This window comes from Candidatus Photobacterium acropomis, from assembly GCF_030685555.1.
In the GTDB taxonomy this organism is placed as follows: domain Bacteria; phylum Pseudomonadota; class Gammaproteobacteria; order Enterobacterales; family Vibrionaceae; genus Photobacterium; species Photobacterium lucens.
On the sequence record NZ_CP131609.1, the window covers coordinates 1323942 to 1381612 of the forward strand.

The following is a 57671-nucleotide window of genomic DNA, read 5'->3' on the forward strand; positions in this document are numbered from 1 at the left end:
CTAATTGTTGATGGATCTGACCAACAGCTTTACCTTGTGAGCTAAGTGATACTTCATCATGTTGCTCTTTTGCAATGCTAGGTGTTGCTGACGTTTGATTGTCGGCAGTTGTTTTCTGTTGGCTAATTCGTGTGGTGTTAAGTGGTTGCCCACCACGTAATTGATCGATATTTGCCATAATAATTACCTTGAATATTTAACTTTGATACTTAACTATCGGCAAAGTAGGTTAAGACTTTAGCGATTATTATGCAGATAACGCGATTTATTTGCAGTAATAACAAAAGCTAGTATTTGACTGTCACTTCACCAACCGCAGTAATAATAGCATCAATCATACGTCGAGACTTTGTATTCTGTACCCGGATCTCATCTCCAATAGCACCATCAGATAATGCTTTGCCTTTCGTGACAATATTTAGCCCGCCAGTCCCTGCACGAATAATGACACTGTCATTGCGGCACACTAAGCAAATATCACGTGCTTGTACCATTTCACCAGCCTTGACTGAACGCTTTACTTTAGAGCCGATGATTTCTCGCGGATCATCAAAACTGCTACCTCGTTGGAAACGACTTTCAATCATTTGTACAGAAAGCTTATCAGGTGTGAGAACCATTCCTCGTCCTAAAGCAACGGCTGCCACAACCTTTGGCAAGGTAAGTTGTACATTCACAGGGACATATAATTGCCAATCTTCTGTTAGGCATTGGACTAATACGGTGACATTACCACTTAACGTTTGTTTTCCGGGAAGAGAAGCTTCGAGGGGGCTAGAGCAGGAAGAAAAACGCAGGCGATTATCAAGCTTGGCTGCTTCAATTTTTAATTCCCCTTTTTCAGGTAAGGAAATTTGCTGTTTTATCAGCTCTTCAGCGGCATTCTGCACCGAATCTAGCACACTATCAGTTGATGCGAAGATATTTGTGCTAAAGAAAAACAGTAAGAAGCCGATAATTGTCGGCAAGAGTTTTTGATCTCTGTGGCTTGTCACGGTAAATGCTCTTTGGTCATGATTAGAATTACTATAACATTCGCTATGATAGGTAGATATTCTAATATATTGATTATTTATCTGATGTGATCGTGAGTGGATAACTTGTGTTCGCGAGCGGACTTAAATACGACAGGGAGTTAATCCAATGACAGGTATTTTGGATTCAGTAAATCAGCGGACACAGTTAGTCGGACAAAACCGATTAGAACTGCTGACATTTCGATTAAACCGACGTCAGCGTTATGGTATTAACGTTTTTAAAGTAAAAGAAGTGTTGCAGTGCCCACAGTTAACCGCAATGCCAAACTTACATCCTCTTATTAAAGGTGTGGCTCACATCCGAGGGCAAACTATTTCCGTTATTGATATGAGTTTGGCAACAGGTGGTCGTCCAATTACGGATTTGACCAACTGCTTTATTATTATTTCTGAATTTAACCGTTCAGTACAGGGATTTCTGGTTTCATCTGTCGAGCGCATTATTAATATGAACTGGGAATCGATTTTGCCGCCGCCACAAGGTGCTGGGCGCAGTAACTATCTGACTGCGGTAACAGAAATTGATGGTGAATTGGTTGAGATTTTGGATGTGGAGAAGATCCTCGATGAGATCTCACCGGTTAATACCAATATCTCTGGCAGTGTATTAGAGGATTTAGTTGAAAATGGCCCTGCGATACGCCGTGTACTGGTTGCTGACGATTCAACCGTTGCCCGTAAGCAGGTTCAACGTGCGATTGAAGCGATTGGATGCGAGTGTGTATTGGTCAAGGATGGTAAAGAAGCCATCATGAAATTACGTGAAATGGCAGAGCAAGGTTCGATTTACGAGCAGTTGTCATTGATTATTTCTGATATTGAAATGCCAGAAATGGACGGTTACACCTTAACGGCTGAAATTCGAAACGATCCAAAATTAAAAGATCTGCATGTGATTTTGCATACATCTCTCAGCGGTGTTTTCAACCAAGCTATGGTTGAGCGCGTTGGAGCCAATGCTTTTATTCCTAAATTTAACCCTGATGAGTTAGGCCGCGCTGTAAAAGGTGCGATGCCAGATGTGCCGGCAACATCAGCGTAATTACCCAAAATTATTATAAATTATTGAGCATTTAATGCCGAAACGTACTGACAAAGAAGAGTTGTAAATGACAGCAGTAACTGTAAATGATCAAGAATATCGTGAGTTTTGCCGATTTCTTGAAACTCAATGTGGCATCGTGTTAGGCGATAGCAAGCAATACTTAGTGCGTAGTCGTTTAAGCCCGTTAGTGAACCGTTTTTCTTTATCATCGCTTTCCGAATTACTGCAAAATGTGATTGCAGGACGTAATCGTGAATTACGTATTGCGGCGGTGGATGCGATGACAACTAATGAAACCTTGTGGTTCCGAGATGGTTATCCATTTACTGTATTAGCAGAGAAAATTTTACCTGAATTAGCGGCAAACAAGCGCCCAATTAAAATTTGGTCGGCTGCTAGTTCTTCAGGGCAAGAGCCGTATTCGATGGCGATGACAGTATTAGAAACACAAGCTAAGCGTCCTGGTTTCTTACCTTCGATTCAGATCACGGCAACAGATATTTCTCAGACCATGTTAGAAACCTGCCGTGCAGGGGTTTATGACAACTTAGCGTTAAGCCGAGGATTATCGCCTGAGCGTCGTCGTATGTTTTTTGAAGATAACGGTGATGGCAAAATGAAGGTGAATGCGAAAGTTAAGCAAATGGTTAACTTTAGGCCGCAAAACTTAAAAGACAGCTATGCACTGCTGGGTAAGTTCGATGTTATTTTTTGTCGTAATGTACTGATTTATTTCTCACCAGAAATGAAAGCGAAAGTGTTAAACCAATTGGCGGCAAGTTTAAACCCGGGCGGATACTTATTCCTTGGAGCATCAGAGTCGTTAACGGGATTAACTGAGCAATTTGAGATGATCCGCTGTAATCCAGGGATTATCTACAAACTTAAATAATGGAAAAAGCGCTACTGAGGTAGCGTTTTTTGTTTCTATCGCATTTTTATCTCTCTATATTCTCATTTCTTAAAATTGGCACTGTCTTTGCTTTATTACTGCTAAGTAATTGTGGAGGCAAGATATGTCCATTTCGTTTGATAAAGCATTAGGGGTTCACCAGCATACGGTTGGCGTACGTGCAAAGCGTGCAGAAACCCTTGCGAGTAATATCGCCAATGTTAATACCCCAGGTTATAAAGCGAAAGATTTAGACTTTCAGCGTGCGCTTAATGCGGCAACATCTGGGGCAAATATTGGCCTAAGTCGAACGAATGGGCGGCATATTAATGCCACAGCTCAAGTCACAGGTGAGCAGAAGTTCCGTGTACCAACCCAACCTGATACAGGCGATGGTAATACGGTTGATGCGCAACTTGAGCAAAACTTGTTTATGCAAAACAGTATTGAGTACCAAGCATCATTAGACTTTCTAGGTTCCAAGTTTAAGAACCTGAGCAAGGCACTGAAAGGGGAATAATAAATGAGTTTATTTAATGTATTTAATGTAACGGGATCGGCAATGAGTGCGGAATCTGTTCGTTTGAATACCACATCAAGTAACCTTGCTAACGCCAACAGTGTCAGTAGCTCAGCAGAAGAAACGTATAAAGCTCGTCATCCGATTTTCGCTGCCGCATTAGAATCGGCATCGTATAACCGTGAAGACAGTGTGCCGGTGCAAGTAAAAGGTATTGTAGAAAGTGAGCGTCCGTTAACAGCGGAATACAATCCAGATCACCCAATGGCGAATGCACAGGGTTTTATCTACAAACCAAATGTGAATGTGATGGAAGAGATGGCGAACATGATCTCAGCGTCTCGTTCATACCAGAATAATGTTCAAGTAGCTGATGCCAGTAAGCAAATGCTAATGAAAACCTTGCAGATGGGTAAATAAGGTAAGGAGTTGACACAATGAGCACGATCAATGGTGCTGGCAACAGCAATCTTTCTTACCTTGACCAGCTAAAAAGCATGCAAGACAAGAAAGTAGAACAAGAGCAAGAAGTCACAGGTAAAAATCAGCTTAAACAAGATGATTTCTTGTCTTTATTAACAAAGCAGTTAGCGCAGCAAGACCCATTCAAGCCTGTTGGTAACGATCAAATGATTGCACAGATGGCATCATTTGCCACCGTTGATGGCATTAACAAAATGAATGAGCAGTTTGGCTCACTTAACAGTGCGATGACATCAAACCAAGCGCTACAAGCCTCATCCTTGGTTGGGCAAGACGTGTTAATACCAAACTCTACAGCAATGCGTAGTAGTGAAGGTGAAATGTCTGGTATGGCACGTCTGAGTAACAGCGTTGATAACGCGATCTTACGTGTGGAAACCGCGCAAGGTGAGTTAGTAAAAACGTTAAGCCTTGGTGCAAAACCTGCTGGTGAACATGCCTTTACTTGGGATGGTAAAGATGATGACGGCAATGTTATGCCGGAAGGTATGTACAAGTTTTCTGTTTCTGGCAACGTGCAAGGCGAGAGCCAAAACTTTGAAGTGCTAACACACGCTAACGTAAACAGCGTGCTGCTAGGTAATAATAATAGTCAGGTGATGTTGAATCTCGCTGGCTTCGATAAGCCAGTTCAATTGGCTGATGTTCTGCAAATTGGTAAAGCGACACAAAAAGGATAATCGAATATGAGTATGAACATTGCGTTGAGTGGACTAGGCGCTGCTCAAAAAGATCTTAATACCACCAGTAATAACATTGCCAACGCTAACACCTTTGGTTTTAAAGAATCGCGTGCTGAGTTTGGCGATGTGTATTCAAGTTCGATTTTCTCTAATGCCAAAACCACCACGGGTGGCGGTGTACAAACATCAACGGTTGCTCAGCAGTTCCACGAAGGCTCAAGTATTTATACCAATAATCCATTGGATTTACGTGTATCTGGTTCTGGTTTTTTTGCCGTTGCTGATAATAAAAATGAACCTGCAAACAATAACTTAACGCGTAATGGTGCATTTCATTTAAATAATGAAAATGAGCTAGTGAACTCTGAAGGTAAGTTTTTATTGGGCTACCCAGTAAACAAAGAGTCAAATACAGTGGCTTCTTATGAAGCAAAATCAATGAAGATCGATGATATTTTTGGGCAGCCAACTAAATCGAACAATATCAAGGTATCGTTGAATCTACCTAATAAAGAAACGGCTCCTAAAAACGGCACATTTGATTTTAAAGATCCTGATTCTTTTAGTCGTTCGACGTCATCAACCATTTATGACTCACTGGGTAAGCCGTATAAAATGACGACTTACTACGTGGCAAAATATGATCCAAATGCGACTCCAACTAACGCTAATACGTGGGAAGTACACCAAACTATTACGAATAATAGTGGCGAAGAAAGACTATTAAAGCCAGACCCAGCAAGTGTTCCTGCGGCTTACCAAGTTATTGATAATACCGATCCTACAGCTCCAGTTGTTACGGGTTACCGTATGCGATTTGATCAAAATGGTCAGCCTGAAGCTGGACAACCATTAAATATTCAGATGGAAACATTTGCATCGGCAGGTATTGATGTTGGTGGTGCAGATCCTACGCAATCATTAAATATGAATTACGATGATCCCACTCAGTACGCATCAGCATTTGAAGTGCGTAAATTTGAAGATGTGGATGGTGCAACAACGGGTTATCTATCAAAGGTTGATATTGATCCTGAAGGCAATATTTTAGCGTCTTACTCAAATGGTAAAGATGTTGTTGTTGGGCGTGTGGCGTTAGCTCGTGTTTCTAATGAACAAGGTTTAGCGCAGTTAGGCGGAACACTTTGGAATACCACTCAAGAATCAGGTCAAGCCATTTGGGGCGATGCATCACAAGGTTCATTTGGTGCGATTAAGAGCGGTACGCTTGAGCAGTCAAACATTGATATGACTCAAGAGCTGGTGGATTTGATCACCGCACAGCGTAACTTCCAAGCAAGTTCTCGTGCGCTTGATGTGAATAACCAGCTACAACAAAATATTCTACAAATCCGTTAAGATTAAATAGTTTCTATCCTATTGCCGCTTCAGGGTATGAATGAAGCGGCAAATTTTTTCCTTTCCTCTGTTATTTCTTCTCTATCTGCGATTAATCCTCTGTAAATAAAAGAAAAATATAATTGGCTTAGTTCTTGCTTTATTGATGCTGTTAGGAAATAGGAGTGTCAAAAAAATGGATCGTGCTCTGTATCTAGCCATGAGTGGCGCAAAACAAGACATGTACGGTATGCAAGTTCATGCCAATAATTTGGCGAACGTTAATACCACAGGCTTTCGTGCCGACTTACAACAAGCGCGTAGTATGCAAGCTTATGGTGAAGGTATGCCAAGCCGTGTGTTTTCAATGGCTGAACGTCCGGGCAACGACTTTGCTCAAGGTTCAGTGATTAATACCGGACGTGATTTAGATGTGGCGATCCAAGGTGATGGTTGGTTAGCGGTGATGGATGCCAAAGGGCAAGAAGCTTATACCCGCGCTGGTCATTTAAAAATTGATCAAACGGGCATGTTACAAAACAGCAATGGTCAATTGTTATTAGGTCAAAACGACAGTCCTATTTTTATTCCTCTACCTATTAGCAAGATTGAAATCGGCAAAGACGGTACGGTTTCAGTATTGCCACAGGGCGCGCCACCGGATGCGATGGCAGTTGTTGATCGTATTAAGTTAGTGAGCGTCGATAACCAAGCCCTATTTAAAGATACCGATGGCTTATTCAAATTAACAGGCGATCGTATTCCAATGGATGCGGACGCGAATGTCACACTTGCAAAAGGCATGTTAGAAGGCAGTAACGTCAATGCGGTATCTGAAATGACCAGTATGATCGATCTTCAACGCCACTTTGAAATGCAAGTAAAACTGATGAAAACCGCAGAAGAAATGGACAAGTCATCTTCTTCTCTTATGCGTATTGGCTAATTAAAAGGACAGAACAATGCATCCAGCTCTATGGGTAAGTAAAACCGGTCTTGACGCGCAGCAGACGAATATCTCGACCATTTCAAACAACTTGGCGAACGCCTCAACGGTTGGTTTTAAAAAAGGCCGTGCGGTTTTCGAAGATCTGTTTTATCAAAATATTAATCAGCCAGGTGGTCAATCAACTCAAGATACTACGCTACCAACAGGGTTAATGTTGGGTGCGGGTTCTAAAGTCGTCGCAACGCAAAAGGTATTTACCCAAGGTAATACTCAGACGACGAATAACGCTATGGATATGATGATTGAAGGTGATGGCTTTTTCCAAGTGCTATTGCCTGATGGCAACATCGGTTATACCCGTAACGGTCAATTTACCATTAATGCTGATGGTCAATTAGTAACAAGCGGCAGTGGTTACCCAGTACAACCTGAAATTGTCGTGCCTGAAGATGCGGTGGGCATCACAGTAGGTACTGATGGTGAAGTTTCAGCTCGTATTCGTGGCGAGCAAGAAAACCAAGTGTTAGGTCAAATTACCACAGTTGATTTCATAAACCCTGGTGGTTTAGAGCCAATTGGTCAGAACTTGTTTTTACCAACAGGTGCCAGTGGCGATCCGCAAGAAGGGACACCGGGCTTAGAAGGTTACGGCTCTATTCGTCAATCGATGCTAGAAACTTCTAACGTAAACGTGACTGAAGAGCTAGTAAACATGATCGAAGCGCAACGTGTTTACGAGATGAACTCAAAAGTCATTTCAACAGTCGATCAGATGTTGAGCTACGTTAACCAGCAGCTTTAATAAGTTGAAATAGATAAATCACGATCAGGTGAACAGAATGAATCGTCAATGGATGAAAGGATCATTAGTGGTATTGAGCTTGGTGCTGACGGGGTGTATGTCAACACCACCTGATGTTGCAGGCAGTGATATCGAAAAAGCCACGACGAATGTTGATGCGGTAGAAGGCAAAGAGAAAGAGTCGAAAGGGCTAATTGATATGATCCGCAAACGTGAAGATCCTGAAGCTGGCGATCCTGCATGGAACCCTGTTCGTCCACAAGATAAGCCTGAACATTACGCTACAGCAACCGGCTCTTTGTTTAATCAAGCACAAGTTCAAGATCTCTACGATGATACTAAGCCACGTGGTATTGGTGATATCGTGACGATTCTATTGGAAGAGAAAACCGCAGCGAAAAAGAGTGCAAGCTCTGATCTCGACAAATCAACCGATTTGAAGATGCAGCCGATTGAGCTTGGTGGTAAGCCAGTAACTATTCGTGATTACAATCTGTCTTACGGTATGTCCAATAACAACACTTTCGCAGGTTCAACGTCAGCAGATCAAAGCAACAGCATTAAAGGCTCTATCTCGGTGGAAGTGGTGGAAGTGCTGAATAACGGTAATTTGGTGATCCGTGGTGAAAAGTGGCTAACCCTAAACACAGGTGATGAATACATTCGTGTTAGTGGGCATATTCGCCCTGATGATATTAGCCAAGATAACACCATTGCTTCGACCCGTATTTCTAATGCTCGTATTCAATATTCAGGCACAGGTGATCGCCAAGATGTGCAAGATCAGAACTGGTTATCACGCTTCTTTAATGTTGCTTTCTAAGCATTGGCTTTTATAAAAACATCACGCCTCAGGGACGGGAGAGTAAATTGAATTTCCGCACAATTATCCTTCTAGGATTCGTTTTATTATCTAGCTCGGCGAATGCTGCTCGTATTAAAGATGTAGCATCCGTTGCTGGCGTGAGAAGTAACCAATTGGTGGGTTATGGCCTGGTGGTCGGCTTACCGGGTACTGGCGAAACCACGCCGTTTACCGATCAGAGCTTTAACGCCATGCTTCAAAACTTCGGCATTCAATTGCCGGTGGGTACGAAACCTAAGATCAAAAACGTTGCTGCCGTTGCGGTAAATGCAACTTTGCCACCCTTTACTAAACAAGGTCAAACCATTGATATAACAGTGTCTTCCATTGGTTCTGCCAAGAGTTTACGTGGTGGCACATTATTGCAAACCTTCCTTAAAGGTTTAGATGGCAAGGTTTATGCAATAGCTCAAGGAACACTGGTTGTGGGGGGCTTTAGTGCTGAAGGGGCGGATGGCTCAAAAGTAATAGGCAATACCCCAACCGTCGGTCGAATTTCTAACGGTGCAATGGTTGAACAAGAAGTCCCGAATCCATTTGGGCGTGGTGACTACTTAACTTTTAACTTGCACGATTCAGATTTCACCACGGCTCAGCGTATGGCGGATTCTATCAATCAGTTCCTAGGGCCTAACATGGCATCAGCTGTCGATGCGACGTCGATTAAAGTGCGTGCGCCTCGTGATGTGAGCCAGCGTGTTGCGTTTCTCTCAACCATTGAGAACATTGAATTTGATCCTGCGGAAGGCTCGGCAAAAATTATTGTTAACTCACGTACAGGAACCATTGTTATTGGTCAGCACGTGAAGTTAAAACCAGCAGCCATTACTCACGGTGGAATGACAGTTTCGATTAAAGAGAACCCGAAAGTCAGTCAGCCAAATGCGTTTGCTGGTGGTGAAACCACAGTGGTGCAGAACAGTAATATTACCATTGAAGAATCCGATTCTCGCATGTTTAAGTTTGAACCGGGTGTCACGCTTGATGAGTTAGTACGAGCGGTAAACCAAGTGGGGGCTGCCCCATCTGACTTAATGGCAATTTTACAGGCATTGAAACAAGCGGGTGCCATTGAAGGGCAATTGATCATCATCTAATTGTGATGTAACAAACACAAGGATAGCGACATGAAGCAAGTTGATCCCGGTTTTATTCATGATATTAGTAATCTCGATCGATTACGTGCGGGTATTGGTGAAGATTCCAAGGGTTCATTGCGTCAGGCGGCTAACCAGTTTGAAGCGATTTTTACCCAAATGCTGTTTAAATCCATGCGTGATGCTAACACTGCTTTTGAATCTGATCTTATGAGCAGTAATAACAGCAAGTTTTATCAGCAAATGCATGATGAGCAAATGTCATCTCAGCTAAGTACCCAAGGGAGCTTAGGCTTGGCTGATATGATTGTTAAACAACTTGGTGGTGAAGAGGGGGAGAAAAAGCCACATACACCAACCACTGATTTGTTCCCGAAAAAAGAAAATACCGATCCTCTGTTTGTGCGTCCGATTGATGCTAAGCCGAAGCCTTTGCACATGCCGCAGCAAGAAGATCAAAACTCGCTAGCAGCCAAACAAGTATTAGAGCAATACAAGCAACGTTTAAAAGCAGCTGACGTACAACCACCACTGCGTCAGCAACCAGAACCTGATAGTTTTGAAACACCGAAAGCTTTTGTTGACCACATGACACCTTATGCAACGAAAGCAGCCCGTGCATTAGGCACCGATCCTGCGATTTTGATCGCTCAAGCGGCATTAGAAACGGGTTGGGGTAAAAAAGTGATCAAAAATGCGGCTGGTACCAGTAATAATTTATTTAATATTAAAGCTGATCCCCGTTGGAGTGGGCAAAAGGTTGCCACACGCACCTTGGAATACCATAACGGTGTTGCAGTGCAAGAAAATGCTGCTTTCCGTTCTTATGGTTCATATCAAGATAGCTTTCAAGATTTCGTGAAGTTCTTACAGCAGAACCCTCGTTACTCAACGGCACTTAAACATACGGGTGAGCCGGATCAATTTGTTCGTGAGATGCATAAAGCGGGATATGCCACCGATCCTAATTACAGCACCAAAGTATTAGCAGTAATGAAAAAGGTGAAAACATTAATGTGATAAAAGAGGGTTAATAAAAAAGGAGTGAAATAAAGGGAAAATTAAAAGAAAGGTAATAATTAAATAAAAAGTAAATATTCTATCAAATAGTATTTGATGGAAGTTTCCTTATGTCTTTAATATAGGGTTACACCACGATATCAATAATATTTGATACCATCTTGATCAGATCGTTACTTTCAAAAAGTGCATTTTCCACTTCTTTTTCAGGTACTTGTTTTTCTTCTGTCTTGTTATCATCAAAGGTTTCTTTTACTAGCGGGACAACCACTTCCTTTAATGCGTAACCAATTAATCCTGATACTAATAGGTTCATATTTATCTTCCTTTATATTTTGATTTTAATTTAGGTTGAGCTCTTAAATTATAAACAAACAGTAATTTATTACCATCATTAAATTGAATTAAATATCAACTTAAATAAAGAATATATTTGTTAATTAAGTTGGTTCGATTTTTGCAAAGTAGGCAGTGAATAAATCACTTTGTTGATAAGTTAGGGAATCAGTATGGCGTCGGATTTAATGCAGCTTGGTATCAGTGGCTTGCGAACATCGCAAAAGCAACTGGATGTTACCAGCCATAATATTAGTAATGTTCACACCCCGGGTTACAGCCGTCAGGTCGTTGATCAAAAAGCCGCAGATGCGCAATGGAGTGGTGGTAACTATTACGGTAGCGGTGCCTATATTGATAGTGTGAATCGTGCTTATGATCAGTTTGCTGCCCGTGAACTGACGCTTTCTACTACCCAACTTGAAGAATCTAATGTACGTCAGCAGCACATGATGATGTTAGATGATTTTACCTCAAAAAGTGCGGTTAATACCGTTAACAGCATGAACGATTTTTATAACTCGGTACGTTCATTGTCAGATCACCCTAACGATCTTGGCTCTCGACAAACTGTGTTAGAAAGCGCCAATCAAGCAGCAAACAGTTTTAATAATTCTTATGAAACGCTGACTAACATACGTCGAGATGTGAATGAACAACTGGATGTAACACTTGAACGTGTGAATGCATTAGGGCAAGAACTTGCCGCTATTAATACCAGCTTGCAAGAATTACCTGATGGCGATAAAAACCACGACTTATTAGATAAACAACGTGGCTTAATCAATGAATTAGCGAAATATACTAAAGTCACCGTGCTTGCTGATAAAGGTAGCCTTGCGGATAAAGTGATTATTGGCAGTGGTGATACTTTAGTCTCTGGCGTTGAATCTTCACAATTAAAAATGGTGAGTGGCGATCCTGATTTAGAAGATAAACAAATTGCCATTGTTAACGGTAATCAAGCCAAAGCCATTAAAAGTGATCACATTGGCGGTGGATTAGGTGCCATGTTGTCGATCCGTGATGATGTAATAGATAAAAGTCTCGATGAAATGGGGCGAATGGCGATTGGCTTTTCAAAGCAAATAAACGATTTACAGCAATCGGGTACCGATCTCTCAGGTGCGGTTGGAAGCGCTATTTTTTATGATGTTAACAACCCTAACTTAATGAAAGAGCGAGTTTTAAAGCCATTAGGTAGTCAAACTGATATTGATGTCAAAATTGATGATGTAAATACGTTAAAAACGGGAGAATACCAGCTTACAACTGAATTTGATGGCACTGATTACAGCTTTAGATTGTTCGATCCCGCTGGCAATGAAATGAAACAGTCAAACGGCAATCCACTTATATCTCCAACAGCGACAATGCCTTTAGCTGTCAGTGTCGATGGTTTAACGTTAACCATGAATACTGTGATGGGCAATCCCCCTGCGGCAGGACAAAGTGAGACCGTCATCATTCAGCCGATGCGTCGTGGTGCGGCAAACATTAGCGTGGAGATGTCAGATCCTCGTGGCCTAGCAGGGAATAAAATATCCAGTATTGAAGCTAACCCAAATAATGTTGGAACAGCAGAGCTCAATAAAGCCGGCGGGTTAGTGCCTGACCAATTAGCGGGCACCTACAGAGTCGACATCATTAACAGTGCTGATTTAACCGCGACTAACCCTGCAGTTAATAATGGTACAGCGACGCTGACGGCTATTCAAGCTGCTGGTGCCACAGTGGCACAAGGCACGTATACCCTTAGCTTAAATGGTGCGGGCGATAAACTTAGCATGGTAGATGCTGCAAATAATCCGATTAATTTAGTTGATGCTACGGGTGCTGTTGTTAACGAGCTAGACTATCCGCTTACAACAACGGGTAATGTATTAACCATGGTTGCTAGCAATGGTGATCAAATTAGCGTAGCAAGTTTAACTTCAGGTGCAGCGATTGGTGATACGTTTACGTTAGCCATCACTGCTTCTGATAAGTTAACAGTAACGAATACTAAAACGAACACCCTAATGGATTTAAAAGATGATTCGGGTAATACCGTCCAATCACTGGCTTATCCATTAACTAACGTGAATAAAGAAATTACTTTTGCAAGCCAAACGGCCCCGACATTGTCATTGACGGATAATGGTCAAGTAGGGGATAACTTTACGGTGACTTTAGGCCGGACTAATGCGGTCGGTGGCAACAGTAACTTTTTAGCAATGCAGCAAATCCAACATGAGAAAACCATGAACGAGGGCAAATCAAGCGTGATTGATTTGTTCGAAGGGTTAGCGACAGATATCGGTATGCAAAAAAGCAATGCTGATAAAACCGCAGAAGTGAACCAATTGGATTTTGATGCAGCATCTGAGCGAGTGTCGAATATCTCGGGTGTTAACCTTGATGAAGAAGCGGCAAATCTCATGAAGTTTCAGCAATCTTACATGGCATCCTCTCGGATCATGTCAGTTGCTAAAGAAACCTTTGATACCTTGATGCGTACCGTGTAGTAGGAGTAAATCATGATTAACCGAGTTTCTACTGCCAGTCAGTATCAAAGTTTAACTTCGAATTTAATGCGTAAGCAGGGTGAACTAAATACCAGTAATGAACATTTAGCGACGGGTCGACGCGTATTAACCGCGGGTGATGATCCTGTTTCATCAGTAATGATTCAGAATTATCGTCAAGAGCAGACACTCATCACGCAATATCAAGATGCGATAACATTAGCGACCAACCGCATGAATGTGACGGAATCAACGTTAACGGGTGTAGAGAATAATCTTGATGTGACGAAACAAAAAGTCATTCGCATGATCAACGGTGCTATGGCAGCGGAAGATCGCAGTGCATTTAAAGATGAATTGCAGAGTCTTTATGATGAGTTATTAGGGTTAGCGAATACTCAAGATGAATCGGGTAACTATATTTTTGCAGGTACACAATCAGCCACCAAACCTTTTATGCAAAATGGGCAAACGCCGCCAACCATTGTTTATCAAGGAGATGATCAAGCGCGTCATAGCCAAATAGATAAAAACTTAGAGGTGAAGACCAGCTTAACGGGTAATGATGTCTTCATGGCGATACCCAACCCTTACGGTGATTACCGCCCTGACTTTTCTGGTTTACAACCAGACTCGCAGCTACATGTTTTAACGGCAACAAATAGCAACCCTAACGATACCAATAATTACAGTGTTAAGTTTGTCGATAATGCAGGTGTAATGGAATATCAACTTTATCAAGGGGACTCAACAACGGGGGTACTATTAGATCAAAATACTTATGATCCTAAAGTGGGGATAAGCTTTGATCTCGCAGCTGCTGGTGGTGCGGGAACGTTAGACTTTCAATTTGATGGTGAAATAAAACTTGGTGATAGTGTCGCGTTAACCCCGAGTAAAACCTTTAACGTTTTAGACTCTCTTCAAGATGCGATTAACAACGCAGAGCAGCCAACGTCATCAGCAGAAGGTAATGCCAATTTACAACGTGTTATTGATGATTTAAATGGCGCATTCATTCACATGAACCAGCAGCGCTCGCAGGTTGGTAGTGTGTTACAAACCCTTGATAGACAGGGCGAACAACACAAAGATTTTGAATTAACCTTGAATAAAGCACAAAGCGGCTTAGAAGATCTTGATTACAGCAAAGCAATTATTGATATGAATGAACAATCGATGGCACTGCAAGCATCACAGGCTGCGTTTAATAAGACAAAAGAACTCACATTATTTAATTATTTATAGCTATCTGCCATAGAATTAAGCGGCAATAAGTTGCCGCTTTTTTTTGTCTAACTTACTGTAAAAAAAAGTTAACCCTTGATAAGAAAAAAAATAAAAAAAACATTAAAGCATTTTCTGACTGTGCCGTTAAAGAAATCACAACAGGAAAAACTTAGTTAGCCCGGGAATCGCTGGGTATCACATCAAGGAGCTAAAATTATGGCTGTTACAGTTAATACTAACGTCTCTGCAATGACCGCCCAGCGTTACCTAAACGGTGCAAGCAACGGCGTTGCTAATAGCATGGAAAAACTTTCTTCTGGTCTTCGCATTAACTCTGCAAAAGATGATGCAGCAGGTCTTCAAATTTCAAACCGTTTAACCAGCCAAACAAACGGTCTAAACGTAGCTATGCGTAATGCCAATGATGGTATCTCTATGGCGCAAACGGCTGAAGGCGCGATGTCAGAAACAACAAACATGCTACAACGTATGCGTGATTTGTCTCTTCAAGCAGCGAATGGCTCAAACTCAGCAGAAGACCGTGAAGCACTTCAAAAAGAAGTAAGTGCCTTACAAACAGAAATGACCCGTATTGCAGATACAACAACGTTTGGTGGTCAACAGTTATTAGATGGTACTTTCGGTACGAAATCCTTCCAAGTTGGCTCAAATGCGAATGAGACTATTGATGTTTCATTATCAAGTGTTGCTTCTGGCGATATTGGTCAACACCAGAAATCAGGTGCTGGTACTGTATTTGGCGCAGCAGCAGCAGCAGGTCTAGCATACGGTGTAGCAACAGACGCAGATGATATAGTTATATCAGGTCCAAATGGTGTTTCAGCTTCTACTGATATTTCAGCAATGGATGCTAAAGCAGCAGCTGATGCCTTGAGTGCATTGGGTACTGGTGTTGAAGCTAAGGCTACGGCTCGTGTTGAGTTGGCTAATCTGACTGCTGCCGATACTGGTACACTGGAGATTGGTACAACAAGTTATGATTTAAGCACTTATAATGGTGATATGTCTGAGCTTGCCAGTGATATCGGTAAAGATGGATATAATGCTACTTATGATAAGTCTACAGGTAAATTGCAGATCGAAGCTGAGGATGTTGCTGGTATTAAAGCTGTAGGTCCTGCAGCTGCAGCAAATCCAACTTTAACAATGGCAACAGTAGATTCTACTGGTAATGCAGGTACAGCAATCGCAGTAGATGATGGTGGAGCGGTAGTTAACTCAGAACTAACATTTAGTTCTAGTGATAAGTTTTCGGTAACTGGTACTGCTGGAGCCATTACTACTGCAGCTGGTAATTCATCTTTAAGCACTGTTAAAGATATCGATATTACAAGTCAGAGTGGTGCTCAAGGCGCACTAGACGTTATTGACGCAGCTATTGCTGGGATTGACTCACAACGAGCAGATTTAGGTGCGGTACAAAACCGTTTTAACCACACGCTAAATAACCTTGCAAACATCAACGAAAACGTAAATGCATCAAACAGCCGTATTAAAGATGTCGACTTTGCAGCTGAAACGACTAACATGACGAAGAATCAAATCCTTCAACAAGCAAGTACATCTATTCTTGCGCAAGCGAAGCAGATCCCACAAGCAGCGCTTAGCCTACTGGGTTAAGCATTAAAATGAAGCCCTGTATTTTCTATGCAGGGCTTTTTACTGACAGCGATATCGCTAAGGACTGGCTATGGCGATCAATCCGATAAATATCTTTTCATCGTCTTTAACCTCTAATCAGGATATGGATGGCGATAAGAAAGTTCGTCACACTTCCCCTCAAGGTTTAGAGCAACAAACTGTTAGCTCTGAACCCTCCTTATCATCGATAAAGGCCGTTAATCCTATTGATTCCAGTGACATTGACGATCCCCTTAATTCATCTTTGCTAGAGCAAAAGTCGGAACAAGAGAGAATTAAGCAGATTGAAATGGCATTACAAGCTGCTAATCGATCGTTACGTTTCCATCAAGATGATGAATCAGGTAAACCAATCGCCACGATCGTTGATAACAAAACCGGTGAAGTTATTCGACAAGTTCCGGCACAAGAATTGCTAGATTTAAACAAAAATTTGGCCAAGTACGGTTTAGGCTCGTTAAGTCATAAAGTGTAAAAGGAAAACTCATGGGGTTAAGTGCAGGTGGTTTAGCTTCTGGCTTAGATGTTGCTGGTATGACGCAACAATTGGTTGCCGCTGAACGTGCGCCGAAAGAGCAGCGCATTAAAGAGCAGCAACAAAAACTGGAAGTACAGTTAAGTGGCTATGGGCAAATTAAATCTGCAGTATCTGGTCTAGAAGATATGGTGAAAAAATTTGCTGAAGATAAAGTATTTGCAGGTCAATCAGCTAAATCATCTGAGAAAGATTTTGTATCTGTTGAAGCATCAGATAAAGCAAAAAATGGTAGTTATACCGTTGAAGTGTTAGAAATTGCTAAATCTCATAAAGTGGTCACCAACAATGCCTTTGATGCAGATCCTAAAGCAAAACTGGGATCGGGCGATTTGGAAATTACGGTTGATGGTAAAACCATGTCTGTCACCATTGATCCAGATAAAAGCAGTTTAAAAGATGTACTGAATGCAATTAATAATTCTGCAGATAACCCCGGTGTAACAGCAACAGTTATTAATGATGCCAACGGTTCGAAAATTGTTTTCTCAAGCACTGAAACTGGTGTTGCCAATGAAATTTCTATTGATGCATCAGGGATGACAGGGGAGCTAGCTAAATTAAGCTTTGATCCTGCCAATCCAACAGCCAATGCCGATATGGTCGAGATGCAAAACGGTGTTGATGCCAAAATTAAAATTGATAACTTCACCGAAATTACCAGTAGTAGTAATAAAATCGAAGATGCCATTGAAGGTGTAACACTCGATATTAAAAAACTCACGGATACTGACGATGTTAAATTCGTAACGATTGATATCACTAACGATACTTCAACGGCAAAGTCTTCTATTGAATCCTTCGTTGAAAAGTACAATGAGTTTATCGATACCGCAGATAGTTTAAGTAAATACGATGTAGAGTCTAAATCTAGTGGCCCATTAAACGGTGATAGTTTAACCCGCTCAATTATCAGTCAAATGCGAAATATGATGAATGCGGGGATCGAAGTTGATGGCAGAACTTATAGTTTAAGTGATTTTGGTATTACCACTGACCGTTACGGAAAAATCGAGATTGATGACGATAAGTTAGATGATGCATTAAAAGATAACTTTAATGCGTTTAACGCTTTTTTCCATACCGATGAAAAGGGTTTTCTTGATAAAGCCGAAGCTATTTTTAAAGGTTACACCAGTTCAACAGACGGCTCTCTAACCAATAAAGAGAAAAGTTTAAAAGAGCAGCAAGACAGATTAAACGATGATATGGATGATTTAAATGAGCGAATGAAAGCTTATGAAGAACGAACCTATCAACAGTTTACCGCAATGGATGCAGCTATTGGAAAAATGAATAATCAGCTGAATACCATGATGAGCCTAATGACATTTTAAAGTGAATGAAAATGGAAAAATTAACTCAACTCGAACAGCAGATTGAACAGCTTTTACAGCAGCAAGATTATCCTGATGATTTTCCTAAACAATTGGAAAATTTGGTTGCTCTGCGTCATCAAGAGGTAGAAAACATCTTAGGCCAACCTGATTTAACGCGCGTCGTTTTCGATGATGTGGTAGCACGCACTAAAGCATTAAAAAGCTTAATTCAAAAGCATAAAGATATTATTGGTGAGCGTTTAGTGCGTTCGAAAAAGAGCAAACAATCGTTATCACTTTACAGCAATATTCAACAAAACGGTTTGTAGCCTTCTTGGTTTTGTTGATTTTGATTTCACTTATTAAATAAGGGATTACATCATGCGTGGTTCTCTTCAGGCATATAAAAAAGTTTCAGTTAATGCACAGTTAGCAAGTGCGTCGCCTCATCGTATTATTCAAATGTTATATGCAGGTGCGATTGAGCGTTTGATCCAAGGCAAAGCGGCAATGGAGCAAGGCAATGTAGCGGTAAAGTGCGAGCGTTTAAGTAAAGCATTAGATATCGTATTAAGCTTGCGTGATTGCCTATCAATGGAAGATGGCGGTGATATTGCTAAGAATCTTGATGCTTTGTATGAGTTTATGGCGAGCGAAATTACCCGCGCAAACGCTGAAAATCAAACTAAGCCGATTGATGATGTGATTGGTATGCTGCGTGAAATTAAATCAGCATGGGATCAGATTCCAGCGGAATATCATCACTTAAGTGAAGCAAGTTAAATTAATAAGTGCGTGTTTTGATGCATATTGGTAGCGAAACGCTGTAAAATATTACTAATTTATAATAGATATAGGATGAATTGCTGTAAATGGGCCATATTCATCCTATTATTTTATATATCCTTGTATTGGTATCACACCTTTCTGCTATCAAATATTGCCTTATCTTGTTGTTTAATTACAATAGACTGTAATAATATTGGCTGTGGTTCTCATTTTCATGAGTAAGCCAGTAATTACATCATTTCTATGAAGGCAGGCTATATCCATTCTATGCAAGGTTTAGCAAAGACACTCGTTATTGAGGACGATCAACAGCAACGTCATGATCTTAGTGTAATTCTAAGTTTTGTGGGCGAGCAGTATGAAGCTGTTTCATCACAAGATATTGAAGCCGAATTATGGCAACAGCCGTGGGGTGCGTGCTTACTGGGTAATATTGAAGCAGGCAAAACACTCACTCATATTATCGATACACTGAAAGTGCAGGCGCACATTCCGGTTGTTTCATTAGGTAACCATCGTAGTCATCTTTCTGGTTTAGCGAACTATGTTGGCGATCTTGAATTACCTCTACACTATAATCAGCTCGTTGATGCTTTCCGTCACTGCCAAGAATTCTCTGGTAAGCGTGCTTACCAAGTCCCTCAGTTAGGCCGTAAAAATACCTTATTCCGTAGTATGGTTGGTAGCAGCTCTGCTATTAGTCAAATTCGTCATTTGATGGAACAAGTAGCGGCTTGTGATGCTAGCGTTCTGATTTTAGGTGAATCAGGTACGGGTAAAGAAGTGGTAGCACGTAATGTTCACTATCATTCAGCCCGCGGTAAAGGTCCTTTTGTTCCTGTGAACTGTGGTGCGATTCCACCGGATCTTTTAGAAAGTGAATTGTTTGGTCATGAGAAAGGGGCATTTACGGGAGCAATTTCTGCACGTAAAGGTCGTTTTGAATTAGCCGAAGGCGGTACGTTATTCCTTGATGAAATCGGTGATATGCCGATGTCGATGCAAGTGAAATTATTACGTGTACTGCAAGAGCGTTGCTTTGAACGTGTCGGTGGTAGCGAAACAATCAAAACTAACGTACGTATTATTGCGGCAACACATCGTGATTTAGATAAGATGATCCACGAGAATCTATTCCGTGAAGATTTGTATTATCGCTTAAATGTGTTCCCAATCGATATGCCAGCAATGCGTGATCGTATTGAAGATCTACCATTATTGTTGCAAGAATTATTAACTCGTATGGAAGCTGAGGGTGCGAAGCGTATTCACTTTACCCCACGTGCGATTAATTCATTAATGGAGCACAGCTGGCCGGGTAACGTACGTGAATTAGCTAATCTTGTTGAGCGTCTATGTATTCTTTACCCAGGTGAAATGGTTGATATTAACCACTTACCGATTAAGTATCGCTATGGTCAGCTTCCAGACTTCACACCTGAAAATGCAGTACCAAGTGTAGAAGAGTTAGAGCAAGAAGCGTTAGCGAGTATGTTCTCCTCTTATGAAGAAGAACAAAATGTCGCTAATAGTGAGCTTCCACCTGAAGGCTTGAACCTAAAAGAAATGTTGGCTGATCTTGAAGTTGATATGATCAAGCAAGCATTAGATGCCCAAGCTGGAGTAGTCGCAAGAGCAGCTGATATGCTGGGTATGCGTCGTACGACACTGGTTGAAAAAATGCGTAAATATGGCTTAAGCAAAGAAAGTTAATATTACGCTATTATTGAATATGGAGCCGATGTCATTAATTTGACATCGGCTTTTTCTTTTCAATGATATACAGAGATTGTGTCTCTAATTAAGCTGTATTTTCTGTCTATTTTTATAGCGATATAAGCTAGCTATCCTTGTCTTCGATCTATTTTCTCGCTCAATATCCCAAATCCCTTTCATCAATCTGTGCCTTTTTCGTTATTGACTTAATACTTATATCGATTGTCATTTTTTTGACATCGTAATTTAATCTTATTTACTTTTAATTGGCTGATTTATAAGAATTATATTTGGCATGTAATTTGCTTTTTTATAAATTATATTGAATTTTTTGTTATTAGGTTTCGTGCATGGATGATCAAGCGACGGCATTAGAACAATTAGAACAACAAGTCGAGCGTTATCAGCAAGTGCTTGAAGTGATGCCGGTTGGGGTGATTTTGTTAGATCCTAAAGGCATTGTCAGTGAAACCAATAATGAAGCGTTACGTTTGCTCGGTGAGCCATTAGAGGGAGAGCGTTGGGTTGATATTATTCAACGTTGTTTTAACCCTCAAGAAGATGATGGTCATGAGATCTCACTGCGATCAGGCCGAAAGGTAAAACTGGCAATTTCAGCATCCGCTGCTGGTCAGTTAATTGTGATTACTGATATGACAGAAACTCGCCAGTTACAGTCACGATTAAGTGAAATGCAGCGTTTATCATCATTAGGAAAAATGGTGGCGTCGCTGGCACATCAGGTTAGAACCCCGCTATCTAGTGCCATGCTTTATGCTGCTAATTTATCTGCGCCTAACTTGCCTGTGAATACCCGTGAACGTTTTCAAACAAAGCTTGTTGATCGTCTACAAGATCTTGAAAAGCAAGTGAACGACATGCTGTTGTTTGCGAAAGGTGGCGACAACAAAGTCGTGAACTGTTTCAGTTTAGAGGCTTTGCTTAACAGCATGGAAAATATGGTTGAAGCATTAGTGATGAGTCAAAACGTCGATTTTAGTATCGATTGTGATGATGAATCCTTAGTGATTTTAGGCAATGAAAATGCGCTTGCGAGTGCGATCAGCAACCTGATAACGAATGCTATTCAAATGTCAGGAAAAGGTTGCTCAGTAGCTGTGTCTTGTCATGTGATGGGTGATGATATTTTGCTATCGGTGACCGACAACGGTCCGGGTATTGAACCAGATATTCAAGCCAAAGTATTAGAGCCGTTTTTTACCACTCGCAAGCAAGGCACAGGCTTAGGTTTAGCCGTGGTACAGATGGTAGCTCTTGCTCATCATGGCAAGCTTTCTTTGCAGTCAGAAGTTGGGAAAGGCACGAGCTTTACGTTAACTATTCCAATGGCTTCACAAGAAAATATTCAGCGTCAGTTAGCAGCGTCGTAAGCATACCTGTGATACGAACTCATGGAGAGAAAATATGAACCAAACGAGAGTCTTAGTTGTTGAGGATGACGAAGGATTACGTGAAGCACTTGTCGATACGTTAGCGCTGGCTGGCTATCAATGGATTGAAGCTGAAAGTGCGGAAGATGCGTTAGTGATCATGAAGTCTCAAGCGGTTGATATTGTTGTCTCTGATGTGCAAATGGCAGGAATGGATGGGTTAGGCTTACTGCGTAGTATTAAGCTTAATTGGCCGAAAGTGCCGGTACTCTTAATGACTGCTTATGCCAATATCGAAGATGCTGTTGCGGCTATGCGTGAAGGTGCCATTGATTACATGGCAAAACCGTTTGCACCGGAAGTATTGCTTAATATGGTTGGGCGTTATGCGCCGATCAAAAAGCAAAGCAGCAAAACGGTCGTTGCAGATCCGAAAAGTATTAAATTGTTAGCTTTGGCTGACAAGGTCGCTAAAACCGATGCCAGCGTAATGGTATTAGGGCCAAGTGGTTCAGGCAAAGAAGTGCTATCTCGCCATATTCATGATAACTCTGAACGTCGAGATGGCCCTTTTATTGCTATTAACTGTGCAGCCATTCCTGAAAATATGTTGGAAGCAACCTTATTTGGTTACGAGAAAGGTGCATTTACCGGCGCTGTGCAAGCGTGTCCTGGTAAGTTTGAGCAAGCGCAAGGCGGCACATTACTGTTAGATGAAATCAGTGAAATGGATTTGAATCTACAGGCGAAATTACTGCGTGTATTACAAGAGCGAGAAGTAGAACGTCTAGGTGGTCGCAAAAGCATTAAGTTAGATGTGCGTATTCTTGCAACCAGTAACCGAGATCTTAAGACTTATGTTGCTGAAGGGCATTTTCGTGAAGATTTGTATTACCGCTTGAATGTTTTCCCAATTGCATGGCCAGCATTAGGGGATCGTAAGGGAGATATTTTACCCTTAGCTTCATTATTTGCTGAACGGCACAGTATCCAACAAGGAAATGTGGTACCTACTATAAGCCAATCGGCACAAGATAAATTGCTGCAATATCCGTGGCCTGGCAATGTGCGTGAATTAGATAATGTGATTCAACGAGCATTGATTTTATGTGAAAACAATCAGATCCAGCAGCAAGATATTTTATTAGAACATTTTGATTGGCTGGATACACAAAGCCCTGAAGTCGTCACAACATCAGAGCCAAGCGTGATTGCTGTACGTCCTAAAGTGCCGACAACAGGAGAAGGGCTAGGCAGTGAGTTACGTGAACAAGAATTTAGCATTATTTTAGAAACGCTGGTGGCCTGTGATGGTAGCCGTAAAGATGTGGCAGAGCAGCTTGGGATAAGCCCACGAACCTTACGTTATAAACTCGCAAAAATGCGTGATGCTGGCATTGAAATCCCTGCATAGTGTGCAGGAAGCAGAACGATAAAAAATAAACGAATAGAGAGAATCACGGAATGAAAGTAAACGGACTACAAGCAGAAATGCAAGCAATGAGGCTGGATGCCCAAAACACCTCATCCCCAGCCACAGCACAACAAGTGAGTGCTGATTTTGGCAACCTTCTTAGTGATGCGCTGAAAACAGTGAATCATCTTCAAGGACAATCTAGCGAATTAGCCACACGTTTCGATCAAGGTGACCGCAGTGTGTCTTTATCCGATGTGATGATCGCGAGAAACAAGTCCAGCGTTGCGTTTGAAGCAACGGTTCAAGTTCGCAATAAAATGGTACAAGCGTACAAAGAATTAATGAATATGCCGGTATAAACCTGACTTTTTAAAGTATGGATAGTAAAGCCGTTATTCTTGCAGTTTATGGGTAAAAAGTCGTGGCAGAAGAAAACATTAATCAACCATTAGCCGTATCAGGGAATGGGTCAGCACCTGCTTTGCATGATGATGCAGGTCTTGATCAAGGGGCTGATATTTCAGAGAAGAAAGCTTCTTCGACAGATAGCATTTTGGGCAATTTAGATCTCTTACGCCAAGTGATCTTAGTGTTGTCTGTGGCTATCTGTGTAGCGCTAATTGTGTTGGTCACAATGTGGATCAAAGAGCCTGAAATGCGCCCATTAGGCACTTATGAAACAGAAGAGCTTATTCCGATCCTTGATCACTTCGATCAAAAGAAAATCGAATACCAATTAGATGGGAATACCATTCGTGTTCCTGCTGAAGAATATAGCGCAATTAAGCTCGACCTTACCCGTTCAGGGTTAAATACACGTACGGTTGAAGGTGACGATATTCTGTTACAAGACATGGGCTTTGGTGTTTCTCAGCGTCTTGAAAGTGAACGTTTAAAGCTAAGCCGTGAACGTCAGCTTGCTCGTGCTATTGAGCAAATCAGCCAAGTGCGTAAAGCTCAAGTGTTATTAGCAACACCAAAGCAAAGTGTATTTGTTCGTCATAATCAAGAAGCGACAGCCACGGTATTTTTAACCCTTTCTTCTGGTGGTTCGCTGGGTCAACAAGAAGTGGATTCCATTGTTGATATGGTGGCAACTGCAGTACCTGGCTTACGCCCGACTCGTGTGACGGTGACCGATCAACATGGTCGCTTATTGAGCTCTGGTACCGAAGATCCAAGTGCGACCGCAAAGCGAAAAGAGTACGAATTAGAACGTAAGCAAGAGCAATCACTACGTGAGAAAATTGATGCGATTTTAATGCCTGTTTTAGGGCTTGGTAATTACACCTCTCAAGTTGATGTTGCGATGGATTTCTCGGCTTTAGAGGAAACTCGTAAGCGTTATGATCCTGCAACCGCAGCGACACGCAGCGAATTTACGTTAGAAGATATCAATGGTGGTAATACGGTTTCAGGCATTCCGGGCGCATTAAGCAATCAACCGCCAGTCGATTCTGCAATCCCACAGAATGTTAAAGATATGCAATCGGGCAGTGGTGGTGCTGATGGCTCGGTGCATCGAGAATCAACCCGCAACTATGAATTAGATACCACCATCAGTCATAAACGAGCGCAGACAGGCATCATTGCACGTCAAACCGTGTCTGTGGCCGTGGATTATAAAACTATCACCGATCCTGCAACGGGTGATGTGACACGAGTGCCTGTCTCTGAAGCTGAAATTGCTAAAATTCGTCGCCTATTAATGGGGGGGATTGGCTTTTCTGAAGCCCGTGGTGATTTGCTTGAAGTGTTATCAGTGCCATTTGCATTACCTGAATCACAAATAGCTGCTGATCTGCCGATTTGGGAAAACCCGAACTTTAATAATTGGGTTCGTTGGATAGCCGCAGCATTAGTGATCATTGTGGTGATCATGGTGCTCGTACGTCCTGCCATGCGCAAATTGCTGTATCCAAATCAAGCACCAGATGGTACGCCATTGGATGAAAATGGTATGCCGATATTATCAAGTACAGCAGATGGTGTCGGTTTAATTGGTGCTGAATTAGATGGTGGTGAAGGATTTGAATTAAGCTCAAGTAGCTTAGATTTACCAAATTTACATAGAGATGAAGACTTACTGAAAGCCGTCCGAGCCTTGGTGGATAATGAGCCAGATCTCGCAGCGCAAGTGGTTAAAAGTTGGGTGAATGAAGATGGCTAATGAAGTTGCAGTAAGTGAAAACAAATTCGATATCAACACGCTAAGTGGCACCGAAAAAGCAGCCATTCTTTTGCTTAGCCTCAGTGAGCAAGATGCTGCGAGTATTATTCGTCATTTAGAGCCGAAACAAGTCCAGCGTGTCGGTGGTGCGATGGCGAGTATGACGGATTTGAATCAAGAGAAAGTGTCCGGTGTTCATCGCCAATTTCTAGAAGACATTCAGAAATACACCAGCATTGGTATGGGCAGTGAAGACTTTGTCCGTAATACATTAGTGGCGGCATTGGGTGAAGACAAAGCTAATAACTTGGTCGATCAAATCCTGATGGGCAGTGGCTCGCGTGGTCTGGATTCTTTGAAGTGGATGGATCCTCGTCAGGTGGCAAGTATTATATTGAACGAACACCCACAGATCCAAACCATTGTTTTATCGTACTTAGAACCAGAGCAATCGGCAGAAATTTTATCGCAGTTTCCTGAGCGAGTACGTTTAGATTTGATGATGCGTATTGCGAACTTGGAAGAAGTACAGCCTGCAGCACTACATGAATTGAACGATATCATGGAGAAACAGTTTGCTGGTCAAGCAGGTGCACAAGCAGCGAAAATTGGTGGTCTGAAAGCTGCGGCTGAAATCATGAACTATCTCGACAATAACGTTGAAGGTTTGTTGATGGATCAGATCCGTGAAACTGATGAAGACACAGCAACGCAAATTCAAGACTTGATGTTCGTGTTTGATAACTTAACCGAAGTTGATGATCGTGGTATTCAGACTTTACTTCGTGATGTGCCACAAGATCTACTGCAGAAAGCCTTGAAAGGGGCTGACGATATGCTGCGTGATAAGTTCTTCATGAACATGTCGAAGCGTGCCTCAGAAATGCTACGTGAAGAGCTAGAAGCAATGGGACCTATTCGTGTTGCAGATGTAGAAGCTGCACAAAAAGAAATTCTTACTATTGCTCGTCGCTTATCTGATGCTGGTGAAATCATGCTCGGTGGTAGCGGTGGTGCTGATGAGTACCTTTAATCAACAATCACTGATGTTAGGAGGCTTTGATGAATGATGAACGTCGTCGTGGTTTCTTTCGTGCATCGGATCACCAAGCACAAGAGTTAGAACGCTGGGCGTACCCTGATTATTCAGAAGAGCGCCCAGAGTACGCTGAAAACGCATTCAATTATCAACCTCAGCCGATCATTGAAGAGTTTGAGCCAGAAGAAGAGCCGGGACCGCCGCCGTTAACTGCTGCTGATTTAGAAGCAATGCAACAGTCAGCCTATGAAGAAGGCTTAGAGCAAGGTAAGCAAGCTGGTCACGCTGATGGTTTTAAAGCCGGGCATGCTGAAGGACTTGCGGCTGGTAACGCAGAAGGCTTAGAGCAGGGCTTACAGCAAGGTTTGGTACAAGCTCAACAACAGATCACTGAACAAGTGAATCACTTAGCAACAGTTGCAGAAAAGCTGCTGACTCCTATCAACCAAGTAGATCGAGAAGTTGAAGATCAAGTCATGCAATTAGCACTGGGGTTAGCGAAAGAGTTGATCCGAGTCGAAGTGAAAACCAATCCACAAGTGATTTTAAATACCATTCGTGAAGTGGTGGCAACGTTACCGGTTGCAAATCGTGAAATTAGTATGCATCTGCATCCTGAAGATATTGCTTTGGTTAAACAAAATTTCACCGATGAAAATTTACATGAGCGTAAATGGAAGCTGATTTCAGAGCCGGGATTAAACCGTGGTGACTTACAAGTAAATAGCCAAGATACCTCGGTTGATTATTTTATTGATGAGCGTATTCGCCATTCACTGACCACTTTTGAAGCGATGAATAGCAGCGTGCGAGAGCAAAACGAATGACCGCAACTTTAGCTGAACGTTTAAGCCGTTTTAAAACCGAAGGGACGGGTTGTAAGCCTGTGGCATCGGGTCGGCTAGTACGTGTGGTTGGACTGACATTAGAAGCGGTTGGCTGTCGAGCTCCTGTTGGGAGTTTATGTAAAGTTGAAACCCTAAATGGTGACTTAGAAGCAGAAGTCGTCGGCTTTTCTGGCGAAACGCTGTTCTTGATGCCTAGTGAACAGCTGCAAGGGGTGATGCCTGGGGCGAAAGTCACACCTATTCTTCATAACAGTGGTCTGCCTGTGGGACCTGAGTTATTAGGGCGTGTTATTGATGGTGTGGGTAATCCGCTTGATGGTTTAGGGCCAATTTTCACCGAGCAGCGTGCTTCATTTAATGCGACTCCCATTAATCCGTTATCTCGAAAGCCCATTAAAGAGCCGCTTGATGTTGGGATTAAAGCGATCAACGGCTGTTTAACCGTTGGTAAAGGTCAGCGTATTGGTTTGTTTGCTGGCTCTGGTGTGGGTAAGTCGGTAACTCTTGGCATGATGACCCGAGGGACTAGTGCACAAATTGTGGTCGTGGGTTTGATTGGTGAGCGTGGTCGAGAAGTAAAAGAGTTTATTGATGAGATCTTAGGCCCTGAAGGACGAGCTCGTTCGGTTGTAGTGGCTGCACCTGCTGATGCGTCACCTTTAATGCGTTTAAAAGGCTGTCAGACTTCGTTAACCATTGCGGAATACTTTCGTGATCAAGGTTTTGATGTACTGCTGTTAATGGATTCATTGACTCGTTTTGCGCAAGCGCAACGTGAAATTGCCCTGTCTGTGGGTGAGCCGCCAGCAACTAAAGGTTATCCGCCATCAGTGTTTGCCAAGCTGCCAGCCTTGGTGGAACGTGCGGGGAACGGTAATGAAAACCAAGGTTCAATTACCGCCTTTTTCACCGTATTAAGTGAAGGTGATGATTTGCAAGATCCTATTGCCGATGCATCTCGTGCAATCTTGGATGGTCACATCGTGTTATCTCGTGAAATGGCGGATGCCGGACATTACCCTGCTATTGATGTTGAACGCTCTGTGAGCCGTGTCATGCCTGCGATTGTCAGTGAAGAGCACATGTTAATGTCAAAAGCGGTGCGTCAGATCTTATCGATTTGCCGTAAAAATCAGGATTTGGTTTCCATTGGCGCTTATAAGCCGGGAACAGATAACACCATTGATCAGGCTTTTAGTTTTAAACCTAAATTGGACGCTTACCTGCAACAAACAATGAAAGAATCGGTGCCGTATGAAATGTGCATCAATATGTTGCGTTCAACCCTTGGCGGCTAAGGCTGAGTATCAAAAGGATGTGGAGCATAGAGTATGTCTAATGCATTAGCATTGATCATTGAACAAGCGAAAGAGCAAGAGCATCAAGCCAGTCTTGCTTTAAATCAAGCACGTATTGATCAAGAAAATTATCGTCAGCAGTTAGCGCAGATTGAGCAATACCGTTTGGATTACCTCAATCAACTTTCTACGCGTGGTCAGCAAGGGCTAACAGCGAGTCAATATAGCCATTTACAGAAGTTCTTAACGCAGCTGGATAATACCTTAGAGAAACAAAAGCAAGCGGGTGGTTACTTTGAAGAGCAGATCCAGAGATGCTCTCAGCATTGGCAAGAGATGCAACAGAAGCGTCGCTCAGTGGAATGGTTAGTTGAAAAGCGTAAACGTGAGCATCAACAGTGGCTGGACAAGCAAGAGCAAAAGATGATGGATGAGTTTGTCACCCTGCAATTTGCAAGACGATTACAACAGTAATTTTATTGATAGATTTATTGGTTTGTTTTTTGCATTAATACTGGTTATCTCTTTATTGCCAGTTGAAAATAAAATCGTGATGTTGTTGTTTTCGCAAGGCTCAGTATTAGGTTTGGATCGGTTATGAATCTATTAAATCCATTATCAACCCAGCATTCAAAAGTAGCTTCTGCTGGTGCAGCTAACGCCAAGTCTGTTGATCAAACAGAAGGTGAGCAAGAAGGCTTATTTGGACAGCAATTACAACAAGCCTCTTCCGAGCAAGCGTCTGTAACCGATTTAAAAGCAAAAGAAAAAAGTGTTGATGCTGGTGATAGTGAAGCGGTTGATGACATTGTAAAGACGGATGTTGAACCGCTACTTGAAACTGAAAATGCTGAGTTATCAGAAAATAAAACCGATGAAAGTGTTGTTATTGATGAGGTCGAAGCTGTAGGTGCTATAGCAGCTGAAAAAACAACCCAAGCTGATGAAGTAAAAGATGAAGGCGTTGACAAAGCCATGCTTGAAGGTGCGGATTTTCTTCAGCGATTAAATCAATCTAATCAGCAGCTTAGCAATCAATTAGTTGAAGGTGGCAAAGCTTTGCCGCTAAACGATGATGGTGCTAAGGATATTGAGTTGAGCGAAGAAGGTGAGGACGCAGAGCTAAAGCAAGCAGGATTACTTGATAGCTTGAAATCTTTTGCTGCTAAACAGCCAACCGAGCTGACTGATAAAGAAAAAGCATTACTGACTGATGCTAAAAGTAATGAGCAAAAATTTGTAACCAATACTGCTGGTGGCAATAACATTACAGCTGAAACCGATGAAGCGGCAGCTCAACAAGTTATCGATCCTGAGCTCAAGAAAACCTTATTAGGCATGAGTGCGGATCAAAGTCTTAATAAAACGGTTTTATCGAGCGGTAAGACCGCAGAAGTTCTTGCAGCTGCTGGGGCAATGGAAACCATCAAACGTAGTTTGGGTGAGGGATCAGAAAAAGACAGTATCTTAGCGCAGCCATTATCTGCTCAGATGGGCTCCCAGCAAGCAACTGCCATGAAGATGGAGCCTCAGATAGCGGCAGCACAAGTACAAACGCCTTTGCTACTGACTAAAGAACAAGCTGGAGAGCAAATCTCTGAGCGCATCAATATGATGATGGCGAAGAATTTAAAACAGGTAGATATCCGTTTAGATCCGCCAGAGCTGGGTAAAATTCAGATCAAATTAACCTTGAACCAAGATCAAGCATCGGTGCAATTTACCGTTAATAACAGCCAAACAAGAGATATGGTTGAACATGCAATGCCAAGATTGCGAGAAATGATGCACCAACAGGGATTACAGTTAGCACAAGGTTCAGTAAGCCAAGATAATTCGAGCCAGTTTGCACAGCAGCAGTTCACGCAACAACAGCAATCTGAGCAGCAAACCGGTTCCTCTAGCGAAGGTGTGTTAACCCGTTCGCAAGAGCCAGAATCAGATAAACATCTTGATGCAATTGAGATGTTCGTTACAAATAACAAAGATCGGGTTGATTACTATGCGTAATTAACAATTGCTAATACTTTAGATAATGAAAATAAAGATAAAAAGGAATAAAAATGGCGATGGGCAAGAAAAAGCTGATGATAATAAGCGCAGCAGTAGTGGTTTTATTGTTGGCTGGTGGCATTAGTTTTTGGTTGCTCAGTGGTGATGATGCCGCAGAGCCTCAACAAGCAGCGGAAGTTGCTCAGCAGGATGCGGTTAAAGCGCCCGTTATGTCTGCGTACTATGTCGTATTACCTCAGCCATTTACCTTTAATGTCACCGGGGATTCCCGCGATCGCGTAGTTCAAATTAAAGTGCAATTAATGGTGCGAGGGGACAAGAATGAAGCCCTTGCTAAGCAACATACACCTTTAATTGAAAGTACGTTGCTTCAAGCATTTGGCGTAGCAACGGTTGAACAATTACGTAGTCCTAATGGTCGTGATCAATTACGTCAGCAAGCGTTAGAAGCAGTGAAAGCGACAATGGTAAAAGTGGCAGGAACACCAGCGGTTGAGCGGGTTCTTTTTACCGGTTTTGTAATGCAGTAGGTTTATAGTGAGTGATTTATTAACCCAAGATGAAATTGATGCGCTACTTCATGGTGTCGATGAGCCAGAAGATGACCTTCATGAAGATGAAGGGAGTAGTGATGTTGCGACGTTTGATTTCTCCTCCCAAGACCGCATTGTTCGCGGTCGCATGCCAACGCTTGAGTTGATCAACGAGCGTTTTGCTCGCCATATGCGGATCAGCTTATTTAACATGCTGCGCAAAACGGCTGAAGTCTCTATTAACGGCGTGCAGATGATTAAATTTGGTGAATATCAAAATACACTGTATGTCCCAACCAGTTTGAACATGGTGCGTTTCCGTCCGCTAAAAGGGACAGCTTTGATCACCATGGAAGCCCGTTTGGTATTCATCTTGGTAGAAAACTTCTTTGGTGGTGATGGACGTTTCCACGCCAAAATTGAAGGCCGTGAATTTACCCCAACTGAGCGTCGTATCGTGCAAATGCTATTGAAATTGGTATTTGAAGATTATCGTGAGGCTTGGTCGCCTGTGATGGGGGTTGAATTTGAATACTTAGACTCAGAAGTTAACCCGACGATGGCAAACATTGTCAGCCCAACGGAAGTGATCGTAGTGAGTTCATTTCATATTGAAGTGGATGGTGGTGGCGGTGATTTTCACGTTGTGATGCCGTATTCCATGGTTGAGCCTATCCGTGAATTGCTCGATGCCGGTGTGCAAAGTGACAAAATGGATACTGATGTTCGTTGGAGTAAGGCGCTGCGTGATGAAATCATGGATGTGCCCGTTAATCTTCGAGCCAAACTGCTTGATGTCGATTTATCGCTTCGTGATTTGATGGAATTACAAGTCGGAGACGTGATCCCGATTGATATGCCTGAGCAGGCAACGATTTTCATTGAAGACTTGCCAACCTACCACGCCAAAATGGGACGTTCAGGTGACAATGTTGCACTGAAAATCAGTGAGAAATTGAAACGTCCAGATATGGTGAAAACTGATTTGGCTTTTTTAGATCGTGATGAGCTAGGCACGGCATTACTTAATATCAATAGCGATAGTAACGAATAATATAAAGGACGGAACAATGTCAGATAATAATGATCAACAAATGGCAGATGATTGGGCAGCGGCATTAGCTGAGCAAGCTAACGATGTGCAGCCTGCACCTTTAGAAGAGCTAACCGACGACAGTACACCGATCACTGATGATGAGCGTCGTAAACTTGATACCATCATGGATATTCCTGTCACTATCTCTATGGAAGTTGGGCGTACTCAGATCAGTATTCGTAACTTGTTGCAATTAAACCAAGGTTCAGTGGTTGAGCTTGATCGTATTGCTGGTGAATCATTGGATGTGATGGTTAATGGAACCTTGATTGCGCATGGTGAAGTGGTAGTAGTCAACGATAAGTTTGGTATCCGTTTGACTGATGTGATCAGCCAAACTGAGCGTATTAAAAAGCTGCGTTAAGGCGAGTTATGAAAGGGAAAATAGCGCAGGCATTACTGGCGTTGTCCTTGTTATTTGTGGGGGGGAGCTAGTTGGGCGCAAACGGAAGTTGCAGAAAAAACAGCGTCTCAGTTAGGTCGTGCGCCTGAGCTAAATATAGCCACTACGCTTGCTTCGTTACTGCTGGTACTCGTGATAATTGTATTTCTTGCTTGGCTATTAAAACGTATGCGAGTAGCTGGAATTAGCGGTAATGACTCAGGGCTAAAAGTGGTAAAGCAGTTAGCCGTCGGTCAACGAGAAAGAGTGGTTTTGCTACAAGTGGGTGAAGAGCAAATGTTAGTGGGGATCACCCAACATAACATTTCTTTACTGAGTAAATTGGATAAGCCTTTAACCATGGACGAATCGCCAAGTGGGGATTTTGCATCTCAGCTTAGCAAGTTAATGAAAAATAATGTTAAAAAATAGAACACTAGCCGTCACTTGGACCGCTTTTATTGCTGTAGTGCTGTTTTTCTGTCTGTCGCTTAATATAGCGCATGCGGTTGAGGCCAGTGCTGCTAATAGCACAACGGCTGCAGCAATGAGTGCTGAAACAACCGCAGGGCATCTACAAGCAAATCGTGGTGGCGGTGGTATTCCTGCTTTGTCTGTCACGGTTAACCCTGATGGTAGTGAAGACTATTCGGTAACACTGCAAATCTTAGCCTTGATGACTGCGCTAGGCTTTTTGCCTGCGATGGTGATCTTGATGACCTCATTTACCCGCATTGTGGTCGTGATGTCGATTCTGCGTCAGGCGATGGGTTTACAGCAAACGCCATCTAATCAAGTGATCATCGGTATTGCCTTGTTCCTTACCTTTTTTGTGATGTCTCCTGTCATTGATAAGATCAATACAGAAGCTGTCCAGCCCTATATCAATGAACAAATAACGGCAAAACAAGCATTGGAAAAAGCCGAAGATCCGATGCGTCAATTTATGTTGAAACAAACTCGAGTCAAAGACTTAGAAACTTTTGTTAATATGTCAGGTTCAACCGCTGACGATCCGCAAAATGTCCCATTAACCGTTTTGATCCCCGCTTTTATTACCTCTGAGTTAAAAACCGCATTCCAAATTGGTTTTATGCTGTTTTTACCTTTTTTGATCATTGACTTAGTGGTGGCTTCCATCTTAATGGCGATGGGTATGATGATGCTATCACCTATGATTGTATCGTTACCTTTTAAACTGATGCTGTTTGTTTTGGTTGATGGTTGGAATTTGATCTTATCAACACTGGCAGGAAGCTTTGGTACCTAAGGTATCAGACGCCGAATTAAGAGGATGTTTTTATGACGCCAGAAGCTTTTGTTGAGATATTTCAAGAAGCCCTGTACATGGTGCTGATTATGGTTTGTGCCATTGTTATTCCAGGCTTGTTAATTGGTCTAGTGGTGGCAGTGTTTCAGGCGGCAACATCGATAAATGAACAAACCCTAAGTTTCTTGCCTCGTTTAGTGGTGACGCTGTTAGCATTAATGCTGTTTGGTCACATGATGACGCAAATGCTGATGGATTATTTCTATCGCATCATAGATCAGATCCCACAACTGCTTTACTAGCAAGGGATACGGCAGTCGATTATGCATTACACTTCCGCCATTTTACTTGATTGGTTAGCAAATTATTTTTGGCCCTTTACTCGCATATCATCAATGATGATGGCGATGACTTTTTTTGGGGCACGTTTTGTGTCACCTAAAATTCGTCTGTATTTAGCTTTAGCCATTACTTTTGCGGTCATGCCGTTTTTACCCAAGGTTCCACAAGATATTGAGTTGTTGTCGCTGGCAGGTTTTATTATCACAGGGCAACAAATCATTATTGGTGTAGCGATGGGGCTAGTGACCCAATTTGTCACCCAAACCTTTGTATTACTAGGTCAAATATTGGGTATGCAATCGAGCTTGGGCTTTGCTTCTATGGTCGATCCTGCTAACGGACAAAACACCCCAGTATTGGGTCAGTTCTACATGTTTCTTGCCATCTTGCTGTTTCTAGCAACCGATGGACATTTAGAAATGTTAAATGCAGTGGTGCTGAGCTTTAAAACCTTACCTGTTGGAACTGCGATGTTAGGCCAACAAGATTATTATGAGTTGGCAGGCTGGTTTGGTCACATGTTTAAAGCTGGGCTCAACATGGCATTAGCAGGGATCATTGCGCTGCTAACGGTCAATTTATCTTTTGGTGTCATGACCCGTGCAGCACCCCAGCTAAACATTTTCTCGCTAGGTTTCTCTTTTGCTTTGCTATTAGGTTTAGCCATTAGCTGGTTTATTGTATTGGGTATCGTGCCGCAGTATGAAGCGTTGTGGCAGGTTGGGTTCGGTCAGGTATGTAGCTTGATCCGCATTGATTGTTAACGACTGGGAGTAGATCAGAATGTCTGATTCAGATGGTCAAGAACGTACCGAAGACGCCACGCCCAGACGGCTTGAGCAGGCAAGAGAAAAAGGCCAAGTTCCACGCTCAAGAGAATTAGCTTCCGTTGCGGTATTGGTATCAGGCGCTGTAGGTTTAATGTGGTTTGGTGAGGGGCTAAGTAAAGCACTCGGTCAGATCATGACAGCTATGTTTAGCTTAACTCGTGAAGATATTTTCGATCTTGATCGGTTATTCGTCATTATTTTTGATGCGATTGTTCACATTTTATTGCCGTTAGCGTTAGTGCTCATTTTCTTATTTTTTGCCGCTTTTATTGGTGCTGCGGGCGTTGGTGGCGTTCGGTTTTCTACACAAGCGGCAATGCCGAAGTTTTCCAAGATGAATCCTATTAGCGGCATAAAACGTATGTTTGGCATGCAAAGCTGGGTTGAACTGATTAAGTCAATATTAAAAGTCGGCTTAGTAGGTAGTGTTGCTTGTTATTTGATCTATTCAAGCTTGGAAGACTTTTTCCAATTAAGCATTGAGGTATTTCCTGCTAATTATTTTCATGCGCTCGATATCTTATTAAATTTCGTATTGCTTATTTGTTGTTCATTATTGATCGTGGTCGCGATTGATGTGCCATTTCAAATATGGAACTTCAACCAGCAATTAAAAATGACCAAGCAAGAAATTAAAGATGAATATAAAGATTCGGAAGGTAAGCCTGAAGTAAAAGGACGTATTCGAATGTTGCAGCGTGAAATGGCACAGCGTCGAATGATGGCTGACGTTCCACAAGCTGACGTAGTTATTACTAACCCCGAACACTTTTCAGTCGCGCTACGTTATGATCCTAAATTAGATTCAGCGCCAGTAGTTATTGCCAAAGGGGGCGATCATCTTGCACTTAAAATACGAGAGGTGGCGAATAAACATAATATTGATATTGTGCCAGCCGCACCGCTTGCTCGTGCTATTTACTATACAACTGAATTAGAACAACAAATTCCTGATGGACTCTTTGTCGCGGTAGCACAAGTGTTGGCGTATGTCTTTCAATTAAAAGAGTACCGTAAGGGTAAAGGTAAGAAACCAACCTTATCTAAAGCTGCAACCGATATTCCAGAAGAACTTCGTCATTAATATTTATATCAATAGTATGATGGCTATTAATTACTGAATGATTGTCTATATTAAAGATTTTTGTATTCCATGATGGAATAATTTCATTTAGTAAAGTTGATAATGATTTTAATTTAGAGATTAGACACACGCTCACAAATTAAAATCATATTTAGAGAACGCCAGAAAATATTTGATAGACTTTTTCCGTGTCAAAAAAATGACGAATCTGTAAGGCATGATTATTGCTTTACCTTATATTATGCATTCATGGTTCTTCGTCTTTATTAAATAATGGATTATTTAATGATCTTCTCTGTTAATAAAACGAACTCGAATACCAATAATAGAAGAATAGATCACTAGACAGAATGAAGCTCTCAATTCCTTTTGCAGACAAGCTGCCATTAGCCAACTTAAAGTCGATGCCATCTATTGGCGCACCCGTCATGGTATTGGCAACCTTGGCAATGGTGGTATTGCCAATGCCACCATTGTTATTGGATATGACGTTTACCTTTAATATCGCCCTTTCTCTGGTGGTGCTGCTGGTAACGGTTTATACCCGTCGTCCGTTGGACTTTGCTGCATTCCCAACAGTTTTGCTTATCGCTACATTGTTACGTTTAGCACTTAACGTGGCCTCAACACGTGTGGTTTTACTTCATGGCCATGAAGGGCCAGATGCTGCTGGACAGGTAATTGATGCATTTGGCTCGGTGGTGATTGGTGGTAACTATGCGGTTGGTTTAGTGGTCTTCCTGATTTTGATGATCATTAACTTTATGGTTGTTACCAAAGGTGCAGGGCGTATTTCAGAAGTTAGTGCTCGCTTTACTCTTGATGCCTTACCGGGTAAGCAAATGGCAATTGATGCTGATTTAAATGCAGGTTTAATCGATCAAGAGCAAGCACGTACTCGTCGATTTGAAGTGACTAAAGAAGCGGACTTCTACGGCTCAATGGACGGTGCTTCTAAGTTCGTTAAAGGTGATGCCATTGCAGGTATTTTGATCCTATTTATCAACATCATTGGTGGTTTGATCATTGGTATGAGCCAACATGGTTTAACCTTTGGCTCTGCGATTGAAATCTATAGCCTGTTAACCATTGGTGATGGCTTGGTCGCACAGATCCCATCGCTATTACTTTCTATCGCTGCTGCGATGATGGTGACTCGTCAAAATACTGACGAGGACATGGGCCAGCAGATGTATTTCCAAATGTTTAATAACCCGCAAGCACTTATTATTACTGGGGTTATTTTATTTGTAATGGGTATCGTCCCAGGCATGCCTCATATTCCATTTCTTTTATTGGCAGCCATGATTGGTGCTGCTGCGTATTGGCGAGTGAAGAAAGATAAAGAAGCAGCATTGGTGGAGAAAGAGCCTGCTCCTACTGAGTTAGCGCCTACTCAGCCGTTAAAAGAGTTGTCATGGGACGATGTTCAGCCTGTCGATACAATTGGTTTAGAAGTGGGCTATCGTCTTATTTCTATGGTCGATAAAGATCAAGGTGGTGAGCTGCTTGAGCGTGTGAAAGGGGTACGTAAGAAACTATCGCAAGATTTTGGTTTCCTGATCCCTCCCGTACATATTCGAGATAACTTGGAGCTACCACCTAATAGTTACCGTATTAGCTTAATGGGGGTTGCCTGTGGTGAAGCCAATATTCACCCTAAGATGGATTTAGCCATTAACCCGGGACAAGTGTTTGGCTCCATTGATGGTGAGATGACCACCGATCCAGCCTTTGGACTAGAAGCGGTTTGGGTACAAGACTCACAGCGTGAACATGCACAGGCCTTAGGCTATACCGTTGTTGATTCTGCCACTGTACTAGCGACTCACTTAAGCCAGTTATTAACCAATAACGCATCACAACTATTAGGCCATGAAGAAGTACAAAACCTATTAGAAATGTTAGGTCAAAGTGCGCCAAAACTGGTCGATGGTTTTGTACCCGAACAACTCCCATTGGGTGTGGTCGTGAAAGTGATGCAGAATTTGTTAAATGAAGCGATCCCACTGCGTGATATTCGAACTATCGTCCAAACCTTGTCGGAGTATTCAAGCAAGAGTCAAGATCCTGACATTCTAACAGCAGCAGTACGTATCGGTTTGAAACGATTAATTTGCCAAGAAATCAATGGCATAGAAGTTGAGTTGCCAGTGATAACGTTAGTTCCTGAGTTGGAACAAATATTGCATCAAACCATGCAATCTGCTGGTGGCGAATCTTCAGGTATTGAACCTGGTCTCGCTGAGCGTTTGCAGCGTTCATTAACGGAAGCCACACAGCAACAAGAATTGAAAGGTGAGCCTGCCGTATTACTTACTTCAGGTGTATTGCGTTCGACATTAGCTAAATTTGTTAAAAATACAATTCCAAGCCTACGGGTGTTGTCGTATCAGGAAGTTCCTGATGAAAAACAAATTCGCATTGTGAATGCAGTGGGTAATTGATGTTAGTGGTTGTTGATGCGGCCTAAGCACTTTCTGACATAGGACGATATTTTGAAGATTAAACGATTTTTTGCCAAGGACATGAGGACGGCACTTAGCGAAGTCAAAGAAGAGCTTGGGCCTGATGCTGTCATTATGTCGAATAAGAAAGTCTCAGGTGGTGTTGAGATTGTTGCTGCTGTTGATGTAGATACAACCCCACAACCATCGAGTACTCATCACCGCTCTCGTGAAGAAGCGTCACAAGGTTTAAGTCAAGCAAGACGAAAACTGGCAGATGATAAGGTGCAGTTGAATCAGTCCACAGCGCAGAAGTTTGCTAGCGTGCTGCAAAACTATGCCTCATCACAAGAGCAAAAAGACCAACCAAGTGAAGTTGATTCATTAAGTGCATTGCTTGATCGCCAGTCTAAACTGCGTGAGCAAGGTGATAGCCATAGTTTGTATGGTGAACCTCACGGCTATCGTGAAGAAGAGGAAAATATGTCGCGTCATTACCAACGCGATATGCAGCAGCCCCAAAAAGCAGGTGGCTATTCACGTTACGCTGATGCCTTTTATCCAGAAAATCAACCGCGTGATAACCGCTCATCAATGAATGGTAATGGCTCTTCATTTAAGCGTTATCAGCCAGAAACGAATAAACACAGCTTAGATATCGGTGATTACCGTCGCCCATCATCAAAGCAATATGAACGAGATTTATCGGTTGGTCGTGGTTTATTTGATAACCATGACAATGGGGTTAATGGACGCGATAAAGCATCACATAAGCCTCGCTTAGATCCAACTCGTTACGAATCGAAAGCTCAGCCAAGTCAAGATGAGCTAGATCAAGTGCGATCTGAAATGATCTCGATACGTCGTTTACTTGAACATCAACTATCAGGCTTGATGTGGCAAGAAGTCGAACGTCGTGAGCCAATGCGCGCCATGATGATCAAGCGCCTTGAGAAAATGGGCTTATCAGAACAATTAGCCGATCAATTGGCTTGCTACATCCCTGAAGATATTCAGCCTAACGAAGCTTGGCCTGCATTACTCGATTTATTATCAGATCAAATCATCACAACCGATGATTGTATTTTAGAAAGTGGCGGTGTTGTTGCCCTATTAGGCCCAACAGGGGTTGGTAAAACCACCACCATTGCAAAATTAGCCGCACGTGCCGCAATGGAGTATGGCCCAGAGCAAATCGCCTTGGTAACGACAGATACTTATCGTATCGGTGCTCATGAGCAATTAGCAACTTATGGTCGAATTATGGGCTGTCCGGTAAGAGTTGCTAAAGATGCTGAAGAGCTTGCCGATATACTTCATCAGTTGCGCCATCGTCGCCTTGTATTGCTTGATACAGCAGGGATGGGACAACGTGATATCCGGCTATCTGAACAGCTAGATACTTTAATGAAAAACAGCGGAGCACATATTCGGAGCTACCTAGTGATGCCTGCAACATCACAGCGTCGAGTATTACAGGAAACCATTGAGCATTTCCGTCGTATTCCGTTATCTGGTTGTGTACTGACCAAGCTAGATGAATCACTTAGTTTAGGTGAAATCATTTGTGTCGCAGTGCAAAACGCATTACCGATCGCTTATTTAGCTGATGGTCAGCGTGTCCCAGAAGATATAAAGATTGCGTCGGGGAATTACTTAGTTTCACGAGCAAACGAATTATTGGAGTTAGAGATAAGCCAGCAATCACATTTCTGGTCTAGCGATAGTTCAGATAATAAGGCGGCAGATTATTATGATTGAGAGCAGAATGTACGATCAAGCAAGCGGTTTACGTCGAATGACTCAGCTAACGTCAACAAAAGTGATCACGGTTACTGGCGGTAAAGGCGGAGTAGGTAAAACCAATGTGACACTGAATATGGCAATGTCGATGGCGCGTCAAGGTAAACGTGTCATGGTGCTCGATGCCGATTTAGGTCTTGCGAATGTTGATGTGATGCTAGGTTTACGTGCTGGACGTAACTTATCTCATGTTCTTGCTGGTATCTGTGAACTGGAAGATATCATTATCGAAGGTCCATACGGTTTAAAAATTATTCCTGCCGCATCGGGTACCCAAAACATGGCTGAGTTAACGCCTGCACAACACGCAGGGTTAATTCGTGCTTTTGGTAACTTGCAAGATGATCTGGACTTCTTATTGGTTGATACCGCCGCTGGTATTTCAGATATGGTGCTGAGCTTTGCTCGCGCAGCGCAAGATGTATTAGTGGTTGTTTGTGATGAACCTACCTCGATCACTGACGCCTACGCACTGATCAAAATTTTAAGCCGTGAATACGATGTTCAGCGTTTTAAAATTGTGGCAAACATGGTGCGCAGTTACCGTGAGGGGCGTGAACTGTTTACCAAGCTGACGCGAGTTACTGAACGTTTCTTAGATGCAAATCTTGAATTAGTCGCTTGTATCCCTCTTGATGACAGCGTGCGCCAAGCGGTGAAACGTCAGAAAATTGTGGTTGAAGCTTTCCCACGAAGCCCTGCGGCATTGGCGTTAAATTCACTATCAACTAAAGCTATGACATGGCCAATTCCACACAACCCTGGTGGACATTTGGAGTTCTTTGTTGAGCGTTTACTGGTAAAACGTCCACAAGCCATGGAGGTGCCATATAGTGAATAAAGCGATGGCCTATGGCCAATATCAGCAAAGTCCACAAGCATTTATCGAACGTTACTCATCATTAGTTAAACGTATTGCGCATCATTTAATGGTGCGCTTACCACCTAGTGTGTTGGTAGAAGATTTAATTCAAGCAGGCATGATTGGCTTGCTTGAAGCCCAGCAAAATTATGATCCAACCAAAGGCGCAAGTTTTGAAACTTTCGCTGGTATTCGTATTCGTGGTGCGATGTTGGATGATATTCGTCGTGGTGACTGGGTTCCTCGCTCGGTATACAAAAATAGCCGAAAGATAAGTGAAGCTATTTCTCACCTTGAAAATGAATTAGGACGAGATCCAAACGACCAAGAAATTGCGCAATATCTCGATATGCCGTTAGAACAGTATCATCAAGCATTAAATGATGTTAATTGTGGACGATTAGTGGGTATTAGCGATCTTGGTGTGGCTGAAGATTCAGTAGCGAATGAAGAAAGCATTGAAGAAAATGCACCTTTTCAAGATGTTGCTGATGATAGCTTTCGAGCATCATTAGCAGAAGCTATCAAAACGCTACCTGAGCGTGAAGCCTTGGTGCTCTCACTTTATTACGACGAAGAGCTGAATTTAAAAGAAATTGGCGCAGTAATTGGTGTCAGTGAATCACGAATTTGTCAGATACACAGCCAAGCCATGCAACGATTACGTGCCAAATTAACAGCATGGACTGCTTAAGATTAATTATTTATAGAACTAGAAGAACGCTGGCTCTCAGTGGAGGCAAACTTGAATAAAAATATGAAAATCCTCATTGTTGATGACTTCTCAACAATGCGACGTATTGTTAAAAATCTGCTTCGTGATTTAGGTTTTAACAACACGTTAGAAGCGGATGATGGATTAACGGCATTGCCAATGCTTAAGAAAGGCGATTTTGATTTTGTTGTTACAGATTGGAATATGCCGGGTATGCAAGGTATCGATCTTCTTCGTCACATTCGTTCTGATGATCAACTAAAACACCTTCCTGTACTTATGATCACAGCAGAAGCTAAGCGTGAGCAGATCATTGAAGCTGCACAAGCAGGTGTGAATGGTTACATTGTTAAGCCATTTACTGCTGCAACGTTAAAAGAAAAATTGGATAAAATTTTCGAGCGCTTACAGTAACCATCAGCTGCAAATAAGGATTATAACGAAGCATGATTTCACTGGAACAGGCAAAAGAGCTTGTCAGCTTGCTAGAAAATGGACAACAAGCTGAAGCAAATTCGCTTGTACAAACATTAGTTGCAGAAAGCCACGAACCAATGTTTGCTGAGGTGGGGAAAATCACTCGTCAGTTACATGATTCTTTGATTAATTTTCGTCTTGATCCTAGGATCAATGACTTAGCACGAAATGATATTCCTGATGCTCGTGATCGATTGCTTTATGTGATTGATAAAACGGAAGAAGCAGCCAATAAAACCATGGATGCAGTTGAAAGTACTTTACCCATTGCTGATCAATTGCATAACACCTTATTGCAAGTGCATCCGCAGTGGCAACGCTTAATGGCTGGCAAGATCGGCTTAAGTGAGTTTAAAGCGTTATGCCACGATATTGATTTACTGCTTGTTCAAGTGGAAGGTGACAGTAGCACTTTGCGCAATCACCTTACTGATATTCTGATGGCTCAGGACTATCAAGATCTTACCGGACAAATTATTCGACGCGTGATTGAATTAGTACACGAAGTTGAAGATCGGTTAGTTGAAATTCTTAAAGCGTTTGGCATGGAACAAGACTCGAAAACTGTGGTTGATGATAAAGCAGCAGCCTTAAAGCCTGAGGGGCCAATTATCAATCCAGAGCAGCGTAATGATGTGGTTGAATCACAAGATGACGTTGATGATTTACTTTCGAGTCTTGGATTTTAGGGGAAATTTATGAGCTTTGATTTAGACGAAGATATCCTGCAGGACTTTTTGATTGAAGCAGGTGAAATTCTTGAGTTGCTTTCAGAACAATTAGTAGAACTTGAACGAAGCCCTGACGATTCCGAGTTACTTAATGCAATTTTCCGTGGTTTCCACACGGTAAAAGGCGGTGCTGGTTTTCTTTCACTCACTGAGTTAGTGGATGCCTGTCATGGTGCGGAGAACGTGTTTGACCTGCTTCGTACTGGTAAACGTAGCGTTACTTCCGACTTGATGGACGTTATTTTAGAAGCGTTAGACTGTATTAACGTGATGTTCGAACAAGTGAAAGCCCATGAACCACTTGATCGTGCCGAGCAACGCTTACTTGATGCACTTCATTTTTATAGTCAGCCACCGACATCTGGCGAATCTGCTGCGCCTATAGCCAGCAAGCCGACGCCCCCTGAAGAAGTCCAAGAGCAGCCTGTTATCGTCAATGTTGAGCCTGAATCTGTTGTATCAGCGGCTGAAGACAGTGTAACCGCTGGTGATAGCGTTGATGATATGACGCAAGATGAATTCGATCGACTACTGGATGAGTTACATGGTTCAGGTCAAGGTCCATCATCCAGTGCTTCTTCTGAATCAACGGCACAAGCCAATGTAACTGCACAAATTGAATTTGATAGCGGTGACATTACCGATGATGAATTTGAACGTTTATTAGATGAATTACACGGTTCAGGTAAAGGACCGGGCAATAGTCAGTATGCGTCAGCAACATCTACATCAGCGACACCTAGTGCTTCTGATAACACATCAACATCCACTGTACCTGATGATACTGGTGCAGGGGATAGTGATGATCTCATGACCGATGATGAATTTGAACGTTTGTTAGATGAGCTTCATGGAGTGGGTAAAGGTCCATCGCCTGAAGAGCAAGCGTTAGCAGCACAATCTGCAGCAAATAGTTTAACTGAGGTTGAAGCGCCAAAACCTGAGCCGGTTGTGAGAGCTGAGCCTACTCATCAGCAGATCACTACACCAACCTCAGCACCGGCTGCACATCAACCGCCAGCAGAAAGAGCAGCTAAACCGGTTGCGGTAAAAGAAAAAGCCAAGCCGCAAGCCGAAGCGACAGTGCGTGTCGATACTTCTACTTTAGATACCATCATGAACATGGTGGGAGAATTAGTATTAGTACGTAACCGTTTAGTGAGCCTTGGTTTAAATACCAACGATGAAGAAATGTCGAAGGCCGTTTCTAACCTTGATGTTGTCACGGCTGATCTGCAAGGTGCGGTAATGAAAACCCGCATGCAGCCAATTAAGAAAGTCTTTGGTCGTTTCCCTCGCGTTGTACGTGATTTAGCACGTAGCTTAAATAAAGACATCGTCCTTGAAATGCGTGGTGAAGAGACTGACTTAGATAAGAACTTAGTGGAAGCGTTAGCCGATCCATTGGTTCACTTAGTGCGTAACTCGGTTGATCATGGTATTGAAATGCCAGATGTACGTGAACAGATCGGTAAACCTCGTACCGGTACGGTTTTACTTTCTGCTTCTCAAGAAGGTGATCACATCTTGCTGACCATTGAAGATGATGGTGGCGGTATGGATGCGGAAAAACTACGTAATATCGCTGTAGAGCGTGGTGTAATGGATGCTGATTCTGCATCTCGTTTAACGGATAGTGAGGCATACAATCTCATTTTTGCACCAGGTTTCTCGACCAAAAAAGAAATCTCTGATATTTCTGGTCGTGGTGTTGGTATGGACGTCGTAAAAACCGGTATTAACCAGTTAAATGGTTCAATTCATATTGATTCTGTGCTCGGTAAAGGCACACGAATTGATATTAAAGTACCACTGACGTTGGCAATATTACCGACCCTAATGGTGGGCGTGGGTGAGCAACCATTTGCTCTTCCATTGGCTAGTGTGAATGAGATTTTCCACCTTGATTTAAATAAAACCAACACCGTTGATGGTCAGCTTACGATCATTGTACGTGAGAAAGCGATCCCGTTATTCTATCTACAGGATTGGTTATCTGGCGTAACGGCTGGTGCGAAGAAAGATCGTGGTCATGGTCATGTAGTGATTGTTCAAATAGGGCATCAGCGTATCGGTTTTGTAGTTGATACTCTAATTGGTCAAGAAGAAGTGGTGATCAAGCCGCTAGACAGCTTATTACAAGGTACGCCGGGCATGGCAGGGGCAACCATTACCAGTGATGGTCATATCGCCTTGATCCTTGATGTACCAAGCCTGTTAAAACATTACGCAGGTCATTAATTTAAATAATAAAAAGGGGGCAATGACCCCCTTTAAGAGTTTCAACGGGATGAAGTGACATGGCAGTTAAAGTATTAGTAGTTGATGACTCAAGTTTTTTTCGTCGACGTGTGAGTGAAATCATTAATGCTGACAGTCGATTAGAAGTCGTTGGTAATGCAGTAAATGGCAAAGAAGCGGTTGAATTCGCTCAAAAGCTACAACCTGACGTGATCACCATGGACATTGAAATGCCAGTGATGGATGGTATTACAGCTGTTCGTGAAATCATGAAAGTTTCGCCAACCCCGATTTTAATGTTTTCATCATTGACACATGATGGTGCAAAAGCAACGTTAGATGCGCTTGATGCGGGCGCACTTGATTTCTTACCGAAGAAATTTGAAGACATTGCTCGCAATCGTGATGAAGCGGTAGAGCTATTACAAAAACGCGTAGCAGAATTAGCACGTAAGCGTATTTTTATGCGAAGAAGTGCGGTTACTCGAGCTTCAACGCCAGCGAGTTCGTCATTAACAAGTAGTGTCTCTAAACCTTCTTCTTTGACTTCTCGTTTAAATACAGAGCCAACGTCGTCGCTTGCTGCGAACAGAACAGCACCAACAGCTCGTTCATCTGCAATAAAACCGGCATTACGCTTTAAAGCATCAGGGAAGAAATATCAGATAGTTGCGATTGGTACTTCAACGGGAGGACCAGTTGCGCTGCAGAAAATATTAACTAAATTACCAGCAAACTTCCCATATCCCATTGTACTAATTCAACATATGCCGGCGACTTTTACCGCAGCGTTTGCGGCACGCTTAGATCACCTTTGTAAGATCAGTGTGAAAGAAGCAGAAAATGGCGATGTGTTAAAACCGGGTACGGCTTATTTAGCCCCTGGCGGTAAGCAAATGATGCTCGATGGTCGTCCAGGTGCTGCACGCTTACGCATCATCGATAGCGGGGAGCGCATGAACTATAAGCCTTGTGTCGATGTAACGTTTGGCTCAGCAGCCAAGGTATATCAAGATAAAGTATTATCTATGGTGTTAACCGGTATGGGTGCAGACGGGCGTGATGGTGCAAGAATGTTAAAAAATAGCGGCTCAACAATTTGGGCACAAGATGAAGAAAGTTGTGTTGTGTATGGAATGCCGCAAGCCGTTGCAAAAGCGGGGATTTCAAGTCATGACTTACCTTTAGATCGTATCGCTGAATGTATTTTGATTGAGCTAGGTTTACAGTGAGGATTCAAGGTTGATCGTTTGGAGTATTGCTAATCAAAAAGGTGGTGTTGGAAAAACAACAACAACCATCACATTAGCAGGCTTGCTGAGTGAGCAGAATAAGCGTGTCTTATTAGTTGATACTGACCCACACGCTTCTTTAACGACGTATTTAAATTTCGACTCAGAGCAAGTACCCGCTAGCTTATTTGATTTATTCCAACTGACCGAAGTCAATAGAGCGAGCGTTAGACCTCTGATCTTAAATACGGCATTTAACAATATTGATATTATTCCTGCTCATATGTCGCTTGCGACCCTTGATCGCGTGATGGGTAATCGAAGTGGCATGGGGTTAGTATTAAAAAAAGCATTACGTAGTCTTGCTGATGATTATGACTATGTGTTGATTGACTGTCCGCCGATTCTTGGGGTGATGATGGTGAACGCCTTGGCTGCAAGTAACCGTATTTTAATACCAGTACAAACGGAATTTCTGGCGATGAAAGGCTTAGAGCGAATGATGCGAACTTTGCAGATCATGCAGCGTTCAAAACCGTCAGGCTTTAACGTTACTATAGTGCCAACGATGTACGATAAACGTACACGGGCATCATTACAGACATTGCAAGAGCTAAAACATCGCTTTCCAGAGCAAGTGTGGGCATCAGCCATTCCGATCGATACTAAGTTTCGTGATGCCAGTATTAAGCATATGCCGCCATCATTGTACGCGCGCAGTTGTCGTGGTGTTTTTGCATATAAAACTTTATTGAAGTATGTGGAACGGTTAGAAAATCATGCATAGTAAGCCACTGTCTAGTGATCAGGCATTAGATGATTATTTCTTTGATTTGTTAGAAGAATCAAATGACGCTGCTGTGTCCACAGAAGTACAAGACGCTGCTTTACATATTGAGAAGCCCGATATTGAACAGATTGAAATAGCGGCTCCTGTTATTCAGCCTAAAATGCAGTCAGTAGAGCCAAGCAAGCAAGTTGAAACTGACTATGTTGAACCATCAAAGCTGCAAGATATTGAACGCTTACTGAGTAGAGTCAATGAAATTGATATTGATGATATTCAACAAAATGTCGAATTAACTGCAAATCAGCCACAAATAGAGCAAGAACAGCCTCGGATTGTCGTTGAAGAGCTAACTTCTATTGAAGTACTTAATGAGCCTGAGATTACCCAAGTCGAAGTGGTTGTTGAGATACCAACTGAAGTGCCGACAGTGGAGACTGAGTTAGCACCTGCTGCTAGTTTAATTCCGCCAGAGCAATGGACACATCATGGTACAGAGCAAGCCTTTCAAGCCTTGTTCTTTGAAGTTAACGGTGTGATGTTTGCGGTCGCATTAACAGAGTTAGGTGGTATACATCAATTAGCTGAGCTAAACCGTTTGTTAGGGCGTCCTAGTTGGTATCTTGGTTTGCAATCAAGCAGAGAGCAAAAATTAGATGTTGTTGATACGGCGCGCTGGGTTATGCCTGAGAAGTTGATTGATGACGAGCATCGTGGGAATTATCGCTATATCGTCATGCTAGGTGAAAGCCAGTGGGGGCTTGCAAGCGATAAGCTACATGGTACCAAAATATTAGATGTTGATGATATTCGCTGGCGTGAAAAGGCAGGTAAACGTCCTTGGCTTGCGGGTATGGTAAAAGATAAAATGTGTGCGCTAATTCATGTTAATGCATTGATTGCAATGCTAAATAATGGGTTTGACGTAAATAGTATTGAGTAATTCAGGACCTTAAGAGGGAATAGCATGTCACAGGTAAATATCGCTGAGATTCAAAAAGACGGAGCGAATGATCAGGTTCTGCAATGGGTGACATTTCAGCTAGAAGATGAAACTTACGGCATTAATGTGATGCAAGTTCGTGAAGTTTTACGCTATTCAGAAATTGCACCAGTGCCAGGCGCACCTGATTACGTGCTGGGTATTATTAACCTACGCGGTAATGTGGTGACAGTTATTGATACCCGTTCACGCTTTGGTTTAATTCCGGGTGAGATTTCTGACAATACTCGAATTGTGATTATTGAAGCAGAGAAACAAGTTATTGGTATTCTTGTTGATAGTGTTGCTGAAGTCGTGTATCTACGTAGCTCAGAAATTGATAGTACGCCAAGTGTCGGTACAGAAGAGAGTGCGAAGTTCATTCAGGGTGTAAGTAACCGTGAAGGACAATTACTGATTCTGGTTGATCTTAACAAGCTGCTATCTGATGAAGAGTGGGATGAGATGGCGTACTTGTAATGAATACAGTTGTATTGCAGTGGTTACCAACGGCGATTTCTGTTTTAGCTATGGTAACTTTTACCGTGTTATTGCTTCGAGAGCGAAAAGCACGACGTAGTTTAGAAACGAAATTTGCAGCGATTGAAACGGTATTAAAAAACGCGCGCTTACAGAATGAGCGTTTAAGTAAAGAGTTTAATGAACTGCGCGCAGGCACTATGGGTATGAGCCATAAATTGGCTGATATGTCACATCAATTAGAAGTGGTTGAGGATCGTCAGACTGAAATTATGATGAATGATCCAGAAGGTCGCTTGTATAGCCGAGCCAGTAAAATGGTAGAGCTTGGTGCCGATGTTCATGAACTGATGAATGAATGCGATTTACCAAAAGCTGAAGCCGAATTACTACTGCGTTTGCAGCAAACGATGCAAAAAAAACGTCGACGTTAAGATTCATACAACAACGTCAATATCTTCAAGCCCCTCCCAACCCGGAGGGGTTTTGCCGTTTAAGTACCATGAAAAAGCGATTAATTCCGCAATGATCAAATAGAGCTCTTGTGGGATCTCATCACCGATCTCAAAACTATTGAGATATTGTGCTAATACCGGATCTTGATGAATAAGCCCGCCTTGCTGTTTTACTTGTTCGATAATGTGTTCAGCCAATTGCTGATGGCCTTTGGCGGTAATATAAGGTGTTTTCTCGCCATCGTATTTCAAGGCAATGGCGCTTGTAGCGGAACTTTTATTTTTTTCCATCGTTAAACCTTGATGAGCAATCCTGTATGGGAAATATGTTCGGCTTCAATATCTGTGTTTAGCTGATGTTGAAAGCTTGGTGTTTCGCAGGTAATTCCAAGTTGTTTCATTCGAGCTAATAACAGGGGAGTCACTTTTTCTACCCGAGTTAGCAAAGCGATATTAGTGGTAGCAAATACAGTATTGAGGGCGCTATTTTTCCATTGCGCTGTAACATTCAAAATATCGATTGCACCAATAGGTAATGTCAATTTGACCGTCCAGCAGGAATTGATATTCTTATCAGCATTTGAACTCGAATCATCGCTGTCTTTTTTTACTTTAATATCAATAAATTGCTCGTTACTTATTGGATATTGAAGGTGAATGCTATTGCTTTCTTGCGCTCGCTGCGTTTCTGGGCCACGTTGTTCTCCAGCTAGGCGTAGCAAGGCTGTCACATCTTGTTGCTGGTCAAGGCTTAATGTTTTTAGCCATTGATTTAATGGGCTCTGTGGGTGTGATAGCTGTTGTAACAATTGTGCCAGTGGTTTTCTTTCGCCACCTTGTTGTAACCAAGCAATTAAACTTGCTTGATTATTGGGGGCGAAAAGTTGCTGAAAAATAGCATTCAAGTTATTTGGCAACGGTGTGGTTAATTTAGCTGTACCAGAGTTTAACGGGTTGAATAAAAGTGTAACTAAACGTTGCAAGCTGTTTATGGATAACAATAATTGCGGCAGTTGAGAAACAGGGTTTGATGCTTTTGTTTCTAAACTCGCCAATAATGGCGTTTGACGACCAATACTGCTTGCTTGCGGTTTGTCAGTTGGCGCAGCTTGAGCTGCATTTGCTGTGTGAGATGGTGTTGAATTAATGCGCATTTATTTCACATTTACTTACGTTCGTTAACCATGAATACGTCCGCAGTTTACCTAATTTAAGAGCCATTGTGATATTATGCGGGCTGATTTGTAACACCTAGGATACATCATTTATATGTTGTCTGTAGCAGACTTAAGCTGCGTTCGTGACGAACGTTTATTGTTTGATGAACTTAGTTTCACAATCTCCAGCGGTGAGTTGGTTCAAATAGAAGGCCACAATGGTGCGGGCAAGACGACATTGCTACGTATTATTGCTGGTTTAGGCCGTGCTGATAGTGGGCAAGTATTTTGGAATCAAGAAGATATTCATACCGCCCGTGAAGACTATCATCAAGAACTTCTTTTTCTTGGACACCAAACAGGCGTTAAGCGTGAACTTACAGCCTTTGAGAACTTGGCTTTCTTTCAAGCAATGCATAAATGCAATGAAGGCTCAGATCTCAAGGGTTCGCCAAAGGTCACCGGTGATGATGCATTATGGCAAGCACTCGCTCATGTGGGGTTAGCGGGGCGTGAGGATGTGCCTGCGGGGCAGTTATCAGCAGGTCAACAACGCCGTGTAGCATTAGCGCGTTTATGGTTGAGTAATCATAAGTTATGGGTGCTTGATGAGCCTTTAACAGCGATTGATAAGCAAGGGGTAAAGGTACTTGAAAACCTGTTTCTGTCCCATGTCGAGCGTGGTGGCATGGTGCTATTAACCACTCACCAAGATATGTTTACCGACAGTAATCACCTAAGAAAAATTAAGCTAGGGCAGTGATCACTATGCTCAATTCTATAATTCAAATTATTCGTCGTGAGCTATTAATTGCCTTTCGTCGTCGTGCCGATGTAATGAACCCGTTGTGGTTCTTTATTATTGTGATCACCTTGTTTCCATTAGGTATTGGTCCTGAGCCAAAACTGTTAGCGCGTATTGCACCGGGGATCATCTGGGTTGCAGCATTACTTGCGGCATTGTTGTCGATGGAGCGCCTGTTCCGTGATGATTATGCCGATGGCTCACTTGAGCAAATGTTATTGATGCCAACGCCATTGGCGGTATCGGCTTTTGCCAAGATGGTTGCACATTGGTTATTGACTGGATTACCTCTGATTATCATTAGTCCATTACTGGCGATTTTATTATCACTGAATTGGGATACATGGGTAGCGGTTGTATTAACCCTGCTGGTTGGTACGCCAACATTGAGCTTTTTAGGTGCAATTGGGGTCGCTTTAACGGTTGGATTACGAAAAGGTGGCGTTTTGTTGAGCTTGCTCATATTACCGTTATATATACCTGTGCTTATATTCGCGACCTCAGCGATAGAAGCGGCAGGCTTAGGGATGGCATATAACGGTCAATTAGCCTTAATGGCAGCTATGTTGGTGGCATCAGTCACACTGGCACCGTTTGCTGTGGCGGCATCGCTGCGTATTAGCGTTAACTAATGAAATAAGTGGGAGTGGTATCACTCTCACTTTTGTATTTTCCCTTTAGGGCAAAACTGATTATGTCGAATGGCAGTCATACCTGACTCGCAATTGTGACTGTTTTTGACATTCAAGACGTATTTATAACTATACAAAGAGTAGAGAGCATTATGTGGAAGTGGTTACATCCCTACGCTAAAGCCGAGAATACCTATCGCCTGTGCGGTAAGTTGCTACCTTGGTTTTCCATCATTAGCTTAATTTCCATTATTGTTGGATCGATTTGGGGCTTAATGTTTGCACCAACCGATTACCAGCAAGGGGATAGCTTTAGAATAATTTACCTGCACGTTCCTGCGGCAATTTGGTCTATGGGTGCTTATGTATCTATGGCAATTGCCGCTTTTATCGGGCTTGTGTGGCAAATCCGTCTGTCTGATATGGCAGCGGCTGCAATGGCACCGATTGGCGCTGTGTTTACTTTTATTGCTCTGATCACGGGTGCAATTTGGGGTAAACCAATGTGGGGCACATGGTGGGTATGGGATGCTCGCCTAACTTCTGAATTGATCCTGCTATTTTTATACCTTGGTGTGATGGCGCTATATAACGCATTTGACGATCACAAAACTGCAGCAAAAGCGGCGGGTATTTTGGCGATTGTCGGGGTGATTAATATTCCAATTATTCACTTCTCAGTGGAATGGTGGAACACCCTGCATCAAGGCGCAACCATTACTAAATTTGCTAAGCCTTCAATGTCTACCGACATGTTATGGCCGCTACTGATTAATATTATTGGTTTTGCGTGTTTCTTTGGTGCTGTCACCATGATCCGTTTACGCAATGAAATTCTTATCCGCGAAAGTCACCGCCCTTGGGTGCGTGAATTAGTGAACAAGTGAGGTCGGTATGCATTTTGATTCTATGAGCGACTTTTTTGCCATGGGCGGCTATGCAGCATATGTGTGGAGCTCATTCGGCATTTCATTTATCGCAATGCTATGGATCCTTTTTTCAAGTATGGCAACACAGCGTCGTTTATTAGGTGATATTAAAAATAAAATGGCGCGTGAAGAACGTATTAAAGAAGCGAAGAAACTGGAGAACACGCTATGACCCCAAGACGTAAAAAGCGTCTAGCCTTAGTGTTAGCGTTAGTGCTAGGCCTTGGTGCAACTGTTGGCTTAGTGCTGTATGCGTTAAACCAAAATATGGATCTGTTCTATACCCCGACAGAGCTGATAAATGGTAAGCCTGATGGTACAAAACCTGAAGTCGGCCAGCGTTTACGTATCGGTGGTATGGTGGTGAAGGGTTCGGTAAAACGTGATCCAGAATCGCTTCGTGTTAGTTTCCAAGTGGCCGATACTGGCCCTGCGGTAACAGTGACTTATGATGGTATCCTGCCAGATCTTTTCCGTGAAGGTCAGGGTATTGTGGCGCAAGGTGTGCTGGTTAACCCGACAACAGTGAAAGCGCACGAAGTGTTGGCGAAGCATGATGAAAACTACATGCCGCCTGAAGTTGCTGAAGCAATGAAGAAAAATCACTCAAAACTTCAATATACTGAAGAACAACTACAAGGTAGTGCTCAATGATCCCTGAAATAGGCCATTTTGCCCTTATTGCTGCCCTTGCTTTATCGGTACTGGTCAGTATTTATCCGCTATATGGTGCTGCAGTTGGTAACCAAGCAATGATGCGTATGGCTCGTCCATTGTCATACGGTATCTTTGCTTTCTTATCACTGTCTTTTGTTATCTTATGTTGGTCGTTCTATAGCAATGACTTTACTGTTGCGTATGTTGCAAGCAACTCAACAAGCTTACTGCCATGGTACTACCGTATTACGGCGGTATGGGGTGCGCACGAAGGCTCGCTACTGTTATGGGTGTTGATCCAAGCGGGTTGGGCGACAGCGGTTGCTCGTTTTAGTCGTGGTATGCCTCTTGAGTCGGTTGCACGTGTACTTTCTGTGATGGGTATGATTGCGGTAGGTTTCCTACTCTTTATCATCATTACTTCTAACCCATTCTTACGTACGCTTCCGGTATTCCCTGTTGAAGGCCGTGACTTAAACCCACTATTGCAAGATCCGGGTCTGATCATTCACCCGCCAATGCTCTACATGGGTTACGTAGGCTTCTCAGTTGCCTTCTCTTTTGCGATTGCATCACTGATGACAGGTCGTCTAGATACTGCATGGGCTCGTTGGTCTCGTCCTTGGACAATTGCAGCATGGGCATTCCTAACGGTTGGTATCGCACTAGGTTCTTGGTGGGCTTACTACGAACTAGGTTGGGGCGGCTGGTGGTTCTGGGATCCAGTAGAAAACGCATCATTTATGCCTTGGTTGGCAGGTACAGCGCTAATGCACTCGCTATCAGTAACTGAGAAGCGCGGCACATTTAAAGCATGGACTGTACTGCTTGCGATCTCTGCATTCTCATTAAGCTTGCTAGGTACTTTCCTTGTACGTTCTGGCGTACTGGTATCGGTTCACGCTTTCGCCTCCGATCCAGCACGCGGTATGTTTATCCTTGGTTTCCTAGTAGTGGTGATCGGTGGCTCTTTGCTACTGTACGCACTACGTGGTGGTCAGATTCGCTCCCGTGGTAATTACAGCCTGTTCTCTCGTGAGAACCTATTGCTTGCCAACAATATCTTATTGGTTGCAGGTTTAGTGGTTGTACTTATCGGTACACTATTACCGTTAGTGCACAAGCAAATTGGTTTAGGCTCAGTTTCTATCGGTGTGCCTTTCTTCAATACGCTATTTACATGGTTAATGGTGCCATTTGCGTTCATTCTTGGTATCGGTCCGCTAGTTCGCTGGAAGCGTGATAACTTGGCAAATGTTCGCAAGCCAATGATTATTTCTGCATTGATCACTCTACCACTGTCATTCCTACTGATTTACTTCACGGCAAGTGTAGTAGAGCCGCTAGCGGTACTAGGTATGATGATGGCGATTTGGATCATCGTGATGCATGGCTTTGAGCTATACCAACGTGCAACTCACCGTCACACACTCTTTGAAGGTCTAGGTAAACTAGGTCGTAGTCACTGGGCAATGGTGTTAGGTCACTTAGGTTTAGCGATTTCAATCATCGGTATTACATTAGTATCAAACTACGATATCGAGCGTGATTTACGTCTAGCACCGGGTCAATCTGTAAATGTGAAAGGCTATGACTTCCACTTTGCGGGTCTGCGTGATGCGGATGGTCCTAACTACGATGGTTACATTGCAGATTTCAACATTAGTCGTCGTGGTATTAACGTGACCACGCTACATGCTGAAAAACGTTTCTACAGCGTTGCTGGCTCAATGATGACGGAAGCGGCAATCGACAGTGGTATTACTCGTGACCTTTATGTTGCAATGGGTGAGAAGCTAGGCGATGGCGCATGGGCAGTACGTATTTACTACAAACCATTTGTTAACTGGATGTGGGCGGGTGCGTTGTTAATGGCACTGGGTGGTGCATTAGCGATCAGTGATAAGCGTTACCGTTTCCGTAAACCTGCAACCAAGCACGATAAATCAGCAGAGGCAAAATTAACGCATGAATAAGAAATTACTCTTTATTCCATTAGTTCTGTTTATTGCATTGGTGATCATGTTCATGGTGCAGTTAACACGTAATGCTGATGGTGATGATCCAACAAAACTAGAATCGGTATTGGTGGGTAAACCTGTACCGACCTTTAAATTAGAAGATCTATTCCAACCTGGGAATGAGTATCAGCAAACGATTTTCAAAGGCGAGCCTTTACTATTAAACGTATGGGCGACTTGGTGTCCGACATGTTATGCCGAGCATCAATACCTTAATACGTTAGCTAAACAAGGCGTGAAGATCATTGGTCTTAACTACAAAGATCAGCGTGATAAAGCGATCGGTTGGTTAACTGAATTGGGTAATCCTTACCTTCATACACTGTACGATGGTAATGGCATGTTAGGTATGGACCTTGGTGTATACGGTGCGCCAGAAACGTTCTTGATTGATGCTAATGGTATCATTCGTTACCGCCATGTCGGTGATGTGAATCCTGAGAACTGGAAAGACACATTAGAGCCGTTATACAACAAGCTAAAAGCGGAGGCAAAAAGCTAATGAAACGTTTATTTGCCATGGTTATCGCGGCGACTATCGCGCTAACAGCTGCATTACCAGCATTTGCATCCATTGATGTTTATGACTTTAAAAATGCAGAGCAAGAAAAGCAGTTTCAAGAGTTAACTGCCACGCTACGTTGTCCTAAGTGTCAGAACAATAATATTGCCGATTCTAATGCAACACTGGCGCAAGACATGCGCCAGAAAACCTTCGAGTTATTACAAGAAGGCAAAAGCAGTCAGCAAATTATTGATTATATGATTGCCCGTTACGGTAATTTCGTGACTTACAATCCACCAATGACGGCATCAACGGCGATCCTATGGGTTGGTCCAATTCTGTTTATTGTGATTGGTTTTACTGTATTGGTTTATCGTTCACGCAAGAACGGTGAAAAAGCAGAAGAGACACAATTAGATGCAGCGGAAGCGGCGCGTTTAAAAGCCCTGCTTGCCGAAATGGAGCAGCAAGATGCTGAAAGTGTTGATACTCAATCAAAGGTAAATAAATGACACTGTTTTGGATTATAACTGCTGTCTTAGTGCTTATTGCGATGGCATTTTTTGCAATACCTATGTTGTATGGCAAAGAGTATGACGACGTAGCAAGTCGAGATGAATTAAATAAAGCATTCTTTAAAGATCGTATTCATGAGCTTGAACACGAATCTGAAGAAGGTTTGGTTGAGAATCGCCAAGAATTAGTTTCTGAGCTGCAACAGTCATTACTTGATGACTTACCTCAAGGTGAAGTGAAGAAATCAGTACATGTCAGTCCTGCAATGTTACTTCCGGGTATCATTTTAATTGTGGGTATTTGTTATGGTATGTACGCTTCTGTTGGCGGTATTAAAAAGGTTGAAGATTGGCACGATGCGGTGAATCGTCTACCTGAGCTATCCAAGCGTTTACTTGGCGATAATGCGGCTAATGAACCGTTATCAGATCAAGATATGGCAGATCTAACGCTAGCGCTACGTACGAAATTGCATGACGATGGTGACGATCCTATGGGTTGGTTACTACTAGGTCGTATTGCAATGTCGAACCGTGATGGCGAAACCGCTGAAATGGCAATGAAGCGTGCTTATGATCTTAACCCGATGGATAGTGATATCCAGCTAGGTTATGCACAGTCACTCATGCTAAGTGGTAAACCGGGTGCAAGTGATACAGCTCGTCAATTGCTACGTGCAGTGATTAAACATGATCACAC

The 57671-nt window shown here is 42.6% G+C and carries 62 protein-coding genes (2 of these 62 cut by a window edge); 57 read left to right on the forward strand and 5 right to left on the reverse strand.

Annotated elements, in window-relative coordinates; genetic code table 11:
• Nucleotides 1-178, reverse strand: partial view of a flagellar biosynthesis anti-sigma factor FlgM gene (gene flgM / locus Q7657_RS13175; RefSeq protein WP_053988551.1) — the 5' portion only. 134 nt of this gene lie to the left of the window's left edge; the window shows 178 of its 312 coding nt (coding positions 1-178); it begins with the start codon at nucleotides 176-178; its stop codon lies off the left edge, out of view.
• A 109-nt stretch (nucleotides 179-287) separates the two neighbouring features.
• Nucleotides 288-995 (reverse strand): flagellar basal body P-ring formation chaperone FlgA, encoded by a 708-nt coding sequence (gene flgA / locus Q7657_RS13180; protein WP_107164874.1) that lies wholly within the window; start codon nucleotides 993-995, stop codon nucleotides 288-290.
• A 148-nt stretch (nucleotides 996-1143) separates the two neighbouring features.
• Between flgA and Q7657_RS13185 the strand changes: the two genes are divergently transcribed.
• The 11 genes from Q7657_RS13185 (at nucleotide 1144) to flgJ (ending at nucleotide 10731) form a co-directional block, all read left to right on the forward strand.
• Nucleotides 1144-2079, forward strand: a complete 936-nt coding sequence (locus tag Q7657_RS13185; protein WP_107164875.1) for a chemotaxis protein CheV — start codon at nucleotides 1144-1146, stop codon at nucleotides 2077-2079.
• 67 nt (nucleotides 2080-2146) lie between these two features.
• Nucleotides 2147-2974: a CheR family methyltransferase gene (locus tag Q7657_RS13190; protein ID WP_008986424.1), complete on the forward strand. Its 828-nt coding sequence runs from the start codon at nucleotides 2147-2149 to the stop codon at nucleotides 2972-2974.
• Between the two features lie 124 nt (nucleotides 2975-3098).
• Nucleotides 3099-3494: a flagellar basal body rod protein FlgB gene (gene flgB, locus Q7657_RS13195; protein ID WP_107164876.1), complete on the forward strand. Its 396-nt coding sequence runs from the start codon at nucleotides 3099-3101 to the stop codon at nucleotides 3492-3494.
• A 3-nt stretch (nucleotides 3495-3497) separates the two neighbouring features.
• Nucleotides 3498-3914 carry a flagellar basal body rod protein FlgC gene (gene flgC / locus Q7657_RS13200; RefSeq protein ID WP_008986426.1) on the forward strand — a complete coding sequence of 139 codons (417 nt, stop codon included), beginning with the start codon at nucleotides 3498-3500 and terminating at the stop codon, nucleotides 3912-3914.
• Between the two features lie 17 nt (nucleotides 3915-3931).
• Entirely contained in the window at nucleotides 3932-4657 is a 726-nt protein-coding gene (flgD, locus tag Q7657_RS13205) for a flagellar hook assembly protein FlgD (protein ID WP_107164877.1), read from the forward strand.
• Between the two features lie 6 nt (nucleotides 4658-4663).
• Complete coding sequence (gene flgE / locus Q7657_RS13210; protein WP_107164878.1) at nucleotides 4664-6019, forward strand: flagellar hook protein FlgE; 1356 nt, start codon at nucleotides 4664-4666, stop codon at nucleotides 6017-6019.
• A 175-nt stretch (nucleotides 6020-6194) separates the two neighbouring features.
• Complete coding sequence (gene flgF, locus Q7657_RS13215; protein ID WP_008986429.1) at nucleotides 6195-6944, forward strand: flagellar basal-body rod protein FlgF; 750 nt, start codon at nucleotides 6195-6197, stop codon at nucleotides 6942-6944.
• A gap of 16 nt (nucleotides 6945-6960) precedes the next feature.
• Entirely contained in the window at nucleotides 6961-7749 is a 789-nt protein-coding gene (gene flgG, locus Q7657_RS13220; protein WP_045069669.1) for a flagellar basal-body rod protein FlgG, read from the forward strand.
• A 52-nt stretch (nucleotides 7750-7801) separates the two neighbouring features.
• Nucleotides 7802-8572, forward strand: coding sequence for a flagellar basal body L-ring protein FlgH (flgH, locus tag Q7657_RS13225; protein ID WP_181319785.1), 771 nt, complete (start codon nucleotides 7802-7804; stop codon nucleotides 8570-8572).
• Between the two features lie 47 nt (nucleotides 8573-8619).
• Complete coding sequence (locus Q7657_RS13230; RefSeq protein WP_107164880.1) at nucleotides 8620-9711, forward strand: flagellar basal body P-ring protein FlgI; 1092 nt, start codon at nucleotides 8620-8622, stop codon at nucleotides 9709-9711.
• Between the two features lie 30 nt (nucleotides 9712-9741).
• Nucleotides 9742-10731, forward strand: coding sequence for a flagellar assembly peptidoglycan hydrolase FlgJ (gene flgJ / locus Q7657_RS13235; RefSeq protein WP_107164881.1), 990 nt, complete (start codon nucleotides 9742-9744; stop codon nucleotides 10729-10731).
• A 127-nt stretch (nucleotides 10732-10858) separates the two neighbouring features.
• Here flgJ and Q7657_RS13240 read toward each other — a convergent pair whose 3' ends face one another.
• Entirely contained in the window at nucleotides 10859-11047 is a 189-nt protein-coding gene (locus tag Q7657_RS13240; protein WP_008986434.1) for a hypothetical protein, read from the reverse strand.
• Between the two features lie 193 nt (nucleotides 11048-11240).
• Between Q7657_RS13240 and flgK the strand changes: the two genes are divergently transcribed.
• The 37 genes from flgK (at nucleotide 11241) to Q7657_RS13425 (ending at nucleotide 49729) form a co-directional block, all read left to right on the forward strand.
• Nucleotides 11241-13574 carry a flagellar hook-associated protein FlgK gene (gene flgK, locus Q7657_RS13245; protein ID WP_107164882.1) on the forward strand — a complete coding sequence of 778 codons (2334 nt, stop codon included), beginning with the start codon at nucleotides 11241-11243 and terminating at the stop codon, nucleotides 13572-13574.
• 12 nt (nucleotides 13575-13586) lie between these two features.
• On the forward strand, nucleotides 13587-14822 hold the full coding sequence (gene flgL / locus Q7657_RS13250; protein ID WP_107164883.1) for a flagellar hook-associated protein FlgL: 1236 nt from the start codon (nucleotides 13587-13589) through the stop codon (nucleotides 14820-14822).
• A gap of 198 nt (nucleotides 14823-15020) precedes the next feature.
• A complete protein-coding gene (locus Q7657_RS13255; RefSeq protein ID WP_107164884.1) occupies nucleotides 15021-16445 on the forward strand; it encodes a flagellin in 1425 nt (474 codons plus the stop codon).
• A 70-nt stretch (nucleotides 16446-16515) separates the two neighbouring features.
• Complete coding sequence (locus tag Q7657_RS13260) at nucleotides 16516-16941, forward strand: flagellar protein FlaG (RefSeq protein WP_107164885.1); 426 nt, start codon at nucleotides 16516-16518, stop codon at nucleotides 16939-16941.
• A gap of 11 nt (nucleotides 16942-16952) precedes the next feature.
• Entirely contained in the window at nucleotides 16953-18338 is a 1386-nt protein-coding gene (gene fliD / locus Q7657_RS13265) for a flagellar filament capping protein FliD (RefSeq protein ID WP_107164886.1), read from the forward strand.
• 11 nt (nucleotides 18339-18349) lie between these two features.
• Nucleotides 18350-18649, forward strand: coding sequence for a flagellar biosynthesis protein FliS (locus Q7657_RS13270; protein WP_107164887.1), 300 nt, complete (start codon nucleotides 18350-18352; stop codon nucleotides 18647-18649).
• Between the two features lie 52 nt (nucleotides 18650-18701).
• Nucleotides 18702-19103, forward strand: a complete 402-nt coding sequence (gene fliS / locus Q7657_RS13275) for a flagellar export chaperone FliS (RefSeq protein WP_053988538.1) — start codon at nucleotides 18702-18704, stop codon at nucleotides 19101-19103.
• Between the two features lie 273 nt (nucleotides 19104-19376).
• Complete coding sequence (locus tag Q7657_RS13280) at nucleotides 19377-20822, forward strand: sigma-54 dependent transcriptional regulator (protein ID WP_053988537.1); 1446 nt, start codon at nucleotides 19377-19379, stop codon at nucleotides 20820-20822.
• Nucleotides 20823-21175: 353 nt separating this feature from the next.
• Nucleotides 21176-22216: a sensor histidine kinase gene (locus Q7657_RS13285; protein WP_107164888.1), complete on the forward strand. Its 1041-nt coding sequence runs from the start codon at nucleotides 21176-21178 to the stop codon at nucleotides 22214-22216.
• 34 nt (nucleotides 22217-22250) lie between these two features.
• Nucleotides 22251-23630, forward strand: a complete 1380-nt coding sequence (locus Q7657_RS13290; protein WP_107164889.1) for a sigma-54-dependent transcriptional regulator — start codon at nucleotides 22251-22253, stop codon at nucleotides 23628-23630.
• A 50-nt stretch (nucleotides 23631-23680) separates the two neighbouring features.
• Complete coding sequence (gene fliE / locus Q7657_RS13295; RefSeq protein ID WP_023933140.1) at nucleotides 23681-23992, forward strand: flagellar hook-basal body complex protein FliE; 312 nt, start codon at nucleotides 23681-23683, stop codon at nucleotides 23990-23992.
• Between the two features lie 62 nt (nucleotides 23993-24054).
• Entirely contained in the window at nucleotides 24055-25803 is a 1749-nt protein-coding gene (gene fliF, locus Q7657_RS13300; RefSeq protein ID WP_107164890.1) for a flagellar basal-body MS-ring/collar protein FliF, read from the forward strand.
• Nucleotides 25796-26836: a flagellar motor switch protein FliG gene (fliG, locus tag Q7657_RS13305; protein ID WP_107164891.1), complete on the forward strand. Its 1041-nt coding sequence runs from the start codon at nucleotides 25796-25798 to the stop codon at nucleotides 26834-26836. The genes fliF and fliG overlap by 8 nt, the downstream gene beginning before the upstream one ends.
• A gap of 29 nt (nucleotides 26837-26865) precedes the next feature.
• Entirely contained in the window at nucleotides 26866-27669 is an 804-nt protein-coding gene (gene fliH / locus Q7657_RS13310) for a flagellar assembly protein FliH (RefSeq protein ID WP_107164892.1), read from the forward strand.
• The gene (gene fliI / locus Q7657_RS13315) at nucleotides 27666-28988 is read left to right on the forward strand and encodes a flagellar protein export ATPase FliI (protein ID WP_107164893.1); all 1323 of its coding nucleotides are present in this window, start codon (nucleotides 27666-27668) and stop codon (nucleotides 28986-28988) included. Before fliH ends, fliI begins: the two co-directional genes overlap by 4 nt.
• A 33-nt stretch (nucleotides 28989-29021) precedes the next feature.
• Nucleotides 29022-29462 carry a flagellar export protein FliJ gene (gene fliJ, locus Q7657_RS13320; RefSeq protein WP_107164894.1) on the forward strand — a complete coding sequence of 147 codons (441 nt, stop codon included), beginning with the start codon at nucleotides 29022-29024 and terminating at the stop codon, nucleotides 29460-29462.
• 123 nt (nucleotides 29463-29585) lie between these two features.
• Nucleotides 29586-30998 carry a flagellar hook-length control protein FliK gene (locus tag Q7657_RS13325; RefSeq protein WP_107164895.1) on the forward strand — a complete coding sequence of 471 codons (1413 nt, stop codon included), beginning with the start codon at nucleotides 29586-29588 and terminating at the stop codon, nucleotides 30996-30998.
• 53 nt (nucleotides 30999-31051) lie between these two features.
• The gene (fliL, locus tag Q7657_RS13330) at nucleotides 31052-31531 is read left to right on the forward strand and encodes a flagellar basal body-associated protein FliL (RefSeq protein ID WP_107164896.1); all 480 of its coding nucleotides are present in this window, start codon (nucleotides 31052-31054) and stop codon (nucleotides 31529-31531) included.
• Between the two features lie 7 nt (nucleotides 31532-31538).
• Nucleotides 31539-32588 (forward strand): flagellar motor switch protein FliM, encoded by a 1050-nt coding sequence (gene fliM, locus Q7657_RS13335; RefSeq protein WP_053988527.1) that lies wholly within the window; start codon nucleotides 31539-31541, stop codon nucleotides 32586-32588.
• 16 nt (nucleotides 32589-32604) lie between these two features.
• A complete protein-coding gene (gene fliN / locus Q7657_RS13340) occupies nucleotides 32605-32994 on the forward strand; it encodes a flagellar motor switch protein FliN (RefSeq protein ID WP_045063851.1) in 390 nt (129 codons plus the stop codon).
• A 54-nt stretch (nucleotides 32995-33048) separates the two neighbouring features.
• A complete protein-coding gene (fliO, locus tag Q7657_RS13345; RefSeq protein ID WP_498827394.1) occupies nucleotides 33049-33444 on the forward strand; it encodes a flagellar biosynthetic protein FliO in 396 nt (131 codons plus the stop codon).
• Nucleotides 33431-34282, forward strand: coding sequence for a flagellar type III secretion system pore protein FliP (gene fliP, locus Q7657_RS13350; protein ID WP_107164898.1), 852 nt, complete (start codon nucleotides 33431-33433; stop codon nucleotides 34280-34282). The genes fliO and fliP overlap by 14 nt, the downstream gene beginning before the upstream one ends.
• 32 nt (nucleotides 34283-34314) lie before the next feature.
• The gene (gene fliQ / locus Q7657_RS13355; protein WP_023933127.1) at nucleotides 34315-34584 is read left to right on the forward strand and encodes a flagellar biosynthesis protein FliQ; all 270 of its coding nucleotides are present in this window, start codon (nucleotides 34315-34317) and stop codon (nucleotides 34582-34584) included.
• A gap of 21 nt (nucleotides 34585-34605) precedes the next feature.
• Complete coding sequence (gene fliR, locus Q7657_RS13360; protein WP_008986458.1) at nucleotides 34606-35388, forward strand: flagellar biosynthetic protein FliR; 783 nt, start codon at nucleotides 34606-34608, stop codon at nucleotides 35386-35388.
• Between the two features lie 19 nt (nucleotides 35389-35407).
• Nucleotides 35408-36538: a flagellar biosynthesis protein FlhB gene (gene flhB, locus Q7657_RS13365; protein ID WP_023933125.1), complete on the forward strand. Its 1131-nt coding sequence runs from the start codon at nucleotides 35408-35410 to the stop codon at nucleotides 36536-36538.
• 350 nt (nucleotides 36539-36888) lie between these two features.
• Nucleotides 36889-38985: a flagellar biosynthesis protein FlhA gene (flhA, locus tag Q7657_RS13370; protein WP_107164899.1), complete on the forward strand. Its 2097-nt coding sequence runs from the start codon at nucleotides 36889-36891 to the stop codon at nucleotides 38983-38985.
• 51 nt (nucleotides 38986-39036) lie between these two features.
• Complete coding sequence (flhF, locus tag Q7657_RS13375) at nucleotides 39037-40746, forward strand: flagellar biosynthesis GTPase FlhF (protein ID WP_107164900.1); 1710 nt, start codon at nucleotides 39037-39039, stop codon at nucleotides 40744-40746.
• Nucleotides 40739-41629 (forward strand): MinD/ParA family protein, encoded by an 891-nt coding sequence (locus Q7657_RS13380; RefSeq protein ID WP_008986462.1) that lies wholly within the window; start codon nucleotides 40739-40741, stop codon nucleotides 41627-41629. The genes flhF and Q7657_RS13380 overlap by 8 nt, the downstream gene beginning before the upstream one ends.
• Entirely contained in the window at nucleotides 41622-42344 is a 723-nt protein-coding gene (locus Q7657_RS13385; protein ID WP_043128981.1) for an RNA polymerase sigma factor FliA, read from the forward strand. Before Q7657_RS13380 ends, Q7657_RS13385 begins: the two co-directional genes overlap by 8 nt.
• A gap of 63 nt (nucleotides 42345-42407) precedes the next feature.
• Nucleotides 42408-42779 (forward strand): chemotaxis response regulator CheY, encoded by a 372-nt coding sequence (gene cheY, locus Q7657_RS13390; protein ID WP_005370326.1) that lies wholly within the window; start codon nucleotides 42408-42410, stop codon nucleotides 42777-42779.
• Between the two features lie 32 nt (nucleotides 42780-42811).
• Complete coding sequence (locus tag Q7657_RS13395) at nucleotides 42812-43531, forward strand: protein phosphatase CheZ (protein WP_008986464.1); 720 nt, start codon at nucleotides 42812-42814, stop codon at nucleotides 43529-43531.
• Between the two features lie 9 nt (nucleotides 43532-43540).
• Nucleotides 43541-45814 carry a chemotaxis protein CheA gene (locus Q7657_RS13400; protein ID WP_107164901.1) on the forward strand — a complete coding sequence of 758 codons (2274 nt, stop codon included), beginning with the start codon at nucleotides 43541-43543 and terminating at the stop codon, nucleotides 45812-45814.
• 59 nt (nucleotides 45815-45873) lie between these two features.
• Nucleotides 45874-47046 (forward strand): protein-glutamate methylesterase/protein-glutamine glutaminase, encoded by a 1173-nt coding sequence (locus Q7657_RS13405; protein WP_107164902.1) that lies wholly within the window; start codon nucleotides 45874-45876, stop codon nucleotides 47044-47046.
• Between the two features lie 10 nt (nucleotides 47047-47056).
• Nucleotides 47057-47833 (forward strand): ParA family protein, encoded by a 777-nt coding sequence (locus Q7657_RS13410; protein ID WP_107164903.1) that lies wholly within the window; start codon nucleotides 47057-47059, stop codon nucleotides 47831-47833.
• On the forward strand, nucleotides 47826-48776 hold the full coding sequence (locus Q7657_RS13415; protein ID WP_107164904.1) for a chemotaxis protein CheW: 951 nt from the start codon (nucleotides 47826-47828) through the stop codon (nucleotides 48774-48776). The genes Q7657_RS13410 and Q7657_RS13415 overlap by 8 nt, the downstream gene beginning before the upstream one ends.
• A 24-nt stretch (nucleotides 48777-48800) precedes the next feature.
• Complete coding sequence (locus Q7657_RS13420) at nucleotides 48801-49295, forward strand: chemotaxis protein CheW (RefSeq protein ID WP_107164905.1); 495 nt, start codon at nucleotides 48801-48803, stop codon at nucleotides 49293-49295.
• Nucleotides 49295-49729: a DUF2802 domain-containing protein gene (locus Q7657_RS13425; RefSeq protein ID WP_053988518.1), complete on the forward strand. Its 435-nt coding sequence runs from the start codon at nucleotides 49295-49297 to the stop codon at nucleotides 49727-49729. The genes Q7657_RS13420 and Q7657_RS13425 overlap by 1 nt, the downstream gene beginning before the upstream one ends.
• 3 nt (nucleotides 49730-49732) lie before the next feature.
• On the opposite strand, the gene Q7657_RS13430 is transcribed toward Q7657_RS13425, so the two are convergent.
• Both Q7657_RS13430 and Q7657_RS13435 read right to left on the reverse strand, forming a co-directional pair.
• Nucleotides 49733-50041, reverse strand: a complete 309-nt coding sequence (locus tag Q7657_RS13430; protein ID WP_107164906.1) for an EscU/YscU/HrcU family type III secretion system export apparatus switch protein — start codon at nucleotides 50039-50041, stop codon at nucleotides 49733-49735.
• A gap of 2 nt (nucleotides 50042-50043) precedes the next feature.
• Nucleotides 50044-50904 carry a hypothetical protein gene (locus tag Q7657_RS13435; RefSeq protein WP_107164907.1) on the reverse strand — a complete coding sequence of 287 codons (861 nt, stop codon included), beginning with the start codon at nucleotides 50902-50904 and terminating at the stop codon, nucleotides 50044-50046.
• Between the two features lie 115 nt (nucleotides 50905-51019).
• Between Q7657_RS13435 and ccmA the strand changes: the two genes are divergently transcribed.
• The 9 genes from ccmA to ccmI form a co-directional block, all read left to right on the forward strand.
• Nucleotides 51020-51670, forward strand: a complete 651-nt coding sequence (gene ccmA, locus Q7657_RS13440; protein ID WP_053988515.1) for a cytochrome c biogenesis heme-transporting ATPase CcmA — start codon at nucleotides 51020-51022, stop codon at nucleotides 51668-51670.
• Nucleotides 51671-51675: 5 nt separating this feature from the next.
• The gene (gene ccmB / locus Q7657_RS13445) at nucleotides 51676-52344 is read left to right on the forward strand and encodes a heme exporter protein CcmB (protein ID WP_008986474.1); all 669 of its coding nucleotides are present in this window, start codon (nucleotides 51676-51678) and stop codon (nucleotides 52342-52344) included.
• A gap of 152 nt (nucleotides 52345-52496) precedes the next feature.
• The gene (locus Q7657_RS13450) at nucleotides 52497-53231 is read left to right on the forward strand and encodes a heme ABC transporter permease (protein ID WP_008986475.1); all 735 of its coding nucleotides are present in this window, start codon (nucleotides 52497-52499) and stop codon (nucleotides 53229-53231) included.
• 7 nt (nucleotides 53232-53238) lie between these two features.
• Entirely contained in the window at nucleotides 53239-53445 is a 207-nt protein-coding gene (gene ccmD / locus Q7657_RS13455; RefSeq protein ID WP_008986476.1) for a heme exporter protein CcmD, read from the forward strand.
• Nucleotides 53442-53927, forward strand: a complete 486-nt coding sequence (gene ccmE, locus Q7657_RS13460; RefSeq protein ID WP_053988514.1) for a cytochrome c maturation protein CcmE — start codon at nucleotides 53442-53444, stop codon at nucleotides 53925-53927. Before ccmD ends, ccmE begins: the two co-directional genes overlap by 4 nt.
• Nucleotides 53924-55906 carry a heme lyase CcmF/NrfE family subunit gene (locus tag Q7657_RS13465; RefSeq protein WP_107164908.1) on the forward strand — a complete coding sequence of 661 codons (1983 nt, stop codon included), beginning with the start codon at nucleotides 53924-53926 and terminating at the stop codon, nucleotides 55904-55906. The genes ccmE and Q7657_RS13465 overlap by 4 nt, the downstream gene beginning before the upstream one ends.
• Nucleotides 55899-56453, forward strand: coding sequence for a DsbE family thiol:disulfide interchange protein (locus tag Q7657_RS13470; RefSeq protein ID WP_107164909.1), 555 nt, complete (start codon nucleotides 55899-55901; stop codon nucleotides 56451-56453). Before Q7657_RS13465 ends, Q7657_RS13470 begins: the two co-directional genes overlap by 8 nt.
• Entirely contained in the window at nucleotides 56453-56968 is a 516-nt protein-coding gene (locus Q7657_RS13475) for a cytochrome c-type biogenesis protein (protein WP_107164910.1), read from the forward strand. Before Q7657_RS13470 ends, Q7657_RS13475 begins: the two co-directional genes overlap by 1 nt.
• Nucleotides 56965-57671: the 5' portion of a c-type cytochrome biogenesis protein CcmI gene (gene ccmI, locus Q7657_RS13480; RefSeq protein ID WP_107164911.1), read on the forward strand. The gene runs 607 nt beyond the window's last position; 707 of the gene's 1314 nt are visible here — the first part of the coding sequence; the start codon lies at nucleotides 56965-56967; the stop codon falls past the right edge of the window. Before Q7657_RS13475 ends, ccmI begins: the two co-directional genes overlap by 4 nt.

Coding starts and splice junctions, on each gene's coding strand:
- Q7657_RS13185 (WP_107164875.1), top strand. CDS start 1,144: ATGACAGGTATTTTGGATTCAGTAAATCAGCGGACACAGTTAGTCGGA.
- Q7657_RS13190 (WP_008986424.1), top strand. CDS start 2,147: ATGACAGCAGTAACTGTAAATGATCAAGAATATCGTGAGTTTTGCCGA.
- flgB (WP_107164876.1), top strand. CDS start 3,099: ATGTCCATTTCGTTTGATAAAGCATTAGGGGTTCACCAGCATACGGTT.
- flgC (WP_008986426.1), top strand. CDS start 3,498: ATGAGTTTATTTAATGTATTTAATGTAACGGGATCGGCAATGAGTGCG.
- flgD (WP_107164877.1), top strand. CDS start 3,932: ATGAGCACGATCAATGGTGCTGGCAACAGCAATCTTTCTTACCTTGAC.
- flgE (WP_107164878.1), top strand. CDS start 4,664: ATGAGTATGAACATTGCGTTGAGTGGACTAGGCGCTGCTCAAAAAGAT.
- flgF (WP_008986429.1), top strand. CDS start 6,195: ATGGATCGTGCTCTGTATCTAGCCATGAGTGGCGCAAAACAAGACATG.
- flgG (WP_045069669.1), top strand. CDS start 6,961: ATGCATCCAGCTCTATGGGTAAGTAAAACCGGTCTTGACGCGCAGCAG.
- flgH (WP_181319785.1), top strand. CDS start 7,802: ATGAAAGGATCATTAGTGGTATTGAGCTTGGTGCTGACGGGGTGTATG.
- flgJ (WP_107164881.1), top strand. CDS start 9,742: ATGAAGCAAGTTGATCCCGGTTTTATTCATGATATTAGTAATCTCGAT.
- Q7657_RS13240 (WP_008986434.1), bottom strand. CDS start 11,047: ATGAACCTATTAGTATCAGGATTAATTGGTTACGCATTAAAGGAAGTG.
- flgK (WP_107164882.1), top strand. CDS start 11,241: ATGGCGTCGGATTTAATGCAGCTTGGTATCAGTGGCTTGCGAACATCG.
- flgL (WP_107164883.1), top strand. CDS start 13,587: ATGATTAACCGAGTTTCTACTGCCAGTCAGTATCAAAGTTTAACTTCG.
- Q7657_RS13255 (WP_107164884.1), top strand. CDS start 15,021: ATGGCTGTTACAGTTAATACTAACGTCTCTGCAATGACCGCCCAGCGT.
- Q7657_RS13260 (WP_107164885.1), top strand. CDS start 16,516: ATGGCGATCAATCCGATAAATATCTTTTCATCGTCTTTAACCTCTAAT.
- fliD (WP_107164886.1), top strand. CDS start 16,953: ATGGGGTTAAGTGCAGGTGGTTTAGCTTCTGGCTTAGATGTTGCTGGT.
- Q7657_RS13270 (WP_107164887.1), top strand. CDS start 18,350: ATGGAAAAATTAACTCAACTCGAACAGCAGATTGAACAGCTTTTACAG.
- fliS (WP_053988538.1), top strand. CDS start 18,702: ATGCGTGGTTCTCTTCAGGCATATAAAAAAGTTTCAGTTAATGCACAG.
- Q7657_RS13280 (WP_053988537.1), top strand. CDS start 19,377: ATGCAAGGTTTAGCAAAGACACTCGTTATTGAGGACGATCAACAGCAA.
- Q7657_RS13285 (WP_107164888.1), top strand. CDS start 21,176: ATGGATGATCAAGCGACGGCATTAGAACAATTAGAACAACAAGTCGAG.
- Q7657_RS13290 (WP_107164889.1), top strand. CDS start 22,251: ATGAACCAAACGAGAGTCTTAGTTGTTGAGGATGACGAAGGATTACGT.
- fliE (WP_023933140.1), top strand. CDS start 23,681: ATGAAAGTAAACGGACTACAAGCAGAAATGCAAGCAATGAGGCTGGAT.
- fliG (WP_107164891.1), top strand. CDS start 25,796: ATGGCTAATGAAGTTGCAGTAAGTGAAAACAAATTCGATATCAACACG.
- fliH (WP_107164892.1), top strand. CDS start 26,866: ATGAATGATGAACGTCGTCGTGGTTTCTTTCGTGCATCGGATCACCAA.
- fliI (WP_107164893.1), top strand. CDS start 27,666: ATGACCGCAACTTTAGCTGAACGTTTAAGCCGTTTTAAAACCGAAGGG.
- fliJ (WP_107164894.1), top strand. CDS start 29,022: ATGTCTAATGCATTAGCATTGATCATTGAACAAGCGAAAGAGCAAGAG.
- Q7657_RS13325 (WP_107164895.1), top strand. CDS start 29,586: ATGAATCTATTAAATCCATTATCAACCCAGCATTCAAAAGTAGCTTCT.
- fliL (WP_107164896.1), top strand. CDS start 31,052: ATGGCGATGGGCAAGAAAAAGCTGATGATAATAAGCGCAGCAGTAGTG.
- fliN (WP_045063851.1), top strand. CDS start 32,605: ATGTCAGATAATAATGATCAACAAATGGCAGATGATTGGGCAGCGGCA.
- fliP (WP_107164898.1), top strand. CDS start 33,431: ATGTTAAAAAATAGAACACTAGCCGTCACTTGGACCGCTTTTATTGCT.
- fliQ (WP_023933127.1), top strand. CDS start 34,315: ATGACGCCAGAAGCTTTTGTTGAGATATTTCAAGAAGCCCTGTACATG.
- fliR (WP_008986458.1), top strand. CDS start 34,606: ATGCATTACACTTCCGCCATTTTACTTGATTGGTTAGCAAATTATTTT.
- flhB (WP_023933125.1), top strand. CDS start 35,408: ATGTCTGATTCAGATGGTCAAGAACGTACCGAAGACGCCACGCCCAGA.
- flhA (WP_107164899.1), top strand. CDS start 36,889: ATGAAGCTCTCAATTCCTTTTGCAGACAAGCTGCCATTAGCCAACTTA.
- Q7657_RS13380 (WP_008986462.1), top strand. CDS start 40,739: ATGATTGAGAGCAGAATGTACGATCAAGCAAGCGGTTTACGTCGAATG.
- cheY (WP_005370326.1), top strand. CDS start 42,408: ATGAAAATCCTCATTGTTGATGACTTCTCAACAATGCGACGTATTGTT.
- Q7657_RS13395 (WP_008986464.1), top strand. CDS start 42,812: ATGATTTCACTGGAACAGGCAAAAGAGCTTGTCAGCTTGCTAGAAAAT.
- Q7657_RS13400 (WP_107164901.1), top strand. CDS start 43,541: ATGAGCTTTGATTTAGACGAAGATATCCTGCAGGACTTTTTGATTGAA.
- Q7657_RS13405 (WP_107164902.1), top strand. CDS start 45,874: ATGGCAGTTAAAGTATTAGTAGTTGATGACTCAAGTTTTTTTCGTCGA.
- Q7657_RS13415 (WP_107164904.1), top strand. CDS start 47,826: ATGCATAGTAAGCCACTGTCTAGTGATCAGGCATTAGATGATTATTTC.
- Q7657_RS13420 (WP_107164905.1), top strand. CDS start 48,801: ATGTCACAGGTAAATATCGCTGAGATTCAAAAAGACGGAGCGAATGAT.
- Q7657_RS13425 (WP_053988518.1), top strand. CDS start 49,295: ATGAATACAGTTGTATTGCAGTGGTTACCAACGGCGATTTCTGTTTTA.
- Q7657_RS13430 (WP_107164906.1), bottom strand. CDS start 50,041: ATGGAAAAAAATAAAAGTTCCGCTACAAGCGCCATTGCCTTGAAATAC.
- Q7657_RS13435 (WP_107164907.1), bottom strand. CDS start 50,904: ATGCGCATTAATTCAACACCATCTCACACAGCAAATGCAGCTCAAGCT.
- ccmA (WP_053988515.1), top strand. CDS start 51,020: ATGTTGTCTGTAGCAGACTTAAGCTGCGTTCGTGACGAACGTTTATTG.
- ccmB (WP_008986474.1), top strand. CDS start 51,676: ATGCTCAATTCTATAATTCAAATTATTCGTCGTGAGCTATTAATTGCC.
- Q7657_RS13450 (WP_008986475.1), top strand. CDS start 52,497: ATGTGGAAGTGGTTACATCCCTACGCTAAAGCCGAGAATACCTATCGC.
- ccmD (WP_008986476.1), top strand. CDS start 53,239: ATGCATTTTGATTCTATGAGCGACTTTTTTGCCATGGGCGGCTATGCA.
- ccmE (WP_053988514.1), top strand. CDS start 53,442: ATGACCCCAAGACGTAAAAAGCGTCTAGCCTTAGTGTTAGCGTTAGTG.
- Q7657_RS13465 (WP_107164908.1), top strand. CDS start 53,924: ATGATCCCTGAAATAGGCCATTTTGCCCTTATTGCTGCCCTTGCTTTA.
- Q7657_RS13470 (WP_107164909.1), top strand. CDS start 55,899: ATGAATAAGAAATTACTCTTTATTCCATTAGTTCTGTTTATTGCATTG.
- Q7657_RS13475 (WP_107164910.1), top strand. CDS start 56,453: ATGAAACGTTTATTTGCCATGGTTATCGCGGCGACTATCGCGCTAACA.